Origin of the sequence: Streptomyces sp. 5-10 (assembly GCF_014712245.1) — a bacterium.
Taxonomy (GTDB): domain Bacteria; phylum Actinomycetota; class Actinomycetes; order Streptomycetales; family Streptomycetaceae; genus Streptomyces; species Streptomyces violaceusniger.
This window is the reverse complement of record NZ_JACVYG010000025.1, coordinates 1-53784: the sequence shown is the minus strand read 5'-3', so window position 1 is coordinate 53784 and position 53784 is coordinate 1. Positions and strand designations below refer to the sequence as shown.

Annotated in this window: 57 protein-coding genes and 3 pseudogenes; 34 read left to right on the top strand and 26 right to left on the bottom strand. The window is 72.6% G+C overall.

The features are described 5' to 3' along the window. Positions 1-23: 23 nt before the first annotated feature. The 3 genes from IEJ02_RS25650 (at position 24) to IEJ02_RS25640 (ending at position 2442) form a co-directional block, all read left to right on the top strand. Positions 24-1049, top strand: coding sequence for a 6-phosphofructokinase (locus IEJ02_RS25650; protein WP_191067029.1), 1026 nt, complete (start codon positions 24-26; stop codon positions 1047-1049). Positions 1050-1167: 118 nt separating this feature from the next. Further along, entirely contained in the window at positions 1168-2118 is a 951-nt protein-coding gene (locus IEJ02_RS25645) for a cytochrome c oxidase assembly protein (RefSeq protein ID WP_191067028.1), read from the top strand. A 168-nt stretch (positions 2119-2286) separates the two neighbouring features. Beyond that, positions 2287-2442: a hypothetical protein gene (locus IEJ02_RS25640; RefSeq protein WP_167442820.1), complete on the top strand. Its 156-nt coding sequence runs from the start codon at positions 2287-2289 to the stop codon at positions 2440-2442. Positions 2443-2453: 11 nt separating this feature from the next. Here IEJ02_RS25640 and IEJ02_RS25635 read toward each other — a convergent pair whose 3' ends face one another. From IEJ02_RS25635 to IEJ02_RS25615, 5 genes are read right to left on the bottom strand one after another with little or no spacing between them, the layout of a single operon-like run. Continuing rightward, positions 2454-3932, bottom strand: a complete 1479-nt coding sequence (locus tag IEJ02_RS25635) for a cytochrome P450 (RefSeq protein ID WP_191067027.1) — start codon at positions 3930-3932, stop codon at positions 2454-2456. After that, entirely contained in the window at positions 3929-4552 is a 624-nt protein-coding gene (locus tag IEJ02_RS25630; RefSeq protein ID WP_191067026.1) for a GTP-binding protein, read from the bottom strand. Before IEJ02_RS25630 ends, IEJ02_RS25635 begins: the two co-directional genes overlap by 4 nt. Further along, positions 4533-4895, bottom strand: coding sequence for a DUF742 domain-containing protein (locus IEJ02_RS25625; RefSeq protein ID WP_137981250.1), 363 nt, complete (start codon positions 4893-4895; stop codon positions 4533-4535). The genes IEJ02_RS25630 and IEJ02_RS25625 overlap by 20 nt, the downstream gene beginning before the upstream one ends. Further along, the gene (locus IEJ02_RS25620; RefSeq protein ID WP_037959972.1) at positions 4892-5311 is read right to left on the bottom strand and encodes a roadblock/LC7 domain-containing protein; all 420 of its coding nucleotides are present in this window, start codon (positions 5309-5311) and stop codon (positions 4892-4894) included. The genes IEJ02_RS25625 and IEJ02_RS25620 overlap by 4 nt, the downstream gene beginning before the upstream one ends. Continuing rightward, positions 5304-6890, bottom strand: a complete 1587-nt coding sequence (locus tag IEJ02_RS25615; protein ID WP_191067025.1) for a sensor histidine kinase — start codon at positions 6888-6890, stop codon at positions 5304-5306. The genes IEJ02_RS25620 and IEJ02_RS25615 overlap by 8 nt, the downstream gene beginning before the upstream one ends. 265 nt (positions 6891-7155) lie before the next feature. Here IEJ02_RS25615 and IEJ02_RS25610 point away from each other — a divergent pair, with 265 nt between their 5' ends. Further along, entirely contained in the window at positions 7156-8217 is a 1062-nt protein-coding gene (locus IEJ02_RS25610) for an NAD-dependent epimerase/dehydratase family protein (protein ID WP_191067024.1), read from the top strand. Between the two features lie 72 nt (positions 8218-8289). Here the strand turns inward: IEJ02_RS25610 and IEJ02_RS25605 are convergent, their stop codons facing one another. From IEJ02_RS25605 to IEJ02_RS25570, 8 genes are all read right to left on the bottom strand, one after another. After that, a complete protein-coding gene (locus IEJ02_RS25605) occupies positions 8290-9933 on the bottom strand; it encodes an alpha/beta hydrolase (protein WP_191067023.1) in 1644 nt (547 codons plus the stop codon). Between the two features lie 127 nt (positions 9934-10060). After that, positions 10061-10906 carry an urease accessory protein UreD gene (locus tag IEJ02_RS25600; RefSeq protein ID WP_191067088.1) on the bottom strand — a complete coding sequence of 282 codons (846 nt, stop codon included), beginning with the start codon at positions 10904-10906 and terminating at the stop codon, positions 10061-10063. A 239-nt stretch (positions 10907-11145) separates the two neighbouring features. After that, complete coding sequence (gene ureG, locus IEJ02_RS25595; protein WP_191067022.1) at positions 11146-11841, bottom strand: urease accessory protein UreG; 696 nt, start codon at positions 11839-11841, stop codon at positions 11146-11148. Between the two features lie 51 nt (positions 11842-11892). Continuing rightward, positions 11893-12606 carry an urease accessory protein UreF gene (locus tag IEJ02_RS25590; protein WP_370467130.1) on the bottom strand — a complete coding sequence of 238 codons (714 nt, stop codon included), beginning with the start codon at positions 12604-12606 and terminating at the stop codon, positions 11893-11895. A 557-nt stretch (positions 12607-13163) separates the two neighbouring features. Beyond that, entirely contained in the window at positions 13164-14888 is a 1725-nt protein-coding gene (locus IEJ02_RS25585) for an urease subunit alpha (RefSeq protein WP_191067021.1), read from the bottom strand. After that, positions 14878-15063: a phosphotransferase gene (locus tag IEJ02_RS25580; RefSeq protein ID WP_191067020.1), complete on the bottom strand. Its 186-nt coding sequence runs from the start codon at positions 15061-15063 to the stop codon at positions 14878-14880. Before IEJ02_RS25580 ends, IEJ02_RS25585 begins: the two co-directional genes overlap by 11 nt. After that, complete coding sequence (locus IEJ02_RS25575; RefSeq protein ID WP_191067019.1) at positions 15060-15365, bottom strand: urease subunit beta; 306 nt, start codon at positions 15363-15365, stop codon at positions 15060-15062. The genes IEJ02_RS25580 and IEJ02_RS25575 overlap by 4 nt, the downstream gene beginning before the upstream one ends. A 13-nt stretch (positions 15366-15378) precedes the next feature. Then, positions 15379-15681 carry an urease subunit gamma gene (locus IEJ02_RS25570; protein ID WP_137981243.1) on the bottom strand — a complete coding sequence of 101 codons (303 nt, stop codon included), beginning with the start codon at positions 15679-15681 and terminating at the stop codon, positions 15379-15381. A gap of 403 nt (positions 15682-16084) precedes the next feature. On the opposite strand from IEJ02_RS25570, the gene IEJ02_RS25565 reads away from it, so the two are divergent. After that, a complete protein-coding gene (locus IEJ02_RS25565) occupies positions 16085-17038 on the top strand; it encodes a M28 family metallopeptidase (protein WP_137981242.1) in 954 nt (317 codons plus the stop codon). 48 nt (positions 17039-17086) lie between these two features. Here the strand turns inward: IEJ02_RS25565 and IEJ02_RS25560 are convergent, their stop codons facing one another. Beyond that, positions 17087-17389, bottom strand: a complete 303-nt coding sequence (locus IEJ02_RS25560) for a type II toxin-antitoxin system Phd/YefM family antitoxin (protein WP_191067018.1) — start codon at positions 17387-17389, stop codon at positions 17087-17089. Positions 17390-17473: 84 nt separating this feature from the next. Here IEJ02_RS25560 and IEJ02_RS25555 point away from each other — a divergent pair, with 84 nt between their 5' ends. The 5 genes from IEJ02_RS25555 (at position 17474) to IEJ02_RS25535 (ending at position 20940) form a co-directional block, all read left to right on the top strand. After that, positions 17474-18109, top strand: coding sequence for an ATP-dependent Clp protease proteolytic subunit (locus IEJ02_RS25555; protein WP_191067017.1), 636 nt, complete (start codon positions 17474-17476; stop codon positions 18107-18109). A 5-nt stretch (positions 18110-18114) separates the two neighbouring features. Beyond that, entirely contained in the window at positions 18115-18423 is a 309-nt protein-coding gene (locus tag IEJ02_RS25550) for a hypothetical protein (protein ID WP_137981239.1), read from the top strand. Positions 18424-18781: 358 nt separating this feature from the next. After that, a complete protein-coding gene (locus IEJ02_RS25545) occupies positions 18782-19255 on the top strand; it encodes a C40 family peptidase (protein ID WP_191067016.1) in 474 nt (157 codons plus the stop codon). Positions 19256-19342: 87 nt separating this feature from the next. Further along, on the top strand, positions 19343-19738 hold the full coding sequence (locus IEJ02_RS25540; RefSeq protein ID WP_191067015.1) for a VOC family protein: 396 nt from the start codon (positions 19343-19345) through the stop codon (positions 19736-19738). Continuing rightward, positions 19735-20940, top strand: a complete 1206-nt coding sequence (locus IEJ02_RS25535; RefSeq protein ID WP_191067014.1) for a nucleotidyl cyclase domain-containing protein — start codon at positions 19735-19737, stop codon at positions 20938-20940. The genes IEJ02_RS25540 and IEJ02_RS25535 overlap by 4 nt, the downstream gene beginning before the upstream one ends. A gap of 81 nt (positions 20941-21021) precedes the next feature. On the opposite strand, the gene IEJ02_RS25530 is transcribed toward IEJ02_RS25535, so the two are convergent. Next, positions 21022-21450 (bottom strand): ATP-binding protein, encoded by a 429-nt coding sequence (locus tag IEJ02_RS25530; RefSeq protein WP_037959925.1) that lies wholly within the window; start codon positions 21448-21450, stop codon positions 21022-21024. A 274-nt stretch (positions 21451-21724) separates the two neighbouring features. Between IEJ02_RS25530 and IEJ02_RS25525 the strand changes: the two genes are divergently transcribed. Together IEJ02_RS25525 and IEJ02_RS25520 are read left to right on the top strand one after the other, a co-directional pair. Continuing rightward, a complete protein-coding gene (locus IEJ02_RS25525; protein WP_191067013.1) occupies positions 21725-22594 on the top strand; it encodes a helix-turn-helix domain-containing protein in 870 nt (289 codons plus the stop codon). Between the two features lie 18 nt (positions 22595-22612). Then, on the top strand, positions 22613-22840 hold the full coding sequence (locus IEJ02_RS25520; protein ID WP_370467127.1) for a DUF397 domain-containing protein: 228 nt from the start codon (positions 22613-22615) through the stop codon (positions 22838-22840). A gap of 63 nt (positions 22841-22903) precedes the next feature. On the opposite strand, the gene IEJ02_RS25515 is transcribed toward IEJ02_RS25520, so the two are convergent. Then, complete coding sequence (locus IEJ02_RS25515; RefSeq protein ID WP_191067011.1) at positions 22904-24082, bottom strand: 8-amino-7-oxononanoate synthase; 1179 nt, start codon at positions 24080-24082, stop codon at positions 22904-22906. Positions 24083-24251: 169 nt separating this feature from the next. On the opposite strand from IEJ02_RS25515, the gene bioB reads away from it, so the two are divergent. From bioB to IEJ02_RS25470, 9 genes are all read left to right on the top strand, one after another. Further along, positions 24252-25472, top strand: a complete 1221-nt coding sequence (gene bioB / locus IEJ02_RS25510; RefSeq protein ID WP_191067010.1) for a biotin synthase BioB — start codon at positions 24252-24254, stop codon at positions 25470-25472. Further along, entirely contained in the window at positions 25465-26781 is a 1317-nt protein-coding gene (locus IEJ02_RS25505; RefSeq protein WP_191067009.1) for an adenosylmethionine--8-amino-7-oxononanoate transaminase, read from the top strand. Before bioB ends, IEJ02_RS25505 begins: the two co-directional genes overlap by 8 nt. A gap of 153 nt (positions 26782-26934) precedes the next feature. Beyond that, positions 26935-27639, top strand: coding sequence for a dethiobiotin synthase (gene bioD, locus IEJ02_RS25500; protein WP_191067008.1), 705 nt, complete (start codon positions 26935-26937; stop codon positions 27637-27639). Between the two features lie 96 nt (positions 27640-27735). Then, positions 27736-28419: a class I SAM-dependent methyltransferase gene (locus IEJ02_RS25495; RefSeq protein ID WP_191067007.1), complete on the top strand. Its 684-nt coding sequence runs from the start codon at positions 27736-27738 to the stop codon at positions 28417-28419. Between the two features lie 122 nt (positions 28420-28541). Then, a complete protein-coding gene (locus IEJ02_RS25490; protein WP_191067006.1) occupies positions 28542-29339 on the top strand; it encodes an ABC transporter ATP-binding protein in 798 nt (265 codons plus the stop codon). Positions 29340-29446: 107 nt separating this feature from the next. After that, entirely contained in the window at positions 29447-30364 is a 918-nt protein-coding gene (locus tag IEJ02_RS25485) for a TIGR03621 family F420-dependent LLM class oxidoreductase (RefSeq protein WP_191067005.1), read from the top strand. Positions 30365-30415: 51 nt separating this feature from the next. Beyond that, entirely contained in the window at positions 30416-30841 is a 426-nt protein-coding gene (locus tag IEJ02_RS25480) for a GNAT family N-acetyltransferase (protein WP_191067004.1), read from the top strand. 66 nt (positions 30842-30907) lie between these two features. Further along, the gene (locus IEJ02_RS25475) at positions 30908-32281 is read left to right on the top strand and encodes a hemolysin family protein (protein WP_191067003.1); all 1374 of its coding nucleotides are present in this window, start codon (positions 30908-30910) and stop codon (positions 32279-32281) included. Then, complete coding sequence (locus tag IEJ02_RS25470) at positions 32278-33282, top strand: hemolysin family protein (protein WP_191067002.1); 1005 nt, start codon at positions 32278-32280, stop codon at positions 33280-33282. Before IEJ02_RS25475 ends, IEJ02_RS25470 begins: the two co-directional genes overlap by 4 nt. A gap of 23 nt (positions 33283-33305) precedes the next feature. Here the strand turns inward: IEJ02_RS25470 and IEJ02_RS25465 are convergent, their stop codons facing one another. Both IEJ02_RS25465 and IEJ02_RS25460 read right to left on the bottom strand, forming a co-directional pair. Continuing rightward, a complete protein-coding gene (locus IEJ02_RS25465; protein WP_370467126.1) occupies positions 33306-33560 on the bottom strand; it encodes a hypothetical protein in 255 nt (84 codons plus the stop codon). A 91-nt stretch (positions 33561-33651) separates the two neighbouring features. Then, the gene (locus IEJ02_RS25460) at positions 33652-33942 is read right to left on the bottom strand and encodes a hypothetical protein (RefSeq protein ID WP_223864406.1); all 291 of its coding nucleotides are present in this window, start codon (positions 33940-33942) and stop codon (positions 33652-33654) included. 66 nt (positions 33943-34008) lie between these two features. Here IEJ02_RS25460 and IEJ02_RS25455 point away from each other — a divergent pair, with 66 nt between their 5' ends. The 3 genes from IEJ02_RS25455 to mug all read left to right on the top strand — a co-directional run bounded on the left by IEJ02_RS25455 (position 34009) and on the right by mug (position 36871). Beyond that, positions 34009-34779: an SGNH/GDSL hydrolase family protein gene (locus IEJ02_RS25455; RefSeq protein WP_191067001.1), complete on the top strand. Its 771-nt coding sequence runs from the start codon at positions 34009-34011 to the stop codon at positions 34777-34779. A gap of 107 nt (positions 34780-34886) precedes the next feature. Continuing rightward, on the top strand, positions 34887-36320 hold the full coding sequence (purB, locus tag IEJ02_RS25450; protein ID WP_191067000.1) for an adenylosuccinate lyase: 1434 nt from the start codon (positions 34887-34889) through the stop codon (positions 36318-36320). A gap of 8 nt (positions 36321-36328) precedes the next feature. Then, positions 36329-36871, top strand: a complete 543-nt coding sequence (gene mug / locus IEJ02_RS25445; RefSeq protein ID WP_191066999.1) for a G/U mismatch-specific DNA glycosylase — start codon at positions 36329-36331, stop codon at positions 36869-36871. Between the two features lie 54 nt (positions 36872-36925). On the opposite strand, the pseudogene IEJ02_RS25440 reads toward mug, so the two are convergent. After that, positions 36926-37279: pseudogene (locus tag IEJ02_RS25440) on the bottom strand (5-formyltetrahydrofolate cyclo-ligase); the annotation flags it as partial. An 8-nt stretch (positions 37280-37287) separates the two neighbouring features. After that, positions 37288-37494: pseudogene (locus tag IEJ02_RS48840) on the bottom strand (transcriptional regulator); the annotation flags it as partial. Positions 37495-37567: 73 nt separating this feature from the next. Between IEJ02_RS48840 and IEJ02_RS25435 the strand changes: the two are divergent. Beyond that, positions 37568-38002, top strand: coding sequence for a VOC family protein (locus IEJ02_RS25435; protein ID WP_191066998.1), 435 nt, complete (start codon positions 37568-37570; stop codon positions 38000-38002). Between the two features lie 70 nt (positions 38003-38072). Here the strand turns inward: IEJ02_RS25435 and IEJ02_RS25430 are convergent. From IEJ02_RS25430 to IEJ02_RS25420, 3 genes and pseudogenes are all read right to left on the bottom strand, one after another. Continuing rightward, positions 38073-38408 (bottom strand): annotated as a pseudogene (locus IEJ02_RS25430) (transposase); the annotation flags it as partial. A 97-nt stretch (positions 38409-38505) separates the two neighbouring features. Then, on the bottom strand, positions 38506-39126 hold the full coding sequence (locus IEJ02_RS25425; RefSeq protein ID WP_191066997.1) for an L-threonylcarbamoyladenylate synthase: 621 nt from the start codon (positions 39124-39126) through the stop codon (positions 38506-38508). Positions 39127-39194: 68 nt separating this feature from the next. After that, on the bottom strand, positions 39195-39635 hold the full coding sequence (locus tag IEJ02_RS25420; RefSeq protein ID WP_191066996.1) for a hypothetical protein: 441 nt from the start codon (positions 39633-39635) through the stop codon (positions 39195-39197). A 56-nt stretch (positions 39636-39691) separates the two neighbouring features. Between IEJ02_RS25420 and IEJ02_RS25415 the strand changes: the two genes are divergently transcribed. Then, on the top strand, positions 39692-40648 hold the full coding sequence (locus tag IEJ02_RS25415; RefSeq protein ID WP_317985923.1) for an RNA-guided endonuclease InsQ/TnpB family protein: 957 nt from the start codon (positions 39692-39694) through the stop codon (positions 40646-40648). A gap of 183 nt (positions 40649-40831) precedes the next feature. Further along, positions 40832-42052, top strand: coding sequence for an ROK family protein (locus IEJ02_RS25410; protein WP_191066995.1), 1221 nt, complete (start codon positions 40832-40834; stop codon positions 42050-42052). 204 nt (positions 42053-42256) lie between these two features. Here IEJ02_RS25410 and IEJ02_RS25405 read toward each other — a convergent pair whose 3' ends face one another. After that, entirely contained in the window at positions 42257-43000 is a 744-nt protein-coding gene (locus tag IEJ02_RS25405) for a GntR family transcriptional regulator (protein WP_191066994.1), read from the bottom strand. A gap of 202 nt (positions 43001-43202) precedes the next feature. Between IEJ02_RS25405 and IEJ02_RS25400 the strand changes: the two genes are divergently transcribed. From IEJ02_RS25400 to IEJ02_RS25380, 5 genes are all read left to right on the top strand, one after another. After that, the gene (locus IEJ02_RS25400) at positions 43203-43949 is read left to right on the top strand and encodes an SDR family oxidoreductase (RefSeq protein WP_137982318.1); all 747 of its coding nucleotides are present in this window, start codon (positions 43203-43205) and stop codon (positions 43947-43949) included. A 168-nt stretch (positions 43950-44117) separates the two neighbouring features. Further along, positions 44118-44948, top strand: coding sequence for an alpha/beta fold hydrolase (locus IEJ02_RS25395; protein ID WP_191066993.1), 831 nt, complete (start codon positions 44118-44120; stop codon positions 44946-44948). A 173-nt stretch (positions 44949-45121) separates the two neighbouring features. Further along, positions 45122-46714 (top strand): alkaline phosphatase D family protein, encoded by a 1593-nt coding sequence (locus IEJ02_RS25390; RefSeq protein WP_191066992.1) that lies wholly within the window; start codon positions 45122-45124, stop codon positions 46712-46714. Positions 46715-46825: 111 nt separating this feature from the next. Next, positions 46826-47362 (top strand): DUF1990 domain-containing protein, encoded by a 537-nt coding sequence (locus IEJ02_RS25385; RefSeq protein WP_191066991.1) that lies wholly within the window; start codon positions 46826-46828, stop codon positions 47360-47362. 123 nt (positions 47363-47485) lie between these two features. Further along, positions 47486-48763 (top strand): GNAT family N-acetyltransferase, encoded by a 1278-nt coding sequence (locus tag IEJ02_RS25380; RefSeq protein WP_191066990.1) that lies wholly within the window; start codon positions 47486-47488, stop codon positions 48761-48763. 127 nt (positions 48764-48890) lie between these two features. Here the strand turns inward: IEJ02_RS25380 and IEJ02_RS25375 are convergent, their stop codons facing one another. Continuing rightward, positions 48891-50129 (bottom strand): trans-sulfuration enzyme family protein, encoded by a 1239-nt coding sequence (locus tag IEJ02_RS25375; protein ID WP_223864405.1) that lies wholly within the window; start codon positions 50127-50129, stop codon positions 48891-48893. 59 nt (positions 50130-50188) lie between these two features. Between IEJ02_RS25375 and IEJ02_RS25370 the strand changes: the two genes are divergently transcribed. Then, positions 50189-50683, top strand: a complete 495-nt coding sequence (locus tag IEJ02_RS25370; protein WP_191066989.1) for an Lrp/AsnC family transcriptional regulator — start codon at positions 50189-50191, stop codon at positions 50681-50683. Positions 50684-50756: 73 nt separating this feature from the next. Further along, complete coding sequence (locus tag IEJ02_RS25365) at positions 50757-52439, top strand: DUF885 domain-containing protein (RefSeq protein ID WP_191066988.1); 1683 nt, start codon at positions 50757-50759, stop codon at positions 52437-52439. Positions 52440-52808: 369 nt separating this feature from the next. Here IEJ02_RS25365 and IEJ02_RS25360 read toward each other — a convergent pair. Further along, positions 52809-53784 (bottom strand): SbcC/MukB-like Walker B domain-containing protein (locus tag IEJ02_RS25360; RefSeq protein WP_317985922.1); only part of this gene is annotated, 976 nt, incomplete at its 5' end.

Genomic DNA, 53784 nt, shown 5'->3' with positions numbered 1-53784 from the left:
TCCCAGACAGAGGTATGCGTGCCATGCGCATTGGTGTGCTCACGTCCGGCGGCGACTGCCCCGGCCTGAACGCGGTCATCAGGTCAGTCGTCCACCGCGCCACCGTCGACCACGGCGATGAGGTGATCGGCTTCCAGGACGGCTGGAAGGGCCTGCTGGAGTGCGACTACCGCAAGCTGGACCTGGACGCCGTGAGCGGCATCCTGTCCCTCGGCGGCACCATCCTCGGCTCCACCCGGGTGCGCCCCGAGCATCTGCGGGACGGTGTCGAGCGGGCCAAGGGGCATGTGGCGGAGCTCGGCCTGGACGCGGTCATCCCCATCGGCGGGGAGGGCACGCTGAAGGCCGCGCGGCTGCTCTCGGACGCCGGACTGCCGATCGTCGGCGTGCCGAAGACCATCGACAACGACATCGCCTCGACCGATGTGACCTTCGGCTTCGACACCGCGGTCGGGGTCGCCACCGAGGCCCTGGACCGGCTCAAGACCACCGCGGAGTCCCATCAGCGGGTGCTGATCGTCGAGGTCATGGGGCGGCACACGGGCTGGATCGCGCTGCACTCGGGCATGGCCGCGGGCGCCCACGCCATCGTCGTCCCGGAGCGCCCGTTCGACATCGAGGAGCTGGCCAGGACCGTCGGGGCGCGGTTCGAGGCGGGCAAGAAGTTCGCGATCGTGGTGGTGGCGGAGGGCGCCAAGCCGCGCGAGGGCACGATGGACTACGAGGCCGGCGGCAAGGACGTCTACGGCCACGAGCGCTTCGCGGGCATCGCCCGCCATCTCTCCGTGGAGCTCGAGCGGCGGCTCGGCAAGGAGGCGCGGGCGGTCATCCTGGGCCATGTGCAGCGCGGTGGCACCCCGACGGCGTACGACAGGGTGCTGGCCACCCGCTTCGGCTGGCACGCGGTCGAGGCGGCCCACCGCGGCGAATTCGGCACGATCACGGCGCTGCGCGGCACGGACATCACCCTGGTGCCGCTCGCGGCGGCCGTGCAGCGGCTGAAGACGGTCCCCGCCGAGCGGTACGCCGAGGCCGAGTGCGTACTGTAGGGACGACACAAACCGGTTCATGCCGACTCCAACCGCGGCCATCACTTGCGCAACCCTTACGGCGAGCAACCAGGTCCGCGAGAGCGGCGCCGGTTTAGGCGCACAAAGGGGAGAGCTGATGGATCACGGCGGGCACGGCATGATGATGGATCTGCCGCCGTTCACGCTGTCGCGCGGGCTGGAGTTCGGCGGCGATCCGTTCTTCCTGGTCGGCTGTCTGCTGGCGCTCGGTCTTTACGGCTGGGGCGTCGCGCGGCTGCGGCGGCGCGGCGACGCCTGGCCGGTCGGGCGCGTGGTCTCCTTCGTGCTCGGGGTGCTGACCATCGCGGTCGCGATGTGCACCAAGCTGAACGACTACGGCATGGTCATGTTCAGCGTCCATATGGTGCAGCACATGATCATCAGCATGGTCTCGCCGATCCTGCTGCTGCTGGGCGCGCCGGTCACGCTGACCCTGCGGGCCCTCCCGGCGGCCGGGCGCGGCCGCAAGGGGCCCCGGGAGCTGCTGGTCGCGCTGTTGCACAGCCGCTATATGCGGATCATCACCCACCCGGCGTTCACCATCCCGCTGTTCATCGCGAGCCTGTACGCGCTGTACTTCACCCCGCTCTTCGACTTCCTGATGGAGAGCAAGGCCGGGCACATCGCGATGATGGTCCACTTCCTCGCGGTGGGCCTGGTCTTCTTCTGGCCGATCATGGGCGTGGACCCGGGCCCGCACCGGCCCGGCTATGTGATGCGGATGCTGGAGCTGTTCTCGGGCATGCCGTTCCACGCGTTCTTCGGCATCGCGCTGATGATGGCGTCCGAGCCCATGGTCGGCGCGTACAAGCATCCGCCCGCCTCGCTGGGCATCGACGCGCTGTCGGACCAGACCTGGGCGGGCGGTATCGCCTGGGCGTTCAGCGAGATCCCGTCGGTGATCGTGCTGGTGGCGCTGGTCTACCAGTGGTACAAGTCCGAGCAGCGCCAGGCGCGGCGCATCGACCGCACCGCGGACCGGGACGGCGACCAGGAGCTCGCGGCGTACAACGCGTATCTGGCCTCGCTCCAGTCCCGGAGCCAGTGAGGGTTCGCCGGGTCTCGCCGCCCGCGGCGGGCCACGCGGCGGAACTGCATGAAGACCCGCCGGACGGCCCGTAGCGGCCGGGGCCCGGGCCGCGAGACCATGGACCCGGGCCCTGGGTGGCCCGGGTCCTGGCGAAGGGGCGTCGGGACCGCCGTGAGGAGGTCGGGGATGCCCGGTTCCGCGAAGGCGATGACGATGGCCACGGTGGGGGGTCTGGTGCTGGTGACGGCCTACACCGTGGCGCTGGGGAGCAACGGCTGGCTCTGGTTCAGCTGGGTGGTGCTCGGACTGCTGACCGTGGGGGTCGTGGTGGCCCGGGGCTGATCGGCTGATCGCTACCGAGCGGATCCCGAGGGCCTGCCCACCAGCCACCGCCATAACGCCGCCCACCACGGGACGCGCTCGGGGACCGCCGCCTCGGGCCCCTCGGTGCCGGACCGGACCGGTGGCGTGGCCGCCTGCTCCTCGGGCCCCGACGGCACCCGCTGCCGAGGGGGCAACAGGGACTCGACGGGGAGGTCCATGATGTCCGGCTCGGGGCGCCGGGGCATGAACTCCACCGGCAGCTCCACGAGATGGCGGGAGATCCAGGACGAGAGCCAGGTCAGCTCGGTCTCGTCCACGGCCAGCCGCAGATCGGGCAGGCGCAGCAGCAGGGTGTCGATGGCGGTGTCCGTGATGGCGCGGCCGATGTCCTGCCCCGGGCATTCATGGGGGCCGCCGCTGAAGGCGAGATGGGACCGGTTGCCGTACATGGGCGCGGCGATGTCGGGGCGGATGGCCGGGTCGACGTTCCCGGCGGCCAGCCCCAGCAGCAGCATGTCCCCGGCCTTGATCCGCTGACCGCCCAGCTCGGTGTCCCCGGTGGCCCAGCGGCCGGGGACGACCGTGAGCGGGGGCTCGTTCCACAGCACGTGCTCGATGGCGTCCGGCAGCGTCATATGGCCACCGGCCAGGGACGCGCGGAAGCGCGGGTCGGTGAGGACCATGCGCAGCGTGTTGGCCATCAGATTGGTGGTGGTCTCGTTGCCGGTGAGCAGCACCAGCCGCAGATGCTGGACCACCTCCTCCTCGGTGAGGCCGGAGGGGTGGGCCAGCAGCCAGGAGGCCAGGTCCTCGCCGGGTTCGGCGCGCCTGCGGTCCACCAGGCCCTTGAGGGTGTCGGTGACGTACGCGTCGCTGCGCAGGGCCGTCTCGGTGCCCTTCATCAGGTCCCGGGTGGCCTCGACCAGCCGTGGGCCGTACTCGTCGGGCATGCCCAGCAGTTGGGTGAGGACGAGCATGGGCAGCTGCTGGGCGAAGGCGGTGACCATTTCCGCGCCTCCGTCGGCGCAGAAGTCGTTCACCAGCTGGTGGGTGAAGCGGGTGACATGGCGGCGGATCCCGCGGCGGTCGAAGCGCCCCATGGACTCGGTGAGCGCGGCCCGCAGCCGCTCGTGCTCGTCGCCGTCGGCGAAGGTGCACATGGGCTGCCAGCCGACCACCGGCAGCAGGGGCGAGTCGGTGCCGATCCGGCCGTCCTTCCAGGCGTGCCAGTGGCGGGAGTCGCGGGAGAACCGGGAGGGGGTGCGGGAGACCTCCAGGTTCTCGCGGTAGCCCAGCAGCAGCCAGGCCGGTATGTCACCGTCGAGCACGATCGGGGCCACCGGGCCGTGCTCGGCGCGCAGCCGCTCGTACAGCCCCATCGGGTCCTTCTCGTTCTCGGGCCCGAGGAGGTCCACCAGACCGCCGTCGGAGAGCGCGGGGTGGACGGGGCACCGGGTGGGCGGCAGGTCGGCGGGCCCGGTGCCGGGGTCGTCGGGGTGAGGAGTCACGGTGTCTCCGGGGTCACGGTGTGGAGGGCTTGCAGATGGCGCACGAGGGCGAGGAGGGTGTCGCGGCTGGAGGCCCGGTCGCGGGCATCGCAGTCGATCATCGGTACGGAGTCGGGCAGGTCCATGGCCGCGCGCAGCTCCGCCATGGGGTGGACGGGGGCCTCGGGGAACGCGTTGACCGCGACCACGAAGGGCACCCCGCGCTCCTCGAGCCGCCCGACCGCGTCGAAGCTGACCTCCAGGCGGCGGGTGTCGATCAGGACGACGGCGCCCAGGGCGCCCTCGAAGAGCCCGTTCCACAGGAACCAGAACCGCTCCTGGCCGGGGGTGCCGAACAGATAGAGCACCAGCCGTTCGTTGAGGCTGATCCGGCCGAAGTCCATCGCGACAGTGGTCTCGGTCTTGCGCTCGATCCCTGCGATGTCGTCGACGCCGACCCCGGCCTGGGTCATGGTCTCCTCGGTGGTCAGCGGGCGGATCTCGCTCACCGAGCCGACCATGGTGGTCTTGCCGACGCCGAAGCCGCCGACGATCACCACCTTGACGGCGGCGGCCGCGGAGGCCGGGAGGGTGTCCTCGCTGCGCGGTCCGGCGATTCCCTCAGAGGTTCTGTAGTCCATGCATCACCGCCTGCAGCAGTTCGGGGTCGGGCAGCACGGCGGCCGGGACCGGCGCCCTGGCCTCCACCCGGTCGTCCCGCAGCAGCCCCGTGAGGAGCACGGTGACGGTGGAGACGGGCAGGACCAGATACGCGGAGATCTCGGCCACCGAGAGCGGGAACTGGCACATCCTCAGCACGGCCGCGGCCTCGGGGGCCATCCCCGGCTCCGGTTCGGCGCGCGCCACGATCAGGCTGACGAGCTCGACGGGCCGGTGCCGGGGTTCCTGCGGGGCGCGGCCGCGGCTCACGGTGTAGAGCCGCTCCGGGCCGCCCTCGTCCCACGGCTTGCCGGGCTCGCTCATGTCACGCGTCCGTCGACCCGCGGCGGGCTGCTGAGGTGCTCCCCGAGCCGGGCGACGAGATCTCTCATGCACTGGCCCATCAGCCCGGCGTCCACGCTGTCCTCGGCGAGCACCGCCAGATATGAGCTGGTGCCGGCCGCCATCAGATAGAAGAACCCGCCGTCGACCTCGATGACGACCAGCCGCATCCGCCCGTCCCCCTCGGGGAATTCGGCGGCGATCGCGCCGGAGAGGCTCTGCAGCCCGGCGCAGGCGGCGGCCAGGCGGTCGGCGGTGTCCTTGTCCGTGCCGACCTGGGCCATGCACAGGCCGTCCGAGGACAGCAGGACCACGTGCCGGGTCTCCGGAACGCTCGACGCCAGGTCCCGGAGCATCCAGTCCATGTTGAACCGCGGTTGCGTCACTTGCCTACTCATCCTTGTCCGACGTGTTCGGGGTGCTTGGGCTGTCCGGGGCGGTGGAGGATTCCCGGGGGTCCGGCGCGTCCAGGGCGGCGCCCGGCGCGTCCGTGGCGGCGTCCGCCCCCGGGATCGGCTCCCCGTTGAGCCCCTTGGTGAAGGCGTCCAGCCAGATCCCCGGCTGTACGGGCCGGCGGGCCGGTTCGCGGGGCGGGGCGGGCGCCGCCGGGGGCGCGGAGTCGACGCGGAGGGCCGGGGCGACCATGGGCATCCGGCGGCGGCGCTGCGGGAGTCCGGCGCCGTTCTGCCGGAAACCGGGGCCGGGGCGGCCCTGCGCCACCGGGCCGGTGCGGGTGGGCGACGGCAGCGGGGTGGCCCGCTTGATGGGCTTGGGCGGGGGCAGTTTGGCCGCGCGGGCGATCGCGCCGCCGGGCGCGGGGGTGGGGCAGATGATGTCCTGCGGTACGACCAGCACCGCGCGCACCCCGCCGTACGCCGAGGGCCGCAGCGAGACCTGGAACCGGTACCTCACGGCGAGCCTGCCGACCACGGCCAGGCCGAGCCGCGGTGTCTCGCCCAGGTCGTTGAGGTCGAATCCGGTGGCCGCCTGGAGCAGCACCGCGTCGGTGCGCCTGCGCGCCTCCTCCGACAGGCCCACCCCGGCGTCCTCGATCTCGATCGCGACCCCGGACTGGACCTCGATCGCGGTCAGGTGCACCCGGGTCTTGGGCGGCGAGTAGCGGGTGGCGTTGTCCAGCAGTTCGGCGAGGGCGTGGATCAGCGGCTCCACCGAGGGGCCGACGATGGCGACGTCCGCCACCGAGTGCAGATCCACCCGCTCGTACTCGAGGATGCGGGACATGGCGCCGCGGCAGACGTTGAACAGCGGCACCTCCTTCTGCCACTGGCGGCCCGGGTGGGAGCCGCCCAGAACCGCGATGGAGTCCGCCAGCCGGCCGATGAGGGCATTGCCGTGGTCCAGGTGGAGCAGATCCTCGAAGACGTCCGGGTCGGCGCCGTGCTTGTCCTCCATCTCCCGCATGTCCATGGCCTGTTGGTGGACGATGGCCTGCACCCGGCGGGCGATGTTGACGAACGCCCGCTGGGCCGCGTCCCTCAGGTCCTCCTCGGTCCGCACGGTGTCCAGCACCCACCGCAGCAGTTGCTCGTGGGCGGCGTCGAAGTCCGGATCGAGACGGGGTGCGTAGTCGACGTCCTTCATCGCCTCGTGCACCATGGCGCCGCGCCGCAGCCGGGCCACCGTCTCGGGGAGCACCTCCCGGGTCAGCCGCCGGATCGCCGCCTCCTGGTCGGCCAGGCGCCGCCGCGACTCGGCGTCCTGGGCGGTGAGCCGGGTGCGCAGCGTGGCGATCAGCCGGCCGCGGCGCATCGCCTCGGCGGCCGCGAGGGCCACCGCGAGCGTCGCCGCCATGCCGCACCAGGCGACCGTGGCCCGCGCCCCGGCCGGGACCACGGCGACGGCCAGCGCCGCGCAGAACGCCATCGCGGCGGGAGGGATGACCCATACGAGCGTGGAGGCGGGCCTTCGGCCTCCCGGTGAGGTGCCGCCTCCGGATGAGGTGCCGGCGAAAACCATGGGCATCCTTAAAAACAGCGAAGAGAAAATGAGTGCGAAAACGCGGGCGATGAACCAGCCCGTCATGGGCCCTGGAGCTTAGCGGTTTCACCGTCGCATGAATCGAAGATGCTTTTTTCTTCGAAATGCATCACGGTGAATTCAAAGAGCGCGAAAAAGCGATCATCTGCACTCACCCTTTGACCGTGAATGATCGGCCGAGGGCGAATCTGCTCATAGCGAAGGAGCCTGGGCAGCGTGGCACCCGGACCCCTAGCGTCCCGGCATGAGCACTGGGAGCGCATGTGTGATCGGGGCGACGGGGCAGATCGGGCGGGCGGCGGTGCGCGCGCTCGCCGAGGAGGGATGGCGGGTGCGCGCCGCCTCGCGCGGCGCGGGCCGCGACGCGAGCTGGCCCGCGTCGGTGGAGAGCGTGGCCGTGGACCGGGACGACGACGCCGCGGTGGCCGCGCTGATCGGCGACGGCTGCGATGTGGTGCTGGACTGCGTCGCCTACGGCCGGGCGCACGCACGGCAGTTGCTGGGGCTCGCCGACCGGATCGGATCGGCGGTGGTGATCTCCACCGGAGCGGTGTACGAGGACGACCAGGGCCGGGGCTTCGGCACCCAGGACCGGCCGGACGGCGCCCCGCGGTATCCGGTGCCGGTCCCCGAGTCCCAGCGGACCGTCCCGCCCGGCGACCGCTACGGCAGCCGGAAGGTGGCACTGGAGCGGGAGCTGCTGGCCGCCGGCGACCGGCTGCCGACGACCCTGCTGCGCGCCGGGGCGATCCACGGCCCGCACTGCCGCACCCCCCGTGAGCTGTACTTCGTCAAACGGGCGCTGGACGGGCGGCCGGTGCGGATCCTGGCGTACGGCGGCCGCAGCCGGTTCCATCCGGTGCATGTCGACAACATCGCGGAGCTGGTGCGGCTGGCCGCCCACCGGCCCGGCTCCCGGGTGCTCAACGCGGGCGATCCGCAGGCCCCGACGGTGGCCGACATCGCCGCCGCCGTGGACGCGGTGCTGGGGGTGCGCGGCGAGCTGGTGCTGGTCGACGGGGAGCCGCCGCATCCGCATGTCGGCAGCACGCCCTGGAGCCTGGCCCACCCCCTCGTCTACGACATGTCCGCCGCCGAACGGGAGTTGGGCTACCGCCCGGTGACCGGCTATGCGGAATCGCTGCCGGCGACCGTCGCCTGGCTGGCGGACCGGCTGGCGGCCGCCCCGGACTGGCGTACGGCCTTCCCCGACATGGCCGCCGCCTACGACCCGATGACCGATCTGTTCGACTACGCGGCCGAGGACGCGTGGCTGCGGGGCGGCGGGAATTCCCCAGCGTCCTGATCACTTCGGGGAAACAGCGCCGGGCCCGTGCGGGGAAACGCACGGGCCCGGCCCATCACCGCGTACCGCCGGCTACTTGACGACGGCGGCCGCCTCCTTGGCGGCCTTGGCCGCCTTCGCGGACGCGCCCGACTTCGCGGGCACCGGCGTGGCGTGCGGGGCGCAGGTCACGTCCTTGGCGTCCACCGTGCCCTTGAGCAGGTAGGCGTCCACCCGGTCGTTGACACACGGGTTGACCAGGCCGGTGACTCCGTGCGAACCGGCGTCCCTCTCGGTCACCAGGCGCGAGCCCGCCAGCCGCTTGTGCAGCTCCACCGCGCCCTCGTACGGGGTCGCGGCGTCACGGGTGCTCTGCACGATCAGCGTCTTGGGCAGCCCCTTGGCGGCCCCCACCTCCAGCGGGGTCCGCTGCTTGGCTCCCCAGGTGGCGCACGGCAGGTTCATCCAGGCGTTGGACCAGGTCAGGAAGGGGTAGTCGCGGTGGAGCCGGGTGTTGTCCCGGTCCCACTTCGCCCAGCTGGTCGGCCACTTGGCGTCGGCGCACTCGACGGCGGTGTAGACGGCGTTGCCGTTCTCCGAGGCGATGTTGCCCGCGGTGTCGGACATGTCCGGGCCCGCGGCCTCGACCAGCGCCTTCTCATCCCCGCCGAGGTAGTCGCTCCACACCTGGGCGACGGTGGCCCACGACGAGTCGTAGTACGGAGCGCTCTGGAAGAACCCGAGCAGCTCGGCCGGGCCCACGACCCCGCCGATGGGGCTCTTCTTGGCGGCCGCGCGCAGCTTCTCCCACTGCTTCTGGACTGCTCCCGGGGTGTCGCCGATGTGGTAGGCGGCGTCGTTCTTCGCGACCCACGCCTTCCAGTCGTTCCAGCGGGTCTCGAAGGCCACGTCCTGGTCCAGGTTGGCCTGGTACCAGATCTTCTCCCGCGAGGGGTTCACCACGCTGTCCACGATCAGCCGGCGCACATGGGTCGGGAAGAGCGTCGCGTAGACCCCACCGATGTACGTTCCGTAGGACACGCCCAGGTAGTTGAGCTTCTTGTCGCCGAGCGCGGCCCGGATGACGTCGATGTCCCGGGCGGTGTTGGGCGTCGTCATGTGCGGCAGCATCCAGCCGCTGCGCTCCTCGCACCCTGCGGCGTACTCGCGGGCCAGCTTGCGCTGGACGCGCTTGTCCGCCTCGCTGTCGGGCACCGGGTCCAACTTCGGTGCCTTGACGTACTCCTGGGGATCCACGCAGGAGATGGCCGTGGAGTGGCCCACCCCGCGCGGGTCGAAGCCGACGAAGTCGTACGCCTTCGACACCTTCGTCCACAGCGGGTTCTTGTTGGTGACCCGGGTCGGGAAGCGCAGCCCGGAGCCGCCGGGGCCACCCGGGTTGTAGATCAGCGAGCCCTGCCGCTCGGAGGCGGAGCCGGTGTTGCCGATCCGGTCCACCGCGAGCTTGATGGTGCGGCCGTTCGGCTTGGCATAGTCGAGCGGCACGGTGACATAGCCGCACTGGATGGGCTTGGCCAGCCCCCAGTCGGCCGGGCAGTCCGTCCAGTCGATGCCCTTCTTCGCGGCCTCGGCCGCGGCCACCGCCACGCCTCGGGCCTCGGCGGCCCCGCCGGGCGTCCGCTCCGATGCCCCGGCCGTGGGGGCGGCCAGCGCACCGGTTATCAGCGCACCGGCGATCACACCGCCGGTCGCGCCGAAGAGTGCTGTGCGTCTCACGTAGTCATCCCCCTGCTTTGTTGCGCCGCCAGGAGCGGCGATGATCACAGAGTGTCAGGGGGATTCTTCTGTCTTGCTTACCGCCGAGTACAGGGCAAACCGCCGTTTCTTTATCAAGACGTGAACATCAGCCCACGGCGGCGATCGCCGCGTCGAGGGCCCGGCGGAGGTGGAGGGCGTCCGGGGCCACGGCGGTGGCGAGGGCGGCGGGGCCGGTCAGCGGCGTGAGGACGGCGGTCTCGGCGAGGCGGCGGGGGGCGAGGGGCCGAGCGTCATAGGACGGATCGACCACGAGCAGCTGGCCCACCGCCCGATGGCCGCCGAGGACCGCGCCGCCGTCCCAGCCGGGGGCGCCGGGGCCGTGGGCGAGCTCCTGGTCGAGGAGCGGGCGCCCGGCGCGGTGGACGGTGAGGCGGCTGGTCAGATGGCCCGGGGGCTCGCCGGTCCGGCCCAGGATCTGCTCCTCGCGGAGCACCAGGCGGGCGGTGGGGGCGAGTTCGACCCGGGTGGTCATCAGCAGTTGGCTGCCGCGGGCGGAGATCAGGGGCTCGGGCAGCCAGTGCAGGCTCCCGCCGTCGGCGACGGTCAGCCGGATCTCGTAGTGCGCGGGCCCAGCCGCCCGCCCGGGCAGGGCGATGGTGGCCGCGGCGGAACCAATGCGCAGCCGGGCACCCGGCCCGACGGTCGCCTCGAGGGTGATCCGATCGCCGCCGAGGGGCGCGCTCATGGCCCCGACCACGGTGACACACGCCTCCCCACCCCCGCCCCGGGTCCGCCGCAGCGCGAGCGGCCCGTCCCCGGCGAGCACGGGCAACGCGGTGCCCCCGCGCCCGTCCGCCTCGGCGACGAGACGGGCGGTGGCCCGTACGCCGGTGCCGGGGGTGTTGGGTGCGGGTGGGGTGCCCGCCGCGCCTGAGGCGCTCGTCGTACCCGAGGCACACGCCGCAGCTGAGGTGTCCGCCCCACCCGAGATGCCCGCCGCACCCGAGGCGCTCGTCGTACCCGAGGCACACGCCGCAGCTGAGGTGTCCGCCCCACCCGAGATGCCCGCCGCACCCGAAGTGCCCGAGCCCCGCCGCGTGTCCGCGGCGTCCCGCTCCGGGGCGCGCCCGGGCATCCGCGGGGCGGGGTGCGGCGATGCACTACTCGTCCCGGCCGGACCGCCCGCCGGCGGCCGCTCCGGCCCGGCCGTGGTGGCGTCCCGGGCGGGCGTCATGCCGGGGCCGCCGTCCAGGCGGCCAGGCGGGCGCGGACCCAGTCGGCGATGGGGCGTACGCCGTCCTCGGCGACCAGGGAGGTGAAGGCGACGGGTAGTTCACCGCGCTGGGCCTCGGCGTCGCGGGCCATGCGCGCCAGGTCCGAGCCGACGTAGGGGGCCAGGTCGGTCTTGTTGACCACGAGCAGATCGGCGGTGGTCACGCCGGGGCCGCCCTTGCGGGGGATGTCGTCGCCGCCCGCGACGTCGATGACGAACACCTGCGCGTCGACCAGGCCCTTGGAGAAGGTCGCGGTGAGGTTGTCGCCGCCGGACTCGACCAGGATCAGATCGAGCGGGCCCACGGCCTCCTCCAGTTCCTCGACCGCCTCCAGGTTGGCCGAGATGTCGTCGCGGATCGCGGTGTGCGGGCAGGCGCCGGTCTCCACGGCGGTGATGCGCTCGGGCGGCAGTACGGCGTTGCGCAGCAGGAACTCGGCGTCCTCGCGGGTGTAGATGTCATTGGTGACCACGGCGAGGGAGAGCTGGTCGCGCAGCGCCCGGCACAGCGCGGCGACGGTCGCGGTCTTGCCCGAACCCACCGGTCCGCCGAGGCCGATGCGCAGCGCGCGGCGGGTGCCGTCGGGGCGGTGGGGGCCGGTGGCGCCGTAGGTGTGGCGCGGGGGGTAGGTGTCCGCGTGGTCGAGATGCATGAGACGGCTCCGAAATTCCAACAGGGGTGGGCGGGGGCGGCGCGGGCCCGGTTACGAGGCGAAGAGGCGTACGGACCAGGTGGCGTGCTGTTCGGCGGCGATGTCGAGCAGCGGCGCGGAGGCGGCGGGCAGCGCGCCCGGGCCCTCGTCGAGGGCCCGCCGCGCCGCGTCGGCGGCCCGCGCCGCGACCTGGTCCAGCTCGGGGGCGAGGCGGGCGAGGACGGCGGTGGCGTCGAAGGGATCGAGACTCAGCAGCCGTACGGCGGCAGTCGCGGGCCCGCTCACCGCCTCGTACCCGGCGGCGTACGCGGCGTCCGGCGGGCCCAGCGCGGCGGCGCGCGCGGTGAGTCCGAGCACCACGGGCTGATGCGCCCCGCGCGGCCGGGCGGCGGCCAGGGCGTCCAGTTCGGGCGAGGGCCAGGTGGCGCGGGCGGCGCGCATCAGCTGGCGCCCGAGCCGCCGGGCGGTGGCCCGCAGCGCGGGGCTGGGGGTACGGGCGTCCGCGGCGTCGTCCAGCGCGAGCGGATCGAGCCCGGCGGCGGCCGCGGCGGCGAGCCCGGCCGCGGTGAGCCCAGCGGTGTGCAACCGGCCCCGGCAGAACGCCTCCAGGGAGGCCGCGTCATGGATCCGACCCGCCGCGACGGCGGCCTCGGCCCCGCCGGAATGCGCATGGCCTCCGGCCGGAAACCGCCCATCGGCGAGCACGAGCAACGCACCGATCCCACCGGGGGCTCCGCCCCCGGGCCCCCGTTGCGAGGCCCCCACCGCACGCCCTACAGCCACGTCCTCCGCCCCTGAACGAGCCCGACCTGGTCCGCCCGATGACGGCGTACCGGGGTGGGCGGGAACGTCGGCCCCGCCAGGGCCATCGCCCCGGACCCCGCCGGAGGGCACCTCTTCCGCCCCCGAACGGGCCAAAGCCGACCCACCCGGCGACGGCGCACCCGGGACCCGGGGAACGAGAGCGGCGACCCCACCAGGGCCGTCACCCCGGACCCCGCCGGAGGGCACCTCTTCCGCCCCCGAACGGGCCAAAGCCGACCCACCCGGCGACGGCGCACCCGGGGCCCGGGGAACGAGAGCGGCGCCCCCACCAGGGCCGTCACCCCGGACCCCGCCAGAAGCTCCGCCCCCGGGCGACCGTTCGCGGACCCGGTCCGGTACGTCCGCTGACGAGGCACCGGGGGTGCAGGGGGCGGAGCCCCTTGGTTGAGGGAAGGGGCGGGGTGGGGAAAGGCCCACCGGCAGGCCACCCGCGGCCGGACCATGGGCGTCCCCAGGAGTGGGCGGGGTCTCGTTCGTGGGCATGATGGCCGGTCCGGTCAGAAGAGGAAGTACCGCTGGGCCATGGGAAGTTCCGTCGCCGGAGCCGGTTCCACGGGCTCGCCGTCGATCGTCACGGTGAACGTATCGGGGTCGACCTCGACCCGCGGCAGGGCGTCGTTCTCCCGCATGTCCGCCTTGGTGACCCCCCGCGTGCCGCGGATCGCGGCGAACCGCTTGCGGAGGTCCAGCCGGTCCACCAGGCCGTCGTCCAACGCGGCCTGGGTCACGAAGTTGACCGAGCCCGCGGCCGCCGCGCGGCCGAGCGCGCCGAACATGGGGCGCGGCAGCACCGGCTGCGGGGTCGGGATGGAGGCGTTGGCGTCGCCCATCTGCGCGTACGCGATCTGGCCGCCCTTGATCACCAGCTGCGGTTTGACGCCGAAGAACGCGGGGTCCCACAGCACCAGGTCGGCCAGCTTCCCGGGCTCCACCGAGCCGATCTCACCGTCGAGGCCCTGGGCCACCGCCGGGTTGATGGTGTATTTGGCGACATAGCGACGCGCCCGGTGGTTGTCGGCGCGGCCATCCCCGGCCAACGCCCCGCGCCGTCGCTTCATCACATGCGCGGTCTGCCAGGTGCGCAGCACCACCTCGCCGATCCGCCCCATGGCCTGGGAGTCCGAGGAGATGATCGAGATCGCGCCGAGGTCGTGCAGCACATCCTCGGCGGCGATGGTGCTGGGCCGGATGCGGGATTCGGCGAAGGCGAGGTCCTCGGGGACGGCCGGGTTGAGGTGGTGGCAGACCATCAGCATGTCGAGGTGCTCCTCGACGGTGTTGACGGTGTGCGGGCGGGTCGGATTGGTGGAGCTGGGCAGGACGTTCGGCTGGGAGACCACGGTGATGATGTCGGGTGCGTGCCCGCCGCCCGCGCCCTCGGTGTGATACGCGTGGAGGGTGCGCCCGGCGATGGCGGCGAGGGTGTCGCCGACGAAGCCCGCCTCGTTGAGGGTGTCGGTGTGGATGGCGAGCTGGGCGCCGCTCTCCTCGCAGACGCCGAGGCAGGCGTCGATGGCGGCGGGGGTCGCCCCCCAGTCCTCATGGATCTTGAATCCGAGGGCTCCGCCGCGCAGTTGGGACCACATCGCCTCGCGCGAGACGGTGTTGCCCTTGCCGAGCAGCCCGATGTTGACCGGAAACCCCTCCAGCGCCTCGAACATCCGGGCGAGGTGCCAGGGGCCGGGGGTGATGGTGGTGGCCTTGGTGCCCTCGGCGGGTCCGGTGCCGCCGCCGACGAGGGTGGTGATCCCGGAGCAGAGCGCCTGGTCGACGAGGGTCGGGGAGATGAAGTGGACATGGGCGTCGATGGCGCCCGCGGTGAGGATCCTGCCGTTGCCCGCGATGACCTCGGTCTCGGGCCCGATGACGAGGTCGGGGTGGACGCCGTCCATGGTGTCGGGGTTCCCGGCCTTGCCGATCCCGGTGATACGGCCGTCTCGTAGGCCGATATCCGCCTTGACGACGCCCCAGTGGTCGAGCACGACGGCGCCGGTGATCACCGTGTCGGGGGCGCCCTCGGCGCGGGTGGCGCGGGACTGGCCCATGGATTCGCGGATCACCTTGCCGCCGCCGAAGACCGCCTCGTCGCCGGCCCGGCCGGGCCCACCGGCGCGGTCCTCCTCGATCTCGATGAAGAGGTCGGTGTCGGCGAGCCGGATACGGTCCCCGGTGGTGGGGCCGAAGAGATCGGCGTACGCCGCACGGTTCAGCTCAGCGGTCATGCCGCACCTTTCCGTTCGTCTCTCCGCCCGCGAGGCGACAGCGCACCCCGTCGTCCATGTGCTGCCCGGCGGCCGCGATGTCCCGCCCGCCGGTTTCTATGTCCCGCCCGGCGGCCTCGATGTGCCACCCGCCGGTCTCGATGTGCCACCCGGCGGCCTCGCGTGCGACGCTCACAACCGTCCTCCCGTCTCCCCGCGCAGCCCCGGCACGATCCGCTCCCCCGCGATCGGGATCAGGGCGACCTCCACGGGGATGCCCGGTTCGAAGCGCACGGCGGTGCCCGCGGCGATGTTCAGCCGCTTGCCGCGAGCGGCGGCGCGGTCGAAGTCGAGGCCGGGGTTGGCCTCGGCGAAGTGGTAGTGGGAGCCGACCTGGACGGGCCGGTCGGCGGCGTTGAGCACGGTGAGACGGGTGACGGGCCGCCCCTCGTTGAGGGGCACCGGCTCATCGGCGTACAGGATCTCTCCGGGGATCATGGGCAGGCCCCTGTCAGGCGATCGGCTGATGGACGGTGACCAGCTTGGTGCCGTCGGGGAAGGTGGCCTCGACCTGCACGTCCTGGAGCATCTCGGGTACGCCCTCCATCACCTCGTCGCGGCTGAGCACCCGGCGGCCGGAGGCCATCAGCTCGGCGACGCCGCGGCCGTCGCGGGCGCCCTCCAGGATGTGGGCGGTGATCAGCGCCGTCGCCTCGGGGTGGTTGAGGAGCACGCCCCGGGCCCGTCGCTTCTCGGCCACGTCGGCGGCCACATGGATGAGCAGGCGTTCCTGCTCATGCGGGGTCAAGTGCACGCTTCCCACCTCATTCTCGCCCTCATCCCGCGGAAGCCCTGATATCCCACGGAAGCCCTGATATTCCGCGGAAGTCCCGATCCGGCGGAAACCACCCGCTCCGCACGGTCCGGTGCGACGCGCGTCCGGCCTTCGCAGGCTAGTTCCGCGGCATTTCGGCGGCGTTAACTGAGCCATTGACCATGCAACCCTGATCAATCAGATCGACGCTGGTCAAGACGGTCTCATAGGCCACCGTCACGTCTTCGCGCCCCCCTCGGCCACCGTCCGACATCCGCTCGGCGGACCCGTACGTCCGGCTATCGCACTTGACGGCCCCACCGCACAGCCCCGATTCTCATCACCGCAACACCATGATTCACCTGCTCCGCTCCAACCCCCCACATCACAACGGAGCCCAACTGTGAAGCGAATAGCGTCAATTCGCCGCGGAAGCCTCGCGGCGGCAACCGGTGCCGCGCTCGCCGCGGCCCTGCTGAGCGGCGCCTCCGGCGCCGAGGCCACCGTCAGCGCCAAGGCCGCCGCCCCCGACGTGGACGTCGCGGCCGTCAAGGCCGATCTGGGCGAGCTGCAGTCCATCGCGGACGCCAACGGCGGCAACCGCGCCCATGGCGAGCCCGGCTACCAGAAGTCCCTGGACTTCATCAAGGGCAAGCTGGACGAGGCCGGATTCACCACCTCGGTCCAGGAGTTCACCTCCGGCGGCAAGAAGGGCTACAACCTCATCGCCGACTGGAAGGGTGGCGCCGACGACAAGGTCGTCATGGCCGGTTCCCATCTCGACTCGGTCGAGGCCGGCCCCGGCATCAACGACAACGGTTCCGGCTCGGCCGCGATCCTCGAGGTCGCGCTGGCCGTGGCCAAGGCCGACCTCCAGCCCGCCAAGCACCTGCGGTTCGCCTGGTGGGGCGACGAGGAGGACGGCATGGTCGGGTCGACGCACTATGTCGACAGCCTGGCGGCCGACGAGCAGTCGAAGATCGACTCCTACCTCAACTTCGACATGCTCGGCTCCCCCAACCCGGGCTACTTCGTCTATGACGACGACCCCGAGCTGGAGAAGGTCTTCAAGGACTGGTACGCGGCGAAGAACATCACGACCGAGCCGGAGACCGAGGGCGACGGCCGCTCGGACCACGCCCCGTTCAAGGACGCGGGCGTGCGGGTCGGCGGTCTGTTCACCGGCGCCGAGGCCACCATGAGCCAGGAGCAGGCCGACCAGTGGGGCGGCAAGGCGGGCGAGGCGTTCGACCCGTGCTACCACTCCGCGTGCGACAAGACGTCGAACATCGACGACAAGGCGCTGGACCTGAACACCGACGCCATCGCCAACGCGATCTGGACGCTCAGCTCCTGACGAGCACCCCCGCACCGGACCGGCGCCGAGCCGGTCCGGCCCCGTCCGTCACTCCTCGCGGCCCGGACGCCGATCCCCGGCGTCCGGGCCGCGGTGTTCCGCCGCGATGCCGAAGCGCCCCCGTTCGCCCGGAGCGGACGAGGTGGGGCGCATCGACGACACGGTGCTGATCACCTGCTCCTCCGCGCCCGTCTCGATCTCCTCGAGTCGCCGCAGGTCCTCAGCGGAGACCAGGGCGACAAGCGGCTTCCCGTGGCGCGTGACGACCACCCTCTCGCCGCCGTACACCACGCGGTTGATCAGCTCCGCGAGCTCTGCACGGGCTTGCGTCACCGGAATCTCGTAAGCCATGCTCCCATCATATCTGGATGTACGTCCTGTACATTTTTTACGGAGCCAACGACACCGCGAACGACGACGCCGAGAGGTGACGCGATGGAACGACCGACCGCGCGCTATGTCCTGCCCGAGTTCACCGAGCGCACCAGTTCGGGGACGCACACCATGGACCCGTACGCCAAGCTGCTCTCCGAGCGCATCGTCTTCCTCGGCACCCCGATCGACGACACCGCCGCCAACGATGTGATCGCGCAGCTGATCCATCTCGAGCACGCCGCGCCCGGTCAGGACATCTCGCTCTACATCAACTCACCGGGCGGCTCGTTCGGGGCCATGACGGCGGTCTACGACACCATGCACTTCGTCTCCTGCGACATCGAGACGGTCTGCCTGGGCCAGGCCGCCTCGGCGGCCGCCGTGCTGCTGGCCGCCGGCACCCCGGGCAAGCGCCTGGCCCTGCCGGGTGCGCGGATCCTCATCCACCAGGCCGCGTTCGGCGAACCGGTCGAGGGCACCGCCTCGGATCTGGAGATCCAGGCCCATGAGCTGTGGCGCACCCAGGCGATGCTCGAGGAGATGCTGGTGCGGCACACCGGCCAGAGCGCCGAGCGGATCCGGGCCGATATCGACCGCGACAAGATCTTCGACGCCGAGGGCGCGATGGCCTACGGGCTGGTGGACGAGGTCACCCGGAGCCGTAAGCGGCCGGGCCCGCCGCCGCGGACGAGGTGAGCGCGGTGCTGCCACCGGAGCTGCCCCCGCTGCCCGCCCTCACCCGCGCGGAGGGGAACATGATCGACGGCTATCTGGAGGTGGTCGATCTGCTGGGCCGGATCAACCCGGCGCGCGGCCGTGACACCTACGCCAGTCTGCGGGCCGCCCAGGCCCTGGTGGGAAAGGCCACCGCGCTGCGGGACGCGCTGACGCTGATGCATGAGCGCGGGGAGAGCGAGCTGCACACCGCGACCCTGGCCCGGGCGCTGCGGGTGCTGGACGGTGAGCGGCGCGCGGAGCGCGTCACGCTGCCCCCGGCGCTGCGGGCCTGAGACGGGCCGACCGGGAGCGCGGGGGCCGTCGGAGGGGCGCGAGCCTGTCACCGTCGCGCGGGGCCGTCACCCGAACGGCGGAGCGGGATTCCGTCGCTCCGGGCGGGATCGGCTTGCGCCCCGCGACCGCCCCGGGTCCGTGCCCCCGTCCGCCCCACCACGCCGTAGCACGGCCGTTCGGGCAGATCATCGCCGTGGGACGGAGCGCTCGGCACCACCCGAACGGCCCCACAGTGACCACCGTCACACCGCGCCCTCTCGAGTCGGAACCGGCGCCGCGCCTGCGTGACCATCCCTGGAGACGACAGGACCCCGCCACCGCACCGGGGCGGGGTCGGCTCACGAAGGGTTCCGTGTGATGGCTGCGCACATACGTATCCCCAGGATGTTCTCCCGAGCGAGCGCCGTCTCCGCCCTCACCGTCGCCGCCGTGGGCGGCACCGTGGCGACGCCGGGCAGTCCACCGGAGGCCGAGGCCGCGACCGTCGCCGCCAAGGCGCTGCGGATCGCGGCCTCCAAGAAGGGCGCACCGTACAAGTACGGCGCCGCGGGGCCGAAGCGCTTCGACTGCTCCGGGCTGACGCAGTACGCCTACAAGCGGGCCGGGAAGCGGCTGCCACGCACCGCGGCCGCCCAGTACAACCACACCCGCCACATCAAGGCCGCCTCCCGCAAGGGCGGGGACCTGGTGTTCTTCCACTCCGCGGGCGGGGTGTACCACGTCGGGGTGTACGCGGGCGGCGGCCGCGTCTGGCACGCCCCCAAGACCGGCGAGGTGGTGCGGCTGGAGCGGATCTGGACCAAGAAGGTCTGGTACGGGCATGTGCGCTGACCCGCCGTAGGCGTCAGTGACCGTGGGTAGGTTGACGGGGCCGGGACACCGCTGTGGACCGGCCCCGTCGACCACCGGAGGCATCGCATGGCGTATCTCAACCCGGTCCGGCACATCACCTTCGACGCCCGTGATCCCCACGCCCTCGCCGGGTTCTGGTCCCGGCTGACCGGCTACGCCCTGGAGGACTCCGAGCCGGACGGCGACTGGGCGCTGATCAGTCCGGGGCAACCCGGGGTGCCGGGGCTGCTCTTCCTGCGGGTCCCGGACTCCAAGACCGTCAAGAACCGCGTGCACCTGGACATCCAGCCGCCGTCGGGTACCCGGGACGCCGAGGTGGAGCGGCTGATCGGGCTCGGCGCCCGCGTGGTGGACGACCGGCGCACCGAGGACGGGCTGGGGTGGGTGGTGATGTCCGACATCGAGGGCAATGAGTTCTGCGTGGAGCGCGGCGCCGTCGAGCGCGGTGTGGTGCCGGCATGAGCGAGCCCTTCCAGGCGGACCGGACCTACGACCAGGTGTATCTGCTCTTCGTCGACACCTCCGGGTATTCGACGATCGTCCGCTCGAACCCCAGGGACCGCGCCGCCCACGCCTTCGACCTGCTGCGCGAGCGGATGCGCGCGCGGATCGAGCAGTTCTCGGCCCAGTACCGCTGCGCCCGCGGCGACTTGTGGAGCTGGCGCGGCGACGGGGGCTTCTTCGCGGTCCACGACGACCGCGAGAGCGTGGCCCGCGATGTCGCGCTGGAGGCGGCCCGCACCTTTCTCACCCTCGATCTGCGCCATCTGCGGGACGAGTTCGCCCGGGCGGGGCTGGACGGCGAGCTGCATGTGCGGATGGCGCTGCACAAGGGGGCGATACGGCACACCGGCGAGGGCCGGACCGGCACCATCCACTCCCCCGACATCAATCTGGCCGCGCATCTGGAGAAGGCCACTCCCCCGGACTGCCTGGCGGTCTCGGAGGATGTGTACCGCACCGCGGGGCCGTACGCGGAGCTGTTCGCCCATGTGGGAAGCCATGAGGGCAAGGACGTCTATCTGATGGCGGGCGACGGGGGCCCGGACGGGGCGGCCAAGGCGTGGCTGGCGGGCCGGGGGCTCGCGGACGGCTCCCCGGTGCACGCGTATCCGGAGCGGCCGAGCCCGCAGGAGAAGGCGCGGCTGCTGGACGCGGCGGCCGAGGAGGTCCTGGACATGGGCACGGCGCTGCGCACCACCTCCGGCCGGCTGGTCACCACCGAGCGCCCGGCCCGCTTCCGCGACGCGGTCCTCGGGCTGCTGCGCCGGGGCGGCAGCTACCGCTGCTATCTGCTGGATCCGTCCTCGGACGCGGCGGCCACGCTCTCCCGCCAGTACCAGGAGGACATGACGCGGAAGATCAAGGATTCGCTGGAGCGTTTCGGCCGCTTCAAGGAGCGCTACGGGGCGGAGGCCGACGGCCTGCGGGTCTACCAGACGGAGGAGTTCCCCGGCTTCTCGGCGCTCACCATCGATATGCGCGGGCCGAGCGGGCTGATCCTGTACTCGTCGTATCTGATGGGCACGAGCCGGTACGGGGTGATCGAGCGCGGCGACATGCCGCACTATCTGATCGGCCCGGCCGCCGGGCGGGTCTACACCCGGATCCGTCAGCTGGCCGAGGCGCGGGCCTCGGAGGGGCAGGCCCAGCGCGTGCTGTGAGCGGTTCGGGCGGATCGGGGCGGATCGCGGCGGTCCGGCCGGGCTCAGCGGACGGGGACGGGGACGGGACGGTCCAGCCGTTCAGCGGACCGGGACGGTCCACGGCAGGGCGATCCAGACGGTCTTGCCGCCGTCCGCGGTCGGGGTGACGAACACCTCGCCGCCCGACTCCGCGGCCAGACATCGGACGATCACCATCCCGCGCCCGCTGTCCTGCTGGGTGGCCAGCGGCAGCCACCTGGGCCATTTCGGATGGCTGTCGGTGACCCCGATCTCCAGCCGCTGCTCGCGGTCGAGCCGCAGGTCCACGGTGAAGGTGGGCGACTGGCCCACGGTGTGCTCCACGGCGTTGGTGGCGAGCTCGGAGACGATCAGCCGCACGGTGTCGGCGGCCTCCGCCCCCGCCCCGAGCCCCCATTCGGCGAGCACGTCCGTGACATAGGCGCGTGCCGCGGGAACCGACGCCGGTGCGCTCGGCAGAGTGACGGATGCTTCCTGATGGTCTGCCATGACGGCCTGTCCCTTTCCGGCCGGGGCGCGGCTGCGGACGCGTTTCGAGGGTGGACTGACGAAGCCGGTGAAGTCGTGGGCTGCCCGACGGCTCCACGCGTCAGACTGCCACCAATGGCCTCCGTAACGGGGGCGATCCACGGAGTTATGCATATATCTGTCGCCCAAAGCGGTGAACTCTGCTACGGAAGACCGGATTTGGAAGGCACACTGGGCCACTGGTGCGACATGCCCTGTGGGTGACGCGCCAAAAGGAAGGCGGGAGGGAGAACTGATGCGATACGGCCCGGCGGTGCGTCGCCGCAAGCTCGGCGCGGAACTGCGCCGCCAGCGCGATCTGGCCGGGCTCACCAGTGGTGAGGTCGCCACTCGGCTGGGCTGGCACCAGTCGAAGGTGAGCCGGATCGAGACCGGGCGGAGCGGGGCCAAGCCGTCGGACGTGGCGCGGCTGCTGGAGGTCTACCAGGTCGCCGACCCGGAGCTGCGCGCCCTGCTGGAGACGCTGTGCCGCGGGGGCGCCTCGGATCCGGAGGGGTCGCGGCGGGGGTGGTGGTACGCGTACCGCGATCTGCTGCCGCCCGCCTACCGGGACTTCATCAGCCTGGAGGCGGAGGCGTCGGACGCGTACACCCTGGAGACCACGGTGGTGCCGGGTCTGCTGCAGACCCCGGACTACGCCCGGGCGGTGACCCTCGCGGCGCTCCCGGATCTGCCGGAGCCTCAGGTGGACTCGTTGGTGGAGGTGCGGATCGCGCGCCAGTCGGTGCTGCACGGCGAGCGGCCGCTGCGGCTGCACGCGGTGCTCGACGAGGCGGCACTGCGGCGCGAGGTGGGCGGGCCCGAGGTGATGACGGCGCAATTGCGCCATCTGGCCGAACTCTGCGTATTGCCTCAGGTGCGGCTACAGGTGTTGCCATTCTCTATCGGAATGCCCATTGGCATGACAGGTCCTTTCATTATTTTCTCTTTTCCGCACATTAGTGACCTGGACGTGGTAGTTCTCGACCACTTGACGAGTAGCCTCTATCTGGAGCGGAAAGAAGACCTCCGGGCGTACAGCGCCGCGTTCGAAGTACTGCGCGCTCACGCCCTGACACCTGAGGAATCGTTGTCCTTCATCAACAAAATCGGGGGCGGCGCCTGAGGGGGCACCATGTCCAAAATGTCCACTAACTCCGTCGGCTGGCTGCGCAGCAGCTACAGCGTCGGAATGAACAACTGCGTCGAGACAGCCCTGCTGGGGCCCGACCGGCTCGGCGTGCGCGATTCGAAGAACACGGCAGGCCCCGTCCTGCTGTTCACCCCGTCGACCTGGGTCTCCTTCCTCGAGGGACTCAAGGGCGACGGCCCCGGCTCCGGCATCTCCCGTTCAGCCGGAACCGGAAGCTGATCCGTCAGTGAAGTATCTCTTCCGCCGGTGAGCTGATCCGCTCACCTTCCCGTAGTTGAGTCATCAGGCGGTCGGCGCGGTCCTCACGATCACGTCGACCGCCTCTTCGACCTGCGCCTCCGTCAGGTCCCCGCGCGCGGTCAGCCGCAGCCGGGAGACGCCGTCCGGGACGGACGGCGGGCGGAAGCACCCCACCATCAGCCCGGCCGCGCGGCAGTCCGCGGCCCAGCGCACCGCCTCCTCCGGCGATGGGGCCCGCACCGACACCACCGACGCGTCCGGCCGCACCGCGGCCAGCCCGGCGGCGGTCAGCCGCCCGTACAGCCCCATGGCGACCGTACGGACGCGGGCGGCGCGCTCCGGCTCCCGGCGCAGCAGCCGCAGGCTCGCCAGGGCGGCGCCCACGGCCGCCGGGTTGAGCCCGGTGTCGAAGATGAACGTCCGTGCGGAGTTGACCAGGTGCTCGATGACCCGGGCGGGCCCCAGCACCGCCCCGCCCTGGCTGCCCAGCGACTTGGAGAGGGTGGCCGTGACCACCACGTCCGGCGCGCCCGCGAGCCCGGCCCCGTGCACCGCGCCGCGCCCGCCCTCGCCGAGCACCCCCAGGCCGTGCGCCTCGTCCACCACCAGCGCCGCGCCGTACGGCCGCGAGACACCGGCGAGGGCGGCCAGCGGGGCGGCGTCGCCGTCCACGGAGAAGACCGCGTCACTGACGACGAGGGCGCGCCGCTTCGCCTCCCCCGCGTCCGCTTCCTCCTCGGCCGCGCCCAGCGCCTTGCGCACGGCGTTCGGGTCGGCGTGCGGGACGACGGCGATCTCGGCGCGGGAGAGCCGGCAGCCGTCGATGAGCGAGGCGTGGTTGTCCGCGTCGGAGACGACCAGGGCGTCCCGGCCGCTCAGCGCGGAGACGGCGGCCAGATTGGCCGCGTAGCCGGAGGAGAACACCAGGGCCGCCTCGAAGCCGCAGAACGCGGCGAGTTCCCGCTCCAGCGTGGTGTGCAGCTCGGTGGAGCCGGTGACCAGGCGCGAGCCGGTCGACCCCGCGCCCCAGCGGTGCGCCGCCGCGGCCGCCGCGGCCGTCACCTCCGGGTGCCGGGCCAGCCCCAGATAGTCATTGCTCGCCAGATCGAGCAGCGGGGAGTCGGCGGGGCGGGGGCTGAGCCGGCGCGCCAGCCCCGCCCGGTCGCGCCGCTCCCGCTGTGCGTCGATCCATGCGAACGCGTCGTCGCGGTCCTGGGGCATCGGCTGTCTCGCCTTCCGTGGCCTCGTCTCGGGCACCGACTGTCGGGTCCGGATAGAACGTAGCCTCGTGCATGCCCGGTCATGGTGTGGCAATACACACACCCCGATCAGCGCGTCTTGTACGGTCCCTCCTTGGCCGCGGGCGGTGGGGTAGGAAAGGATCGTCGCCATGGACCTGCTGAACACGCTGGTGGAGAAGGGGCTGCGGCGCGAGACGCCCACCCGCGAAGAGGCGCTCGCCGTCCTGGCGACCTCCGATGACGAGCTGCTCGATGTGGTGGCCGCGGCGGGCAAGGTGCGCCGCGCCTGGTTCGGGCGGCGGGTGAAGCTCAACTATCTGGTGAACCTCAAGTCGGGGCTGTGCCCCGAGGACTGTTCGTACTGCTCGCAGCGGCTGGGCTCGACGTCCGGGATCCTCAAGTACACCTGGCTCAAGCCGGAGCAGGCGGCCGCCGCGGCGGGCGCCGGGGTCGCGGGCGGCGCCAAGCGGGTGTGCCTGGTCGCCAGCGGACGCGGCCCGACCGACCGCGATGTGGAGCGGGTCTCCCAGACCATCGCCGCCATCAAGGAGGAGCACCAGGACGTCGAGATCTGCGCCTGTCTGGGGCTGCTGTCCGACGGCCAGGCGGAGCGGCTGAAGGACGCGGGGGCGCACGCGTACAACCACAACCTCAACACCTCCGAGGCGACGTACGGCGACATCACCACCACCCACACCTACGCCGACCGGGTCTCGACCGTGCGGCAGGCCCAGGCGGCGGGGATGTCCGCCTGTTCCGGGCTGATCGCGGGCATGGGCGAGTCGGACGAGGACCTGGTGGACGTGGTCTTCTCGCTGCGCGAGCTGGACCCGGACTCGGTGCCGGTCAACTTCCTCATCCCGATCGAGGGCACCCCGCTGGCCGGGGACTGGAACCTCACCCCGCAGCGGTGTCTGCGGATCCTGGCCATGGTGCGGTTCGTCTGCCCGGACGTCGAGGTGCGGCTCGCGGGCGGCCGCGAGATCCATCTGCGGACGCTCCAGCCGCTGGCCCTGAACCTGGCGAACTCGATCTTCCTCGGCGACTATCTGACCACCGAGGGCCAGGCGGGCAAGGACGATCTGGCGATGATCGCCGACGCGGGCTTCGAGGTGGAGGGCACCGATACGACGACGCTGCCCGCGCACCGCGCGGACGCGGCTGCCGCCGCCGGTGCCGGCTGCGGCGGCCGCGGCGGCGAGGGCGGCGGCTGCGACCCGTGCGGTGACGCGGCGCCCGCCGACGCCGTACCGGCCCGGGCGGCGGCCGATGCGACGGTGGCCGCCCCGGCGGGAGCGCGGGAGTCCCACGCCGACCTGGTCGCGGTGCGCCGCCGCGGCGCGGGCACGGATCTGCCGCCCAATGCCTGAGCCGCTGACCCCGGCCGAGCTGCGGGAGCTGGACCGGCGGCACGTCTGGCATCCGTACGGCCCGATGCCCGGCCGCCAGGACCCGCTGGTCGTGGAGTCCGCGGCCGGGGTCCGGCTGCGGCTGGCCGAGCCGGTGGAGGGCGTCCGCGAGCTGGTGGACGGGATGTCCTCGTGGTGGTCCGCCATCCACGGCTACAACCACCCGGCGCTCAACGACGCCGCGCGCGGTCAGCTGGACCGGATGAGCCATGTGATGTTCGGCGGGCTCACCCACGAGCCCGCCGTCCGGCTGGCCACCCGGCTGGTGGAGATCACACCCGGGCCGCTCCAGCACGTCTTCCTCGCCGACTCCGGTTCGGTCTCGGTCGAGGTCGCGGTGAAGATGTGCCTCCAGTACTGGCGCTCCCTCGGCCGCCCCGCCAAGCGGCGGCTGCTGACCTGGCGCGGCGGCTACCACGGCGACACCTGGCAGCCCATGGCGGTGTGCGACCCGGAGGGCGGGATGCACCGGCTGTGGTCCGGTGTGCTGCCCGAGCAGATCTTCGCGGACGCGCCGCCGCCCGGCTTCGACGCGGACCCCGACCCGGCGTATGAGCGCCACGTCCGTGAGCTGGTGGCCCGTCACGCCCATGAGCTGGCCGCAGTGATCGTGGAGCCGGTCGTCCAGGGCGCGGGCGGGATGCGCTTCCACTCCCCCGCGCTGCTGCGGGTGCTGCGCGAGGCGTGCGACGAGCACGATGTGCTGCTGGTGTTCGACGAGATCGCCACCGGCTTCGGCCGCTCGGGCGCGCTCTTCGCGGCCGAGCACGCGGGGGTGTGCCCCGATGTGATGTGTCTGGGCAAGGCGCTGACCGGGGGGTATCTGACCCTCGCCGCCACGCTGTGCACCCCGCGGGTGGCGGAGGGCATCTCGCGCGGCGAGGTGCCGGTGCTCGCCCACGGCCCGACCTTCATGGGCAATCCGCTGGCCACGGCCGTCGCCTGCGCCTCGATCGATCTGCTGCTCTCCCACGACTGGCGGCAGGAGGTCAAGCGGATCGAGACCGGGCTGCGGGACGGTCTCGCGGAGGCGGCCGCCGTGCCGGGCGTCCGGGACGTACGGGTGCTCGGCGCGATCGGCGTCGTCCAGCTGGACCGTCCGATGGACGACGCGGCGATGGCGGCGGCGACGCGGGCCGCGGTGCGCGAGGGCGTGTGGCTGCGCCCGTTCCGCGATCTGCTGTACACCATGCCGCCGTACATCACCGGGGACCACGATCTGGCCCGGATCTGCGCGGCGGTCCGGGCGGCCGCCGCCGCGGCCGTCTGACCCACCCGCCCCGCCCCCGCGGTCGGCTCTCCCCGGGAAAAGAGACCGACCGCGGCCGAGGGGAGAGAGCGGGGCAGCTTGAGGCAGCGCCCCGGTGCGGCTTGAGGCAACGCCCCCGGGCACGAACGAAAGCGAAAGGCAACGGAAACGAAGATGACAGTCCTGGTCGTCACCGGTACGGGCACCGAGATCGGAAAGACCGTCAGCACGGCGGCCGTCGCCGCCACGGCGCTCGCGCGCGGCCGCTCGGTGGCGGTGCTCAAGCCCGCCCAGACCGGTGTCGCGGCGGGCGAGCCGGGTGACGTCGCGGAGGTGGCCCGCCTCGCCGGGGCGGTGACCCTGCTGGAACTCGCCCGCTACCCCGAGCCGCTGGCCCCCGCCACCGCCGCCCGCCGCGCCGGACGGCCTCCGGTGCGGCCGCACGAGGTGGCCGAGGCGGCGGAGAAGCTGGCCACCGAGCACGATCTGGTGCTGGTCGAGGGCGCGGGCGGGCTGCTCGTACGGTTCGACGAGACGGGGGCGACGCTCGCCGACGCGGCCCGGCTGCTCGGCGCGCCCGTCCTCGTCGTGGCCCACGCGGGCCTCGGCACGCTCAACGCGACCACCCTGACCACGGAGGCGCTGCGCGCCCGCGGGCTGGAGTGCCCCGGCGTCGTCATCGGCAGCTGGCCCGCCGCCGCGGATCTCGCCTCCCGCTGCAATGTGGCCGATCTGCCGGAGTCCTCCGGCGTCCCGCTGCTGGGCGCCATCCCCCAGGGCGCCCCCGCCCTTCCGCCCGCCGAGTTCCGCGCCCAGGCCCCCGGTTGGCTGGCGCCCCGGCTGGACGGCACCTGGGACCCGGCGCGGCTGGCCGCGTAGCGACACCCCCCGTCTGGGCAGACTCCCGGTACCGGCCATTGTCCGCAGGGACATACCCGGAAGAAATGCCCGCACCTGGGACAAGGGGGAGCTCCCATGCCCGTATGCCGTCGCACACCCCCGCGTGACGCCGTCCACCACCCGCTCTTCGCCCGCTGCTACGCCAGACTGAGCCCACTGGCCGACGAGCGGGCCGGTCTTGGTGAGCTGCGCGGCGAACTGCTGGCCGGGCTCTCCGGCCGGGTCATCGAGATCGGCGCGGGCAACGGACTGAACTTCCCGCACTACCCCGAGACCGTCTCCGAGGTCGTCGCCATCGAACCCGAGCGCCATCTGCGGCGGCTGGCGGCCCGGGCGGGGCTGCGCGCCGGGGTGCCGGTGGACGTGGTGCCGGGCGTCGCCGAGGCGCTGCCGGTCAAGAACGAGGGGTTCGACGCGGCGGTGGTCTGTCTGGTGCTGTGCTCGGTGCGCGATGTGCCGCGCGCCCTCGCCGAGCTGCTGCGGGTGCTGCGGCCCGGCGGTGAGCTGCGCTTCCTCGAACACGGCCGCGCCGAGGGGCGGGTCCTGGCGGCGGCCCAGCGGGCGCTGGACCGCACGGTCTGGCCGCTGATGTTCGGCGGCTGCCATACGGCGCGCGAGGTGCGGTCGGAGATCGCCGCCGCGGGCTTCGAACCGCTCGGCCACCGCCGGCTCCGCATCCCCGACCGGGGTCCGACGCTGCCGACGTCCCCGTGCGTGCTCGGCGCCGCGCGCCGCCCGTCGTCGCCGTCCGGCCCCTGATCGCCTTCCCGTCGGCGTCCGCGTTCCCGTCGGCGCTCGCATTCCCGTACGTCCGCGGGCGCGCGTACCGACGGCCGGGTCCCTACCATCGAGGGCACGACGTTCCGATACGGGGAGGCATCGTGTCCACACCGGCGGCAACGAAACGGGACGGGTTCGCGGACGGCGGCGCCCATGTGGCGGCCCGGGCCCGGTCCCTGACCAAGGCGTACGGCAGCGGCGAGACGGCCGTGCTCGCGCTGGACGCGGTGGACGTGGAGATCGAACGGGGCAGGTTCACCGCGGTGATGGGCCCGTCCGGATCCGGGAAGTCCACCCTGATGCACTGTCTGGCGGGTCTCGACACGGTCTCGTCGGGCCGAGCCTGGCTGGGCGACACCGAGATCACCGGCCTGGGCGACAAGGAGCTGACCCAGCTCCGCCGCGACCGGATCGGCTTCATGTTCCAGTCGTTCAACCTGCTGCCCACGCTCAACGCGGCCGAGAACATCACCCTGCCCATGGACATCGCGGGCCACAAGCCCGACCGGGAGTGGGTGGACCGGGTCATCGACACCCTCGGGCTGCGGGACCGGCTGCGGCACCGGCCCGCCCAGCTGTCCGGCGGACAGCAGCAGCGGGTGGCGTGCGCGCGGGCGCTCGCCTCCCGCCCCGAGCTGATCTTCGCCGACGAGCCCACCGGCAACCTGGACTCCCAGGCGGGCCTGGAGGTGCTGCGCTTCCTGCGGGAGGCCGTGGACGAACTGGGGCAGACGGTCGTCATGGTCACCCACGACCCGAGCGCGGCCGCCCACTCCGACCTGGTGCTCTTCCTCGCCGACGGCCGGATCGTGGACCGGATCGAGCGGCCCACGGCCGAAGCGGTGCTGGAGCGGATGCACATCTTCGCGGCGGCCACCGCCCCCGACCCGCTCAACTGATCCCCCCGGCCCCGGGCCGGATCGGCCGGGCCGCCGAATGAGGGTGAGTGGTCCCGAACCGGGCCGATCTCCGATACGTTCGCGGTATCCGCGATCAAGGAGGGCTCATGGCAAGGCCGTTCCGTTTCGGAGTCAATCTGCTCACCCTTGAATCGGCCGAGGCATGGCGGGCGAAGTGCCGCCACGCCGAGCAGCTCGGCTATGACGTGCTGCTGGCCCCCGACCACCTCGGCAACCCCGCCCCGTTCCCGGCGCTGGCCGCCGCCGCCGAGGCGACCGAGCGCCCACGGCTGGGCACCTTCGTGCTCAACGCCGGCTTGTGGAACCCCGCGCTGCTCGCCCGGGAGGTGACCACCTGCGACGCGCTCACCGACGGCCGGCTGGAGCTCGGCCTGGGCGCCGGCTATGTCAAGGCCGAGCACGACAGCGCCGGGCTGCCGTTCGGTTCGCCTCGGGAGCGGGTGGATCATCTGGTGCACACCGTGGCCGAGTTGGAGCGGCTGCTGACCGATCCCGAACACCGGCCGCGGTCCACCCAGTCCCCGCGCCCGCCGCTGCTGCTCGGCGGCAACGGCGACCGGCTGCTGCGGCTGGCCGCGCGCCACGCGGACATCGCGGCCTTCACCGGCGCGGTACAGCCCGCCGGCAAGCCCCAGGGCACCCTCCAGCTGATCAGCCCGGAGGCGCTGGAGGGCCGGATCGCCGCCTTCCGCCGCTTCGCCGCCGAAGCGGGGCGGACGCAGGAGTCCGACGAGAGCGATGAGGCCATCGAGCTGAACTACCTCATCCAGATGGTCGGCCCCACCGAGGACCGGCGCGCCAAGGCCCGTGAGCTCGCCCCGTACGCACCGGACCTCACCGAGGACCAGCTGCTGGAGCATCCGGCCCTGCTGCTGGGCGACGCCAAGGAGATGGCGGAGCAGCTGCGGGCCCACCGCGAGCGGTTCGGCTTCTCGTACTTCGCGGTGCTGGAGCACAACATGGAGGCGTTCGCCCCGGTGATCGAGGAGCTGCACGGCAGCTGACCCGGCGGAATCCCGTCGACGCCCGGGTCCGCCCGATGGTGGGATACGGGCATGAACGATCTCCGGATACGCGCCGCGGCCCCCGCCGACCTCGACACCGTGCTCGCCTTCTGGAAGGAGGCGGCGGAGGGCACCAGCATCAGCGACGACCGGGACGGGGTGGCCCGGCTGCTCGACCGCGACCCGGAGTCGCTGCTGCTGGCCGAGCGGGACGGCGAGCTCGCCGGAACCGTGATCGCCGGTTTCGACGGCTGGCGCTGCCATCTGTACCGGCTGGCCGTCCACCCCGGGCACCGCCGCCGGGGCGTGGCGACGGCCCTCCTGGCAGCGGCCGAGGAGCGGTTCGCGGCCCTGGGCGGACGGCGCGGGGACGCGATGGTGCTGAACGAGAACGAGCTCGCCCACCACGCGTGGAGCGCGGCGGGCTATGCGCCGCAGCCGCAGTGGAGCCGCTGGGTCAAGCCGCTGCGCCCCTGACCCGGCGGCCGTCCCGGGCGGGGCGCCGCCGTGCGGTGCCTTTTAGCATGGGACGGAGGTGAACCGATGACCGAAGTCCTCCTCCTGGCCGTGGCGCTCCTCCTGGCGGTGGCCTGTGGCGCCTTCGTCGCGGCGGAGTTCTCGCTGACCACGGTCGAGCGCGGCGAGCTGGAACGCGCGGCCGGGCGCCGGGAGCGCGGCGCGGCCGGGGCGCTGAAGGCCGTGCGGAGCCTCACCTACCAGCTCTCCGGCGCGCAGCTCGGCATCACCGTGACCAATCTGGTCGTCGGCATGCTGGCCGAGCCGTCCGTCGCGGCCCTGCTGGCCGGGCCGCTCACCGCGATCGGCGTGCCCCGGTCGGCCGTCCCCTCGACCGCGCTGGTGCTCGGCACCTTCCTGTCGACCGTCGTGCTGATGGTCGTCGGCGAGCTGGTGCCCAAGAACTGGGCGATCTCCCGGCCGCTGCCGGTCGCCAAGGCCGTGGCCACCCCGCAGCGCGTCTTCAGCTCCGCCTTCCGCCCGCTGATCAGCCATCTCAACAACACCGCCAACCGCACCGTGCGCCGGCTGGGCCTGGAGCCCGCCGAGGAGCTGGCGTCCGCGCGCGGTCCCCAGGAGCTGATCGCCCTCGCCCGGCACTCCGCCAAGGAGGGCGCGCTGGAGAAGGACACCGCCGAGCTGTTCGTCCGCACCCTCAACCTCTCCGGGCTCACGGCGGAGAACGTGATGACCCCGAGGGTGCGGGTGGTGGCGCTGGACGTACGGGCCACCGCCGAGGACGTGGCCAACGCGACCCGCGCCACCGGGCTGTCCCGCTTCCCCGTCTACCGGGGCAGCCTGGACACCGTCGCCGGGCTCGTCCACATCAAGGACGTGCTGGCGGTCCCCGCCGAGGAGCGGCCCCGCCGCCCGGTGTCGGAGGTGATGCGCGACGCGGTGTTCGTCCCCGAGCCGCTCACCGTGGACCGGCTGCTGGACCGGCTCTCGGCCCAGCGCAGCATGGCCGTGGTGATCGACGAGTACGGCGGCACGGCCGGGGTCGTCACCCTGGAGGACATCGTCGAGGAGGTGGTCGGCGAGGTCCGCGACGAGCACGATCCGCATGAGACCGCCCAGCTGATCCCGATGGGCCGGGACCCGGAGGGCCATACGCTGTACGACGCGGACGGCGCGGCCCGCGTCGACCAGCTGGAGAGCATCGGGCTGCGGGTGCCCCCGGGCCCGTACGAGACGCTGGCCGGGCTGATCGCCACCGAGCTGGGCCGGATCCCGGCCGTCGGCGACACCGTCGAGCCGGCGGGCTGGTCCGTGGAGGTGCGGAAGGTGACGAGCCACCGGGCGGCCCGGGTCCGGCTGCGGGCGCCGCTGCGCGGCGCCGGGGGCGACGGGGGCGGCGGGGGCGGCGATGTGCACGGGGCCGAGGGGGCGACGGGCCGATGACCGTTCTCCAGTTGCTGATCGGCCTGTTGACGCTGGTGTTCAACGCCTTCTTCGTGGGGGCTGAGTTCGCCCTGATCTCGGTGCGCCGCAGCCAGATCGAGCCGCATGCCCAGCAGGGCGACCGGCGGGCGCGGGCCGTGCTGTGGGGCCTGGAGCACCTCTCCGCGCTGCTGGCCGCCGCCCAGCTCGGGATCACGCTGTGCACGCTGGTGCTGGGCGCCGTCGCGGAACCGGCCATCGCGCATCTGCTGGAGCCCCTGTTCCACGTGGTGGGTCTGCCGCTGGGTCTGGTGCACCCGATCTCGTTCGTGATCGCGCTGACCCTGGCCACCTATCTGCACATGCTGTTCGGCGAGATGGTGCCGAAGAACGTGGCGCTGGCCGAGCCGGTGCGCACCGTGCTGCTGCTCGGCCCGCCCCTGGTCGCCCTCGCCCGCACCCTGCGCCCGGTGATCTTCGGGGTGAACGCCCTGGCCAACACGTTGCTGAAGCTGTTGCGCGTGGAGCCCAGGGGCGAGGTCGCGGCGACCTTCTCCGACGATGAGCTGGCCCGGATGGTCTCGGACTCCAGCGAGGCCGGACTGCTGGACGACCGCGCCACCGAGCGGCTGCGGGACGCGCTGGAGCTGGGCCGGCGACGGGTGCGGGACGTGGTGCTGCCGATGGGCCGGGTGGTCAGGGCGCGGCTCGGGGTGACCCCCGAGGAGCTGGAGCGGCTGTCGGCGCGTACCGGCTTCTCACGGTTCCCGGTGGTGGACGGCTCCGGGCGGATCCTGGGCTATCTGCATGTGAAGGACGCGCTGGACGCACGGCCCCGGGAGGTGCCGTTCCGCCCCGATCAGCTGCGCCCGATCCCCCGGGTGCGGTCCCTCACGCCGCTGGACGACGTGCTCACCGCGATGCGTGACAGCCGTACGCACCTCGCGGCCGTCATCGCGGCGGACGGGCGGCTCGAGGGGCTGGTGACCATGGAGGACGTGCTGCGCGAGCTGGTCGCCTGAGCGCCCCCGCCTGCCCGTGTCCGTCATTCCCCGGTGTGTTTGGACTCATGGGCGATGATGCACGCCTGCCAGTGGGCCAGCGCCTCCTCCCGGCCGCCGCCGCCCTCCTCGGCCACCGCCACCAGCGCATGGGCGGCCATCGCGGCGAGCCGCACCGCGACCCGGCACACATCGCGTGTCTCGAGCGGCTCCAGGAGGGCGGCGGCGCCCTCCCCGTCGTCGGCGAGCGCGGCGGCGACGATGGCCATGGTCGTACGGTCGCATTCGAAGGCATCCACGCCGACCAGACTGCCCCGCCGCGCGGCGCGCGGAACCCCGGGCCGTCCAACCGGTCCAACCGGGGGCCCGGCCGGAGGGGCCGCGCGAGGCTCAGCGACGGGGGCCGGGACCGGAGCCGGGACCGGGACCGGAGCCAGGACCGGAGCCGGGGCCTGGACCGGAGCCGGGGCCGGGGCCAGGGCCGGGCCGGGTGCCCATCGGGTCGTAGCGGAAGATCACGTACTCGACGCGTCCGATGACCTTGGTGCGGTTCGTCCGCCGGTACAGCTCGGGTGGCCGGAAGATGTTGTCGTCGAAGATGTCCGCGCCGGGCTCCACATTCCAGCTGGCGGTCGTCCCGTTCCGCGCTCCGCCCTCGAAGTAGATGTGGGTCATCGCCATGCGGCTCATCATGCTCGCGCTCGGCGGTCCACGCAGCCCACGCACCGGGATAAGATCGCCCGAGCCATGCAGACGAACATCACCTACAGCAGCTTTGTCGCGGTCGGCGACTCCTTCACCGAGGGCATGTCGGACGCGCTTCCCGACGGCACCTACCGAGGCTGGGCGGATCTGCTCGCCGGGCGGCTCGCGGCCCGCAGCCCCGGGTTCCGTTACGCCAACCTCGCCGTACGCGGCAAGCTCATCGGGCAGATCGTCGAGGAGCAGACGGGCCCGGCGGCGGCCATGGGCGCCGACCTGGTGACCCTGGTCGGCGGGCTGAACGATGTGCTGCGGCCGAAGTGCGACATGGGCCGGGTGTGCGGACTGCTGGAGGAGGCCGTCGAGCGGCTGGCGCCCAGTTGCAAGCGGCTGGTGCTGATGCGCAGCCCGGGGCGGCGCGGACCGGTGCTGGAGCGGTTCCTGCCCCGGATGGAGCGGCTGTTCGCGTTCATCGACGAGCTGGGCGCGCGGCATGACGCGACCGTCGTGGACCTGTACGCGTCCGAGGCGGTCGGGGACCCCCGGATGTGGCACGAGGACCGGCTGCATCTGAACGCCGAGGGGCACCGGCGGGTCGCCGAGGCCGTGTGGCAGGCGCTGGGCCATGAGCCCGAGGAGGACTGGAACGCGCCCCTGCCGCCCGCGGTACCCGTCGGGTGGCTGGCCCGCCGCACCTCGGATGTGCGGTTCGCCCGCCAGCACCTCGGGCCGTGGATCGGCAGGCGGCTGACCGGCCGCTCCTCGGGCGACGGGCGGGCCCCCAAGCGCGCCGAGTTGCGGCCGTACGAGGGCTGATCCGCGAAGCCCGGGTCCCGGGCCGTTCGGCGTGGTCCGTCCGGGCCGTTCGGCGGGGTTCCTCGGCCACCGGTCTGGCCTGCGAGGACGGCCAGTAGACTCGGCACGTGACTGGTAAGCCGCGCATTCCGAACGTCCTGGCCAACCGCTACGCCTCCACGGAGCTGGCCGTCCTGTGGTCCCCCGAGTACAAGGTGACGCTGGAGCGGCGGCTGTGGCTCGCCGTGCTCCGCGCCCAGAAGGACCTCGGAATCGAGGTGCCGGACGCCGCCCTCGCCGACTACGAGCGGGTCCTGGAGACCGTCGATCTGGCCTCGATCGCCGAGCGCGAGAAGGTCACCCGCCACGATGTGAAGGCCCGCATCGAGGAGTTCAACGCCCTCGCCGGCCATGAGCACGTCCACAAGGGCATGACCTCCCGCGATCTCACCGAGAACGTGGAGCAGCTCCAGATCCGGCTCTCCCTGGAGCTGGTGCGGGACCGTACGGTCGCGGTGCTGGCCCGGCTCGGCAAGCTGGCCGCCGAACACGCCGAGCTGGTGATGGCCGGCCGGTCGCACAACGTCGCGGCGCAGGCCACCACGCTCGGCAAGCGGTTCGCCACCGCGGCGGACGAGCTGCTGGTCGCGTACGAGCGGCTGGAGAACCTGCTGGGCCGCTATCCGCTGCGGGGCATCAAGGGCCCGGTCGGCACCGCGCAGGACATGCTGGACCTGCTCGGCGGCGACGCGGCGAAGCTGGCCGAGCTGGAGCGGCGGATCGCCACCCACCTCGGCTTCGGGCAGGCGTTCACCTCCGTCGGCCAGGTCTATCCGCGCTCGCTGGACTACGACGTCGTCACCACGCTGACGCAGCTGGCCGCGGCCCCGTCCTCGCTGGCCAAGACCATCCGGCTGATGGCCGGGCACGAGCTGGTGACCGAGGGGTTCAAGCCCGGCCAGGTCGGCTCGTCCGCGATGCCGCACAAGATGAACACCCGCTCCTGCGAGCGGGTGAACGGCCTCGCGGTGATCCTGCGCGGCTACGCCTCGATGACCGGGGAGCTGGCGGGCGACCAGTGGAACGAGGGCGATGTCTCCTGCTCGGTGGTGCGCCGGGTCGCGCTGCCGGACGCGTTCTTCGCCTTCGACGGGCTGCTGGAGACCTTCCTGACCGTGCTCGACGAGTTCGGCGCCTTCCCCGCCGTCATCGCCCGTGAGCTGGACCGCTACCTCCCCTTCCTCGCCACCACGAAGGTGCTGATGGGCGCCGTACGGGCCGGGGTGGGCCGCGAGGTCGCCCATGAGGCGATCAAGGAGCACGCGGTGGGCGCGGCGCTGGCGATGCGCGAGCGGGGCGCTGAGCGCAATGAGCTGCTCGACTCGCTCGCCGCCGATGAGCGGATCCCGCTGGACCGGGCCGCGTTGGACGCGCTGATGGACGACAAGCTCTCCTTCACGGGCGCGGCCGCGGACCAGGTGGGCGCGGTGGTCGCCCGGATCGAGGAGATCGTCAAGGAGCGCCCGGAGGCCGCCGCCTACGCTCCCGGCTCGATCCTCTGACGCCGGCGATGACGCCCGCCGAACTGGAGGCCGCCCGCGACCGCCTCGTCCCCGATGTGGTCGCGGACGGCCTGCGCGTCCTCTTCTGCGGTATCAACCCCGGGCTGATGACGGCCGCCACCGGCCACCACTTCGCCCGCCCCGGCAACCGCTTCTGGCCCGCCCTCCACGCCTCGGGGTTCACCCCCCGCCGGCTCCATCCGTCCGAGCAGTCGGAGCTGGTGCGCTATGGGCTCGGCATCACCAATGTGGTGGCGCGCGCCAGTGCCCGGGCCGATGAGCTGAGCGACGAGGAGTACCGGGAGGGCGGCCGGATCCTTCAGGAGAAGGTGCTCCGGCTGCGGCCGCGCTGGCTGGCGGTGGCGGGGGTCACCGCCTACCGGGTGGCGTTCGGCGACAAGAAGGCGAAGATCGGGCCCCAGACGAGGACCATAGGCGAGACCCGGATCTGGGCCCTGCCGAATCCGAGCGGGCTCAACGCGCACTGGACGCTGCCGGCCATGGCGGAGGAGTTCGGCCGGCTGCGCGCCGCAGCCGAGGCGGAGGGCTAGGCGAACGCCGCAGCCCGAGGTCGAGCGCTCTGTTTTCGGAGCCTAAAGAGCGTCCTACGTTGGACGGCGCTGCGCTAGCACCGGAATAGCGGCGATCTTCTCGGACGTGAGGTCGTCCCACACCAAGCCGCGCGGCCGTCGGCGGTTGAGGCAAGGGATCATCGTGTCTGGCGTGACGATGTAGTCCACGGAGAAATCGTGCTCCGTCTCGGGGATGTCGTCCGCGCCCTTCTTCTCGGCGACCTCCTCGGGCGGGCGTGTCAGGCTCTCGGGGTCGAGCAAGTAGAACGGCTGCGGACCAGCCATCCTCGGCACGGCCATGTAGACCCGCTTACCGTCTTTGAGAGCGCGGACGCGCACCGGAAGCTGGGCCCAGTCAGGGTTCGCCTTGACGGTCGTCGCCCGCCGCCTTTTCTCGCCGCCTCGTCCAGCTTGCTTTGGCGGATGAGCGCCAAGGCCAGGTTGCCCAACACGATGGCTTGGCTCTTCTTCTTGGACGCCAGCGCCCGCGAGGTCATATGGAGGATAGGTTCGGCCCGTTCCGGTAGGTCGAGGAACAGGTAACACGATCCAGCGAGCCGATTGAACTCATTGACTGTGTAGTACGGCGCAGCCACGTCGTCACGACGGGTGGTGGGCGGATCCGCCTGAAGAAATGAGCGGCAGGGTCCCCCTTGTACGCGGTACGGTGCGCCGATGTCAGCGATCAAGAAGTTCCAAGTCACCTTTGACTGCGCAGAACCTGAGCGCCTCGCTCGCTTCTGGTGCGAGGTGTTGGGGTACGTCACACCGCCGCCACCGGAGGGATTCACTACCTGGGAGGATTTCAACCACACTCTGCCCCCTGAGAAGCAGGGGTCATGGTTCGCCTGCAGTGATCCCTCAGGTGTGGGCCCGCGCCTGTACTTCCAGCGCGTCCCCGAAGGCAAGATCGTCAAAAACCGGGTGCATCTCGACGTCCGGGTCGGCACCGGGCTCGTGGGGGACGAGCGCCTCGCCGCGCTCGAAGCTGAGTGCGCACGACTGGTTGCGCTCGGTGCGACCCACGTACAAACGCTGTATGCCGATGAGGAAAACGAGTCATGCATCCCAATGCTGGACATCGAGGGCAACGAATTCTGTATCGACTGAGCATTCTCCGAGCCGGGGAGGCACGGAACCGCCTCCCCTGGGCCTCTCTGGTCCTCGTATGGTGCGGGAGTTACCCCGTGAGCGCGAGGTTGTGCAGCCGGGCGATGCCGAGCATGGCGGTGTGAACGCCGTCGCCTTTCAGGCGGCAGTTACGAAGGATCTTCCATGCCTTCATCCGTGCGAAGGCGTGCTCGACGCGGGCCCGGACCTTGCGGTGGGAGGTGTTGTGCTCCTCTTTCCAAGCCGGCAGTTCGGTCTGGCCGCGTTCACGGCGGTGTAGGACTAGCAGGCCGGTACCCCGATAGCCGCCGTCCGCGATGACTGTGGCCCGGCCGAGGGCGGCCTTCGCACCGGAAAATTCCCACGCCTTGCAATCGGCAACCGTATGATCCCGCGTGGGCACTAGCTAGGGGACACCGGAGCGCGGCTAACCGGGTGTCCATTGTCGGCAAGAAGACGGATACCGAGCTGGCGGTCAACATGAGGTGATGCCGTCGGTGCGGTCACTCGAACCGTGCTGTGTCGCCCGCCCCTCGACGTACGATCTCGGGTTCGCCGCCGGACAAGTCGATGACCGTGGTCGGCTCGGTGCCGCAGTCGCCCGAGTCCACCACGGCGTCCACCACGTGGTCGAGCCGTTCTTTGATCTCCCAGCCCTGCGTCATCGGCTCGTCCTCATCGGGCAGAAGCAGGGTGCTGGAGAGCAGCGGCTCACCGAGGTCGGCGAGCAAGGCCTGAGTGGCGGCATGGTCAGGAATCCGGACTCCGACCGTCTTTTTCCTCGGGTGCAGCAGCTGCCGCGGCACCTCCTTCGTCGCCGGGAGGATGAAGGTGTAACTGCCGGGCGTCGCTGCTTTGATCACGCGGAACACGTCTTTGTCGACGTGCACGAACTGGCCCAGCTGCGCGAAGTTCTGGCACACCAGCGTGAAGTGGTGACGCTCGTCGAGGTTCCGGATCGACCGGATCCGGCCGATGCCGTCACGATTGCCCAGTCGGCATCCCAGTGCGAAGCAGGAGTCCGTCGGGTAGGCGATGAGCGCGCCGGAACGGATCATGTCAGCCACATTGCCGATGGTGCGCTGCTGTGGATTATCGGGGTGCACATCGAAATACTTCGCCATCCGCCGAGCCTATGCGATCAGGACACCCCGGTTGTTTGGTGCCCCGGACGCGGCCGAGCCCGACGATGTCATATCGTGCCCTCCTCCCCTATCGCCACCAGCAGCTGGAACGGCAGCTCGCGGTCGCCCTGCCCGACCCCCAGCCCGACCCAGCGGCCGTCGACGCGCCAGACGCGCAGCTCGGGTACGTAACCGCACAGGGTGTCCAGCGGGGGCGGGACCGGCTCGCCCATCGCCGAGCGCTCCAGGGAGTCGGTGAGGTCGAGGACGTCGGGGGCGCCCCACCGTAAGGTCAGCACCTGGTCCAGCGCGCTCAGCTCGGCCTCGAACTCCTCCAGCACCTCCTCGACCCGGGTCAGATCCGCGTCCCAGAAGTCCTCGCTGACGCGGAGGTCGGCGACATGGAAGCCGGGGCCGCTGTCCACCCGTCCGTCGGCGGTCCGCTGCGTGGGGAAGTCCCGCACGCGCAGCTGATCGATCATGGCCACATGGTCCGCCGTACTGGTCATCGGGAACCTCCGAGGAAAACCCCGCCTTCAGTCGGAGGAGGGGCCGGGCTCCTGCGGTGCGGGGCAGGGGCAGGCGAATCGCCGCCAAGGCGGTTCAGAAGACCGAGGAACTCGCCTATCTGAACGACGTTTCCTCGGTTCCGCTCCAGCAGACCCTGCGGCACCTGCAAGGGGCGTTCACCAACTTCTTCGCCAGGCGGGCGAAGTACCCGCGGTTCAAATCGCGGAAGAGGTCCCGCAACAGTGCGGAGTACATCACCAGCGGGTTCCGCTTCCGGGAAGGGAAGCTGACGCTGGCGAAGATGAGCGAGCCGCTCGACATCGTCTGGTCGCCTCCCTTCCCGGAACACGCTTCCCCCTCCACAGTGACCGTGTCGCAGGATGCCGCAGGGCGCTGGTTCGTCTCCCTCCTCGTCGAAGACTCCGCCGTTCAGCCGCTTCCCGCCAACGACCGGGCGGTCGGCATTGACGCCGGCCTGGACTACCTCCGCAAGGCCAGGGGCAACGGCGCCAACCGGGTCAAGGCCCGCCGCGAGGTCGCCAAGGTCCACGCCCGCATCGCAGACCGCAGGCGTGACCACCTGCACAAAATCACCACTCGTCTCGTGCGTGAAAACCAAACGCTCGTGATCGAGGACCTCACCGTCCGGAACCTGCTCAGGAACGGCAAGCTGTCCCGGGCGATCTCCGACGCGGCATGGTCGGAGTTCCGCAGCATGCTGGAGTACGAGGCTGCCTGGTACGGCCGGGACGTGATCGCGGTCGACCGCTGGTTCCCCTCCTCCAAGCTCTGCTCGAACTGCGGCGCCTTGCGGGACAAGATGCCGCTCAGTGTCCGCACCTGGAGATGTGACTGCGGTGCGACCCACGACCGGGACGTCAATGCCGCGAAGAACCTTCTGGCCGCCGGGCTGGCGGTGTCGGCCTGTGGAGCCGGTGTAAGACCTCAACGGGAATCCTCCCGGACGGGGCAGTCGGTGACGAAGCAGGAATCCCCACGGCGCGAGCCGTAGGAATCCCCCTCTTTCACGAGGGGGAGGAAGCCAAGGTGTCAGTAAACAGCGTAGGTCGGACATCTGGCCGCCCGTCAGATGGGTCGCGCGACGGCCGGGCGGTCCGAGCCGGGAGGCGGCACTCGCCGCGTCCGCGCCCAGCGGATACGATCCGGCAGATACGCACTGGGAGGGAGGCCGACGTTGGGGCGGCTCACCGGCGGGGATCCGTCCCTGCTGCGACGCATCAACTCCGCCGTGGTCCTGCACGCGCTGCGCGCGGCGACCGCGTCCGGCGCGGCCGCCGGGGGTGGCCAGGACGAGGCGGGCGGCTGCGCCGGGAGCGCGAGCCTCACCGATCTGACCCGGGTGACCGGGCTGTCCCGGCCCACCGTCGAGGGGGTGATCGACGGGCTGGCCGACAGCGGTCTGGTGGTCGAGGTGCCCGCCGAGGAGGGCGGCGTACGGCGTCAGGGACGCCCCGCGCGGCGCTTCCGCTTCCGGGCCGAGGCCGGGCATCTGCTGGGCATAGAGATAGGGGCGCACCGGGTGGCCGCGCTCCTGTCGGACCTCGACGGACACCCGCTCGGCTCGATCGTGCGCGAGGTGTCGGAGAAGGCGTCCGCGGACGAGCGGCTGGAGCGGGTGCGCACCGCCGTCGCGGACCTGCTGCGGCGCGCGGGGGTGGCCCGGTTCTCGCTGCGTGCGGTCGGGGTGGGCAGCCCCGGCATCGTCGAGGCCGACGGCACCGTCCATCTGTGCACCGCGCTCCCCGGCTGGACCGGGCTGCCCCTGGGCGAGCGGCTGCGGCGGTCCTTCCGCTGTCCGGTGCTGGTGGAGAACGACGCGAACACGGCGGCGGTGGCCGAGCACTGGAAGGGGGCGGCGGCCGGTTCGGACGATGTGGTCTTCGTGCTGGCCGGGTTGAGCCCGGGCGCCGGGTCGCTGATCGGCGGGCGGCTGCACCGCGGCTTCGGCGGCGCCGCCGGGGAGATCGGGGCGCTGCATCTGCTGGGCCAGGAGGCCGCCCCGGAGGAGGTGCTCTCCACGACCGGGGAGCCGCTGAACCCGCTGGACGAGGCGCAGGTGGCGCATGTCTTCGCGCTGGCCAGGGACGGCGACGCGCGGGCGCGGGCGGCCGTGGACCGCTTCGTCCGCAGGCTGGTGCACGACACGGCGGCCCTGGTGCTGGCGCTGGACCCCGAGGTCGTGGTGGTGGGCGGCTGGGCCGCCGGTCTCGACGGGGTGCTGGCCCCGCTGCGCGATGAGCTGTCGCGCTACTGTCTGCGGCCCCCGCAGGTCGCGCTCTCGCTGCTCGGCGAGGCGGCGGTGACCACGGGGGCGCTGCGGCTGGCCCTGGACCATGTGGAGCAGGAGCTCTTCGCGGTCGACAGCACGGTGACGACCCGCCGCGCGAGCCGCTGACGCGGGAGGCGGGGCGGGGCGGCGTTTCGGGTTTCGGCGTGCGTACGCGGCGGCGAGGCGACGCGGGCCGGGCCTACGGCATGGGCCGAACCCGCGTCGTGGGCCGGGCCCACGACCTGGGACGGGCCTACGACACGCGGCGGCGAGGCGGCGCGGGCCGGGCCCGCGACATGCGCCAGGCCCGCGACGTGGGGCGGGCCCGGATCAGCCCGCCAGCAGTTCCTCGCCCGCGTCGCCGAAGGTGAGCCGGCAGGTGTCGGCCCGGTAGGTAGCCACGGCGACGGCCGCGGTGCGGCCCTGGGCCACATAGCGGGTGGTCACGAGGAGGACGGGGGCGCCGGGCAGCCGGTCGAGCTCCTTGGCGTCGTCCGCGCGGGCCGAGCCGAGCTCCACGGTCTGCTCTCGGCCCTCCAGCTCCAGCCGGCGCAGCTCGCGCAGCACGGCGCGGGCGCGGGCCAGCCCGCTGGGGGTGTCGATGGCGGCGAGGCCGGGGACGGACTCGGACGGTACGTACAGCAGCTCGGCGGCGAGCGGCTGGCCGTGGCTCATCCGGGTGCGGCGCACCCGGTGGACCGGGGTGTCGGGGTCGATCTCCAGCAGCCGGGCGACCTCGGCGGGCGGGGTCGCCTCGGTGCCGTCGACGGTCTGCCAGGTGTCCTCGCCGGGGGTGTCGGTCCAGCCGTGGGCGTAGTCCCCGACGGCCACGCCGACGCGGGGCGGGGCGACGGTGGTGCCGACGCCGCGGCGGCGCTGGAGCCGGCCCTCCAGCTCGAGCTGCTCGAGGGCCTGTCGGAGGGTGGCGCGGGCGACGCCGAAGCGGGCGGCCAGCTCACGCTCGTTGGGCAGGATCTCCCCGACCGCGAACTCCGAGTCGAGTGCGTCGCTGAGCACGGTCTTCAGATGCCAGTACTTGGGCTCTGGCACCGATTCCAGCTGTGTGGTCCCCACCCTGTCCCCCTTGATTCCGACGGCCGGCGGTCCCGCGCGCCTTCACAGTTATGCGCGGCTTCTTTATTAAAGGTTGTTGCAGTATCAATGCGACCATAAGGCGGCATGCGTACTTGGTCAAGACCAATCCCCGACCGGTTATCGTCGGTGACCGTCGGAGCGGGATGCGTCACGGGGCGGGAGCTGAGCTGAACTGATGGGCATGGACCAGGTCACGGTGGTCACGGGAGGCAGTCGCGGCATCGGGGCGGCGGTGGCGGTGCGGCTGGCCCGCGCCGGGCACAGCGTCGCGATCGGCTACGAGCAGGCCCGGGACGCGGCCGAGCGGTGGGCGGCGGCGGTGCGCGCGGAGGGGGTGCGGTCGCTGGTCGTCCAGGCCGACACCAGCGACGCGGAGCAGGTCGAGGCGATGTTCGACCGGGTGCGGGAGGAGCTGGGCCCGATCACCGGGCTGGTCAACAACGCCGGGATCACGGGTCCGTTGGGCCGCTTCACCGAGACCTCACCGGAGGTGATGCGCCGCGTCGTGGACGTCAATGTGACCGGGGCCCTGCTGTGTGCCCGGCGGGCGGCGCGTGAGATGTCCACGCGCCACGGCGGGCAGGGCGGTGCCATCGTCAACATCTCCTCGGGCGCGGCGACGACCGGCAGCCCCGGGGAGTATGTGCACTACGCGGCCAGCAAGGCGGCGGTCGACGCGATGACCGTCGGGCTGTCGAAGGAGCTGGCGGCGGAGGGGATCCGGGTCAACTCGGTCCAGCCCGGGATGACGCTGACCGACATCCACGCGCGGATGGGCGACCCCGAGCGGCCGTGGCGCGTCCAGGGACGGGTGCCGATGGGACGGCCGGGCGAGCCGGAGGAGATCGCGGGCGCGGTGGCGTGGCTGCTGTCGCCGGAGGCGTCGTACACGACGGGGGCGGTGCTGCGGGTCGCGGGCGGGCTGTAGCGGCGTACGCGGTCGCGCGGCGTGCGGTCGCGCGGCGTCCGCTTGCGCGGCGTGCGGTCGTACGGCCATCGGCCGACGGCCCGGGTCTACCCTCCGGTAACTCTTGCTGACATGCTGTCTCATACGCCGCGTGCGCCTGCCGGAACGCCGATCGTGAGGAGCCATCCGATGCCCGCGTCCCTCTCCTTCTCCGTCGCCACCCCCGGCGGCCCCCGCACCGCCCGGGTCGTCCACGAACGGCGCGGCGCGGGGCGGCCGTTGGTGCTGCTGCACGGCATCGGCCACCACTGGCAGGCATGGGAGCCGGTGCTGGACATCCTCGCCGTCGACCGCGATGTGATCGCCGTGGATCTGCCCGGCTTCGGGGCGTCGGACGCGCTGCCGGACGGCATCCCGTACGACCTCGACGGCGTCATACCGGTGCTCGACGCGCTCTTCGAGGCCCTGGGCGTCAAACGCCCCGACGTGGCCGGGAACTCGCTCGGCGGGCTCATCGCGCTGGAGCTGGGCCGCCTCGGACTCGTACGGTCCGTCACCGCGCTGTCCCCGGCCCGGTTCTGGACCGAGGCCGAGCGGCGCTACGCCTTCGGCGTGCTGTCCGCGATGCGGGCCGGGGCGCGGGCGCTGCCGCCGCCCATGGTGGCGTGGCTGGCCCGCGGCGCGGTCGGGCGGGCCGCGCTGACCGGCGCCATCTACGCCCGGCCCGCGCGGCGTTCACCGGACGCCGTCGTCGCCGAGACGCGGGCGCTGCGCGAGGCGGTCGGCTTCGGCGCCACGCTGGCCGCCGGAAGCTCCGGGCTGTTCACCCACGACATCCCCGATGTCCCGGTCACCATCGCCTGGGGCTCGCGCGACCGGCTGCTGCCGCGCCGCCAGGGCGTCCGCGCCAAGCGGGTGATCCCCGGCGCCCGGCTGGTCCGCCTCCCCGGCTGCGGCCACGTGCCCATGAACGACGATCCCGCGCTGGTCGCCCGCGTCATCCTGGACGGCAGCCGCTGACGGCCCCGCCCGTCCCCCTCCGTCCGTCCCCCTCCACCCGTCCGGCACCGCACGCGGCCGGGGTCTTTACTCCGGGCGGCAACACCGTTATTCACTGGGCGTTCGCAATCGCGGCACCTTGCACCGATAGCAAACACAACAGCACAGCGGTTCTACGAGCGACGGAGGGCACCATGGGGCGGGAATCGGGCAGAGGGATCGGGCGGCGCACGGTACTGCAGGGATCGGCGGCCGCCTCTGCGGCACTCGCGGTGCCCACCGTGGCATCGGCCGCCGCGTCGGCCGCGTCCGGCGCGCCCGCTCAGGCCCTGTCGGGGCGTCCGAGCGCCCAGTGGGGCGTGCAGGTGGGCGATGTGACGACGTCGTCGGGGCTGGTGTGGGTCCGCTCCGACCGTCCGGCCCGGATGATCGTGGAGACGTCCGCGACCGAGTCCTTCGCGCGGGCCAAGCGCTGGCACGGCCCGCTGGTCGGCCCCGGCACCGACTTCACCGGGCGCACCGCGCTGCACGGCCTGCCCGCCGGGAGCCAGGTGCACTACCGGGTGGTGCTGGCCGACCCGGAGGACCCGCGCCGCACCAGTGAGCCGGTGCAGGGCACGTTCCGCACGGTTTCCGAGCGCCGTAAGGGCGTGCGTTTCGTCTGGTCGGGCGATCTGGCGGGCCAGGGCTGGGGCATCAACCCCGACCACGGCGGCTACCGCATCTTCGAGGAGATGCGCCGCCGGGAGCCGGACTTCTTCCTGTGCAGCGGCGACAACATCTACGCGGACGGCCCGATGACGGAGACCGTCAAGCTGCCCGACGGCTCCACCTGGCGCAACCTCATCACCCCGGAGAAGACCAAGGTCGCCGAGACGCTGGACGAGTACCGCGGCAACTTCCGGTACAACCTGCTCGACCCCGCCCTGCGCCGGTTCCACGCCGAGGTGCCGACCATCACCCAGTGGGACGACCACGAGGTGCTCAACAACTGGTACCCGGGCGAGATCCTGGTCGACGACCGCTACACCGAGAAGAACGTCAACGTGCTGGCGGCCCGCGCGCGCCGGGCGTTCGCCGAGTACTTCCCGATCAGCACGCTGCGGCCGGACTCGAGCGGCCGGGTCTACCGGGTCCAGCACCACGGCCCGCTGCTGGACGTCTTCGTGCTGGACTGCCGTACGTACCGCGACCCCAACTCACCCAACCGCCAGCCCGAGGACGCCCAGGGCATCCTCGGCGCCGAGCAGCTGGCGTGGCTCAAGCGCGAGCTGTCGCGGTCGCGCGCGGTGTGGAAGGTCATCGCCTGCGACATGCCGCTGGGCCTGGTGGTCCCGGACGGGAGCACCGACTTCGAGGCCGTCGCGCAGGGCGACCCGGGCGCCCCGCTCGGCCGTGAGCTCCAGATGGCCGAGCTGCTGCGGCACATCAAGCACCGGAAGATCACCGGCACGGTGTGGCTGACGGCGGACGTCCACTACACCTCGGCGCAGCACTACGACCCCTCGCGGGCGGCGTTCAAGGACTTCGCGCCGTTCTGGGAGTTCGTCTCCGGTCCGCTGAACGCCGGGGCCTTCCCGGCGGTCAAGCTGGACGGCACCTTCGGCCCCGAGCAGCCCTTCGTCAAGGCGCCGACGGTGGCGAACGTCTCGCCCGCCGAGGGCTTCCAGTTCTACGGCGAGGTGGACATCGACGGCGACAGCGCCGAGATGACGGTCCGGCTGCGCGAGGACGGCGGGAAGGTTCTGTTCACCAAGGTGCTGCGCCCGGGTCTGGTCGGCCAGTAGCCGCGTTGTGCGATGCGCGGCCCCGTACGGTACGCCGACGGGGCCGTGCGCCGTAAGGCGCCCGCGCGTCTCCGTGCCGCGCACCGTAAGGCCGCCGCGTACCGTACGGGCATGGGATCCAGCGACGCCCCCGGCCCGGCGGCCTCCCGGCTCACCTATCCGGAGGTGGGCGCCACCCGGCGGTGGCCGCTGCCGTCCGGCTATCGCCATCTGCGGGTGCGGACCCGCGTCGGCCAGGGCCGGGCCACGTTCGAGGCGACCGGGCGGGCGGTGATGGACTGGCGGATGCACCGCGCGGTGGGGGTGTCGATCCGCGCCGCGGATCCGGTCGCCACTCCGGGGCGGCCGGTCGTGGTGGGCCTGGGGATCGGGCGGCTGCGGCTGCGGGCGCCGTGCGAGGTGGTGTGGACGGTCGCGGAGGAGGCGCGGACCGGCTTCGCGTACGGCACGCTGCCCGGCCATCCGGAGCGGGGCGAGGAGTCGTTCGTGGTGGAGCTGGGGCCGGATGGCTCGGTGGTACTGACGGTGACCGCGTTCAGCCGTTCGGAGTCCTGGTTCGGCCGGGCCGGAGGGCCGCTGGTGCCGCTCTTCCAGCGGGCGTACGCACGGCGGTGCGGCAGTGTACTGCGCAGGTGGGCGGTAGGGTGACGGAAGCCCGGACTTCAACCTTTTGATTTCGGACAAAATAAGCTTCTGTTATCAGATACGCCCTTAACCCATAGGTCACAGTCTGTTCGTGATCACGCAACACCTTTGCGCAAGGGTGTTTGCATGACATTTCGAGCGACCCCCGAGCCCCCTCACCGGAACCGCCCCCGCTGGCGGCACGATCTGGTCGCATGGTGGTCACGGCGCCAGGGCCACGCGCCGCCGGGCAGCTCACCCTCGCCCGCGGCCGACGCCCACCCCGCCCACGCCGCGGGCGCCCCGGAGACCACGGCCCCCGAGGCCACCACGCTGTGGCGGATGCGCACGACCGTACGGGACGAGCCCGGCACCCTCGCCGCGCTGTGCGCAGCGCTGGCCGGGCACCGGGTCGACATCCTGGCCCTGCAGACCCATCCGCTGACGGACGGCACGGTGGACGAGTTCCTGCTGCGCGCGCCCGAGTCCCTGCCGTCCGACGGGCTGACCGACGCCGTCGCCGCAGCGGGCGGCCGTGACACCTGGGTGGAGCGGGCCGACACCCACGACCTGGTGGACGCGCCGACCCGGGCGCTGACGCTGGCCACCCGCACCGCCCTGGACGCCGCCGAACTCCCGCTCGCCCTGCGCCAGTTGTTCGGCCGCTGCACCATCCACTCCGTCCCCGCCAAGTCCCTCGGCGGACGGTCGCTGGAGAGCACACCGCCGGCCGAAGGCGTCCTGGAGGAGACCGTGATGCGGCTGCGCGACCCGTCCGGCGGCGCGATCGTCATCGAGCGGCCGTATCTGCCGTTCACGCCGACCGAGTTCGCCCGGGCCCGCGCCCTGGTCGAGCTGGACGCCCGGCTCGGCCCGCGGATCCCGCACGACGGCGATGTGCTGACGCTGCCCGAGGGCAACGCCATCACCGTGCGCCGCGCCGACACCGGCGACCTGGCCGCCGCCCGCGAGATGCACGCCCGCTGCTCCTCCACCACGCTCGGGATGCGCTACCACGGGCCGGTCGGCGACGCCGACCGCTACCTCGCCCATCTGCTGAGCCCCCGCTTCGGCCGCACCCTGGCCGCGTACACCGCCTCCGGGCGGCTGGTGGCCCTCGGCCATCTGCTGTGGGACGGGGACGAGACCGAGGTCGCGCTGATCGTCGAGGACGAGTGGCAGCGCCGCGGCGTCGGCGGGGAACTGCTGCGGCGGCTGGTGGCGATGGCCGCCGAGACCGGCTGCGAAAGCGTCTACGCCGTCACCCAGTCGGCCAACACCGGCATGGTCGCCGCGATGCGCGCCCTCGAACTGCCGCTGGACTACCAGATCGAGCAGGGCACGCTGGTGATCAGCGCCCGCCTCGACCCGGCACCGGCGCCCGAGCCGGTCCTTCCGCTGCCGGTCCAGCCGCACGCGCGCTGAGGCCGACCGGGGTCCGTGCCTCGCCCGGCGGGCGTCGCGCCCCGCCGGGCCGCCGTCGAGCGCCCGGTCCAGACGCCCCGCCGGGCCGCCGTCGAGCGCCCGGTCCAGACGCCCCGCCGGGCCGCCGTCAGTAGGGCCCCAGCGCCCGGTCCAGATCGCGCCACAGGTCCGCCACGTCCTCGAGCCCGACCGACATCCGCAGCAGCCGGTCGCCGATCCCCGAGGAGCGGCGGTCCCCCTCGGCCACGATCCGGTGGCTGATGGAGGCCGGGTGCTGGATGAGGGTGTCCACGCTGCCCAGGCTCACCGCCGGAGTGATCAGCCGCACCCCGCCGATCACCGCGTGCGGATCGCCATGGGGCTCGAAGGCCACCATCGCCCCGCCGATCCGCGGATAGTGGACGCGGGCCACCCGTGGATCGCCGGCCAGCCGCCGGGCCAGCTCGGCCGCCGTGGCCGACGCGGCACGCATCCGTACCGGCAGCGTGGACAGCCCGCGCAGCAGCAGATATCCGGCGAGCGGATGCAGCACCCCGCCGGTGGCGAACCGCACCTGGCGCAGCACCCGGGCGAACTCCTCGTCACAGGCCACCACGCCGCCCATCACATCGCCGTGGCCGCCGAGGTACTTGGTGGCGCTGTGCAGGACGAGGCTCGCGCCGCGCTCGGCCGGGCGCTGGAGCACCGGTGTGGCGAAGGTGTTGTCCGCGAGCAGCGGGACCGTGCCGCAGGAGTGGGCGACGGCCCGCAGATCGAGTTCGGCGAGCGTCGGATTGGCCGGGGTCTCCACCATGACCAGGCCGGTGTCGGGGCGGATCGCGTCCGCGATCCCGGCCGGGTCCACCCAGGTGACCTCGGTGCCCAGCAGCCCGGTGTCCAGCAGGTGGTCGCTGCACCCGTACAGCGGGCGGACCGCCACCACATGCCGCGGCCCCTGGGCCCCGCGCGCCAGCAGACACGCGCTGAGCGCCGCCATGCCGCTGGCGAAGGCGACCGCGCTCTCGGTCCCCTCCAGCCGGGCCAGGGCGGTCTCGAAGCGGGCCACGGTGGGATTGTCCAGTCGGGCATAGACGGGCGGGCCGTCCGGCCGGGCGCCGGTGGCGGCGAACGCGTCGATCCTCGCGGCCTCCTGGCGGCTGTCGTACGAGGGATAGGTCGTCGACAGATCCAGGGGTACGGCGTGCAGACCCATGCCCGGGAGGTCCTCGCGCCCGGCGTGGACGGCCTCGGTGGCGAACGCGTGCCGTGCGGCGGGGTCGCCGTGCGGGCCCTGTGCGCTCGGCGCGGTCTCCGTGCCCCGTACGGTTCCCGCGCTCCGTACGGTTCCCGCGCTCCCTGTGCTCTCCGTGCTCTGCATGATGTCCATGCGTGCAGGGTGAACAATCATCGGGTTCTCGCGGCCGATGGCCGTGTTACGTTCGGCCGATGGCCGAAACCGTCGCTCTCGATCCGGTGGATCTCCAGATTCTGCGGCTGCTGCAGAACGACGCCCGGACCACCTACCGCGATCTGGCCGCCCAGGTCGGCGTGGCGCCCTCGACCTGTCTGGACCGGGTGACCCGGCTGCGCCGCTCCGGGGTGATTCTCGGCCATGAGCTCCGCCTGGACCCCGCCAGGCTGGGGCGCGGTCTCGAGGCCCTGCTCTCGGTGCAGCTGCGGCCCCACCGCCGGGAGCTGGTCGGCCCGTTCGTGGAGCGGATCCGCGCGCTGCCCGAGTCCCGGGCGCTGTTCCACCTGGCCGGGCCGGACGACTACCTGGTGCACGTGGCGGTGGCCGACACCGCCGATCTCCAGCGGCTGGTGCTGGACGAGTTCACCTCGCGCCGCGAGGTGGCCCGGGTCGAGACCCGGCTGATCTTCCAGCAGTGGAGTTGCGGCCCGCTGCTGCCGCCCGCCCGGGACGGCTCGGCAACCTCCTAGCACACCCCTGTTCCCATGCGTCACACCCCCGTGGTGCTGACGCCGCACCCCGGAACGTACGAGGATGGGCCGCATGTCCGATACCAAGAACGCTCCGCTGCCCCGCCAGGTCGCCGACAGCTATGTCGACGCCCTCATCGAACTCGACCCGATCACCGGCACCTACCTGGGCGTTCCCGAGAGTTCCCGGCGCCTTCCGGACTTCTCCCCCGAGGGGGCGAAGGCCATCGCCGACCTCAACCGCACCACCTTGGACCGGCTGGCCGAGGCGGAGGCGCGCCCCGGCGCGGACAGCGACGCCGAGCGCCGCTGCGCCCGGCTGCTGCGGGAGCGGCTGACGGCCGAGCTCGATGTGCACGAGGCCGATGAGCACCTGCGCGCGGTCAGCAATCTGAGCTCCCCGCTGCACTCGGTGCGCGGCATCTTCACCGTGATGCCCACCGAGACCGAGGAGGACTGGTCGGCGGTCGCGGCCCGGCTGCGCGCCGTACCGGCCGCGCTGGAGGGGTACCGCGCCTCGCTCGCCGAGGGGCTGCGGCGGAGCCTGCCGGCCGGCCCCCGGCAGGTGGCCACGGTCCTCGAGCAGCTGGCGGAGTGGATCGGCACGGACGGCGGCTGGTTCGCGGACTTCACCGCCGAGGGCCCCGACGCGCTGCGCGGTGAGCTGGACGAGGCGGCCGCCGCGGCCACGGGCGCGCTGGTCGCGCTCCGCGACTGGCTGCGCGACACCTACGCCCCGGCCATCGAGGGCGCCCCCGATGTGGTCGGGCGCGAGCGCTACCGCCGCTGGGCGCGGATGTGGAACGGCACGGACCTCGACCTGGACGAGGCGTACGCGTACGGCTGGTCGGAATTCCACCGGATCCACGCCGAGATGCGCACCGAGGCCGAGAAGATCCTGCCCGGCGCCAACCCGTGGGAGGCGCTGCGCCACCTCGACACCCACGGCGCCCATATCGAGGGCGTCGAGGAGACGCGGGTGTGGCTGCAGGAGCTGATGGACGAGGCCATCGAGCAGCTGGACGGCACCCACTTCGACCTGGCCGAACGGGTCAAGCGGGTCGAGTCGATGATCGCCCCGCCGGGCAGCGCGGCGGCGCCGTACTACACCCAGCCGTCGGTGGACTTCTCCCGCCCCGGCCGGACCTGGCTGCCCACGATGGGCGAGACCCGCTTCCCGGTCTACGACCTGGTCTCCACCTGGTACCACGAGGGCGTACCCGGCCACCATCTGCAGCTCGCCCAGTGGGCGCACGTCTCCGACCAGCTCTCCCGCTACCAGGCCACGGTCGGCATGGTCAGCGCCAACGCGGAGGGCTGGGCGCTGTACGCGGAGCGGCTCATGGACGAGCTGGGCTATCTGTCGGATCCTGAGCGACGGCTGGGCTACCTGGACGCGCAGATGATGCGGGCGCTGCGGGTGATCGTGGACATCGGGATGCACCTGGAGCTGGAGATCCCCGCCGATTCCCCCTTCCACCCCGGTGAGCGGTGGACTCCGGAGCTGGCGCGCGAGTTCTTCGGACTGCACTGCGGCCGCCCGGCGGAGTTCCTCGACAGTGAGCTGGTGCGCTATCTGGGCATGCCGGGCCAGGCGATCGGCTACAAGCTGGGCGAGCGGGCCTGGCTGACGGGTCGGGAGGCGGCCCGTAAGGCGCACGGCGACGCCTTCGACGCGAAGAAGTGGCACATGGCGGCGCTGTCGCAGGGGTCGCTGGGCCTTGACGACCTGGTGGCGGAGCTGTCGGCGCTCTGAGCCCGGCCAGATTGGGGTGAGGGCGGGCCGCGGCCATATGGGTGCGGCCCGCCCCGCTACAAGGTGTACGGCGGACGCCGCGGGGGCTTCGCCCCTGGACCCCGACCCCGGGGTCTGGGGCGGAGCCCCAGTTGTGGGAAGGGGCGGGGAGGGGAAAGCAGCCCGCCGCAGGCCACGATCCGCCGGAGACCCCTAAGCAGGTCGGAGGAAGTCCGCTACGGTTCGGGCAGCGCCCCGCAGGGGCGCGGGGCTGTGCCGATGTGCGGCTCCGCCGCGCGGCTGTGTCGATATGCGGCTCCGCCGCGTGGGACCGGCCACGACGGCGCCGCGGACGATCGACGGCAGGTCAGGGCACTTCCAGCGGAGCGCTCAGTGTGCGGCGGCCGTACGGTGCCGTACGGCCGAGCCCTGGCGGCCCTTGACGACCTCCAGCTGGGTGGGGATCCGCCGGCGCAGATCGGCGACATGGCTGACGATGCCGACCGTACGGTCGCGTTCGCGCAGCGAGTCCAGCACGTCCATGACCTCGTCCAGGGTCTGCTCGTCGAGGCTGCCGAACCCCTCGTCGATGAAGAGGGTGTCCAGCCGGACCCCGCCCGCCTCGTCGGTGACCACATCGGCCAGGCCCAGCGCGAGGGCGAGCGAGGCGGAGAAGGTCTCGCCGCCGGAGAGGGTGGCGGTGTCGCGTTCGCCGCCCGTCCAGGCGTCGATGACATGCAGTCCGAGACCGGAGCGGCCGCGCCCGCCGGAGCGGGCGTCGGAGTGCACCAGGGTGTAGCGCCCGGAGGACATGTGGCGCAGCCGTGCGCTCGCCGCCGCCGCGACCTGCTCCAGCCGGGCCGCCAGCACATACGCCTCCAGCCGCATCCTGCGCTCGTTGTCCGCGGAGGTGCCCGCCGCGAGCGAGGCGAGGCGGGCGATCCGGTCGTGCTCCGCGCGCAGCGGGGCGAGCCGGCGGGCGTCGGCGACCGCCTGCGCGGAGAGCGCGTCGAGCTCTTCGCAGCGGGTGCGGGCCGCGGCGTCCGCGGCCGAGACCTCGCGCAGCGCGCGGGTGGCCGCGTCGGCCGCCGTCTGCGCCGCCGCGGGGTCGGCGGGCGGCGCCTGCGCGGCCGCGAGCACTCTCGGGTCGGACAGCTCGGCCGCGACCGCCGCCGACTCCGACTGCCAGGCGTCGAGACGGCGGCGCGCCTCGCGCTGCCGGTCCGGGGGCAGCACGGCCTCGGCGGCCTGTTCCGGGGTCTCGAACCCGGCCCGGTACGCGGCGTCGGCGAGCCGGGCGTCGGCCTCCTTCAGCCGGTGCGCGGCCGCCTCCGCGGCCCGCGCCGCCTCGGCTGCGCGGGCCAGC

Coding starts and splice junctions, on each gene's coding strand:
- IEJ02_RS25650 (WP_191067029.1), top strand. CDS start 24: ATGCGCATTGGTGTGCTCACGTCCGGCGGCGACTGCCCCGGCCTGAAC.
- IEJ02_RS25645 (WP_191067028.1), top strand. CDS start 1,168: ATGGATCACGGCGGGCACGGCATGATGATGGATCTGCCGCCGTTCACG.
- IEJ02_RS25640 (WP_167442820.1), top strand. CDS start 2,287: ATGCCCGGTTCCGCGAAGGCGATGACGATGGCCACGGTGGGGGGTCTG.
- IEJ02_RS25630 (WP_191067026.1), bottom strand. CDS start 4,552: ATGGACTACAGAACCTCTGAGGGAATCGCCGGACCGCGCAGCGAGGAC.
- IEJ02_RS25625 (WP_137981250.1), bottom strand. CDS start 4,895: ATGAGCGAGCCCGGCAAGCCGTGGGACGAGGGCGGCCCGGAGCGGCTC.
- IEJ02_RS25620 (WP_037959972.1), bottom strand. CDS start 5,311: ATGAGTAGGCAAGTGACGCAACCGCGGTTCAACATGGACTGGATGCTC.
- IEJ02_RS25615 (WP_191067025.1), bottom strand. CDS start 6,890: ATGGTTTTCGCCGGCACCTCATCCGGAGGCGGCACCTCACCGGGAGGC.
- IEJ02_RS25610 (WP_191067024.1), top strand. CDS start 7,156: ATGAGCACTGGGAGCGCATGTGTGATCGGGGCGACGGGGCAGATCGGG.
- ureG (WP_191067022.1), bottom strand. CDS start 11,841: ATGCATCTCGACCACGCGGACACCTACCCCCCGCGCCACACCTACGGC.
- IEJ02_RS25585 (WP_191067021.1), bottom strand. CDS start 14,888: ATGACCGCTGAGCTGAACCGTGCGGCGTACGCCGATCTCTTCGGCCCC.
- IEJ02_RS25575 (WP_191067019.1), bottom strand. CDS start 15,365: ATGATCCCCGGAGAGATCCTGTACGCCGATGAGCCGGTGCCCCTCAAC.
- IEJ02_RS25560 (WP_191067018.1), bottom strand. CDS start 17,389: ATGGCTTACGAGATTCCGGTGACGCAAGCCCGTGCAGAGCTCGCGGAG.
- IEJ02_RS25555 (WP_191067017.1), top strand. CDS start 17,474: ATGGAACGACCGACCGCGCGCTATGTCCTGCCCGAGTTCACCGAGCGC.
- IEJ02_RS25545 (WP_191067016.1), top strand. CDS start 18,782: ATGGCTGCGCACATACGTATCCCCAGGATGTTCTCCCGAGCGAGCGCC.
- IEJ02_RS25540 (WP_191067015.1), top strand. CDS start 19,343: ATGGCGTATCTCAACCCGGTCCGGCACATCACCTTCGACGCCCGTGAT.
- IEJ02_RS25535 (WP_191067014.1), top strand. CDS start 19,735: ATGAGCGAGCCCTTCCAGGCGGACCGGACCTACGACCAGGTGTATCTG.
- IEJ02_RS25530 (WP_037959925.1), bottom strand. CDS start 21,450: ATGGCAGACCATCAGGAAGCATCCGTCACTCTGCCGAGCGCACCGGCG.
- IEJ02_RS25525 (WP_191067013.1), top strand. CDS start 21,725: ATGCGATACGGCCCGGCGGTGCGTCGCCGCAAGCTCGGCGCGGAACTG.
- IEJ02_RS25520 (WP_370467127.1), top strand. CDS start 22,613: ATGTCCACTAACTCCGTCGGCTGGCTGCGCAGCAGCTACAGCGTCGGA.
- IEJ02_RS25515 (WP_191067011.1), bottom strand. CDS start 24,082: ATGCCCCAGGACCGCGACGACGCGTTCGCATGGATCGACGCACAGCGG.
- bioB (WP_191067010.1), top strand. CDS start 24,252: ATGGACCTGCTGAACACGCTGGTGGAGAAGGGGCTGCGGCGCGAGACG.
- IEJ02_RS25505 (WP_191067009.1), top strand. CDS start 25,465: ATGCCTGAGCCGCTGACCCCGGCCGAGCTGCGGGAGCTGGACCGGCGG.
- bioD (WP_191067008.1), top strand. CDS start 26,935: ATGACAGTCCTGGTCGTCACCGGTACGGGCACCGAGATCGGAAAGACC.
- IEJ02_RS25495 (WP_191067007.1), top strand. CDS start 27,736: ATGCCCGTATGCCGTCGCACACCCCCGCGTGACGCCGTCCACCACCCG.
- IEJ02_RS25485 (WP_191067005.1), top strand. CDS start 29,447: ATGGCAAGGCCGTTCCGTTTCGGAGTCAATCTGCTCACCCTTGAATCG.
- IEJ02_RS25480 (WP_191067004.1), top strand. CDS start 30,416: ATGAACGATCTCCGGATACGCGCCGCGGCCCCCGCCGACCTCGACACC.
- IEJ02_RS25475 (WP_191067003.1), top strand. CDS start 30,908: ATGACCGAAGTCCTCCTCCTGGCCGTGGCGCTCCTCCTGGCGGTGGCC.
- IEJ02_RS25470 (WP_191067002.1), top strand. CDS start 32,278: ATGACCGTTCTCCAGTTGCTGATCGGCCTGTTGACGCTGGTGTTCAAC.
- IEJ02_RS25460 (WP_223864406.1), bottom strand. CDS start 33,942: ATGGCGATGACCCACATCTACTTCGAGGGCGGAGCGCGGAACGGGACG.
- IEJ02_RS25455 (WP_191067001.1), top strand. CDS start 34,009: ATGCAGACGAACATCACCTACAGCAGCTTTGTCGCGGTCGGCGACTCC.
- mug (WP_191066999.1), top strand. CDS start 36,329: ATGACGCCCGCCGAACTGGAGGCCGCCCGCGACCGCCTCGTCCCCGAT.
- IEJ02_RS25435 (WP_191066998.1), top strand. CDS start 37,568: ATGTCAGCGATCAAGAAGTTCCAAGTCACCTTTGACTGCGCAGAACCT.
- IEJ02_RS25425 (WP_191066997.1), bottom strand. CDS start 39,126: ATGGCGAAGTATTTCGATGTGCACCCCGATAATCCACAGCAGCGCACC.
- IEJ02_RS25420 (WP_191066996.1), bottom strand. CDS start 39,635: ATGACCAGTACGGCGGACCATGTGGCCATGATCGATCAGCTGCGCGTG.
- IEJ02_RS25400 (WP_137982318.1), top strand. CDS start 43,203: ATGGACCAGGTCACGGTGGTCACGGGAGGCAGTCGCGGCATCGGGGCG.
- IEJ02_RS25395 (WP_191066993.1), top strand. CDS start 44,118: ATGCCCGCGTCCCTCTCCTTCTCCGTCGCCACCCCCGGCGGCCCCCGC.
- IEJ02_RS25390 (WP_191066992.1), top strand. CDS start 45,122: ATGGGGCGGGAATCGGGCAGAGGGATCGGGCGGCGCACGGTACTGCAG.
- IEJ02_RS25385 (WP_191066991.1), top strand. CDS start 46,826: ATGGGATCCAGCGACGCCCCCGGCCCGGCGGCCTCCCGGCTCACCTAT.
- IEJ02_RS25380 (WP_191066990.1), top strand. CDS start 47,486: ATGACATTTCGAGCGACCCCCGAGCCCCCTCACCGGAACCGCCCCCGC.
- IEJ02_RS25375 (WP_223864405.1), bottom strand. CDS start 50,129: ATGGACATCATGCAGAGCACGGAGAGCACAGGGAGCGCGGGAACCGTA.
- IEJ02_RS25370 (WP_191066989.1), top strand. CDS start 50,189: ATGGCCGAAACCGTCGCTCTCGATCCGGTGGATCTCCAGATTCTGCGG.
- IEJ02_RS25365 (WP_191066988.1), top strand. CDS start 50,757: ATGTCCGATACCAAGAACGCTCCGCTGCCCCGCCAGGTCGCCGACAGC.